Origin of the sequence: Sporosarcina saromensis (assembly GCF_033253735.1) — a bacterium.
Classification (GTDB): domain Bacteria; phylum Bacillota; class Bacilli; order Bacillales_A; family Planococcaceae; genus Sporosarcina; species Sporosarcina saromensis.
Genome location: NZ_JAUBDI010000016.1, coordinates 1 through 57,671 on the forward strand (window position 1 = coordinate 1; position 57,671 = coordinate 57,671).

Here is a 57,671-nt window from a genome sequence, read left to right on the forward strand (position 1 = left end):
AATTAGGGTTTACACTTTTCATGGCTTACTCCTTTTTGTAGTGTAAGGGAACTGATTTAGTCGTCGCTTCCTTACCTACATTAGGAGTTTTTTTGTCGTTCTTCAAGTCTTTTATTCTATTTTATATATATATCATCTATTTTTTTACTGTGGTGCAACGCTAGTGGGCACCTGTTCTTAACCGTACCGGCATGAACAAGAGCTAAAAGATGGTCTTGCTGAAATACATGCTTTCAAGGGGGCCTGCTGACTGGTACAAGCCGGTCACTGCAAAGGAAGCGGCACCTTTCTTTCATGCCTATCTGATAGAGAAACCGTATCGGAGGGATGCGGATCTATCGGACAAGCAAGGCATTGCACTGCATACCTACAATGAAGCCGGAATGGCAAGGCTCATTGAAAGGATGCCGATGACGAAATGGAGTGGTTCGTCTAAGGGATTGATTTGGTTCGAGGATGGAGTGTTTGTACCTCAGCTGGATGTCGCAAAAGAGCATGAAAGGATTTTGTTTGAGTGGGTGAAGGAGATTTGTCAGTATCGGTTGCATTGGTATTTTGAGAGGAAGTGGCTGATTAGCTAAGTGGTATATGAAAGTGGGCCAGGTTCTAATAGTACTCGAAATTACATGAGAACCTGGCATCAAAAGTAATATCCAACCAGCGTTTCTTCTCAGCCTCTCGGCGACGTGTATCAACAATTAACTATTATCTTCTGTAAGTAATTGTTACCCATTAAATACTTTAACAACACCTTACTTCTATGAAAAGCAGCATCAATATCATCAAGATTGTTTATTAAGAATAAGTAATTTAAAATATTTATCAAGTCTATAAATTGGGCAATTTGACTTTTTCTTTTTCTTTTTCCTAAACTCGCTTTAAACTCAATAGACTCCTGGAAATTTGTAACTAAATAACCTGATAACTCCGGGCCGCCATGTATATAAGAGCATGCTATTTTATACTCATTCATTATTTTACCATAATCTGTTTCATTAATTTGATTATTACTTTTTAAGTCTAAAAATGATTTTCTAGTAACATGAGACTGATTTTCATCGTTAACCTCTATTAATCTAATATAATTTTCAATAATAGATCTTTGATTCAAATAATAATATCTTATTTCTTGTTTAATATCATTTATTAATAAAGAATACAAATCAGAAACTAGAACATTTGCGAAATATGTTTTTGGATAAGCAATTAAAATTTTTTTAAAAAACAATATTTGTTTTGCTATAAATCTATAAAAGTTTACATCACTATCATTAATGTCTCTGCCATTAATCTCCCTCGAATATATTTTAATATAGTTCATTAGTTCATCGACTTCTGCCTTTACCTCATCTACTTCTACAAACTTCATTCTTATAACCATCCATCAAATATATTTTTTTCATTATCTTTAAACTCAATTTTTTGATCAACATATTTATACAATCTTTTCTTATATATTAAATAGTTCTCTTCACTACACTTCTCAATATAACGTACTGTTCTAGCAAGGATCAACGTCCGTGATGCCATAACATAATCTTTAAACTCTAGATTAAAAACGTATTTCAGAAAATCTTTCATGTCATTATTTTTCTTATATAATTCATTTGAAAGAATTATTTGAGATACAATCCCCAATAGCTTATAGCGAGAGGGTCTTGTTGATTTTAACTCGTTTTTAAATAAAACTAGTTCTTTCATAAAGAGCGCCTCCCATTAACTATGTACTTTTAAGTTCTCTATTTTCATCATAATCTCGTAGGTAATAGCCTGTATGTCTTCAAGTGAAGATTTGTATCTTGTTGGTAAAGTGCCGCTTAAACCATATTGAATATGATTAACGACGTGAATTACTGAATCGAAAATATCTAAATTATTCACTGTCTTTTTTGATTCGAAGTCATCTTTAATTTTTTGTTGTTTGGAATTTAAATTTTTATTTATCATAGTATAAATTATCCCTAAACATTTCAAAGGGATGCCTTCATCATCTATCAAATTACTTATTGCAGTTTGAAGCGAATCAATACCAATTATTGAGTATCTATCAATTCTATTAGGAATTAAATAAAAGTCAGAAGCTAATAAAGCACTATCTGTATAGATGGTTAACGTCGGTGGACAATCAATTAAAATAAAGTCATACTCTTTTCTTAGTTCATTGTTAGCAATGAAGTTTTTCAATCTTTTAACTAGAGATGAGTCACTACTTTTATTCGCCAAAACTAAATTCAAATCTCCGCATATTAAGTCTAAATTCTCTTTAACATTAATTATTAATTCTTCAGCTTTCGGCATTTCAAACCTGTGGCTAACATCCAACTTGGGTTTAAATAGTTGGAAAATACTTTTATTCTCACTCAGCATCTTACTATAAAATGTTTCTTCCGCTTCATCCTCTTCAGTCATTTCTTCTTCAGAATAATTAACAGGTATAACCAATTCGGTCTGTTCATCATCAATAATTTCAATCTCATCAGCATTACTTAATTTCTGTTGCTTCTTTTCTTTATATGCATCTAATAAAGAATGAGTTGCATTAAATTGAGGATCTATATCTACCATTAAAACTTTTTTACCTTCGTATCGTGCCAAATAATCGGCGATTCCTATACTTAAGGTTGTTTTTCCCACTCCACCCTTCATATTAATAAAAGAAATTACCATACCATCTCTCAACATAAAAAGACCTCCCATTGCTATCATTATATAAATTAGAACAAAATTACTCATACAGCAACGAATATTACTGTACCGGGCGAAAACACTGCTCTATGGAGAACGCATAAAAACGTTAAGGTTAATAATTAATAACATAACTTTAATAATCATAAGAATCTATTGAATAGCCGGCTCCAAAAATTCTCTACTTCACTTGTTATATGCTTGGAGAAGCGAGGATTCAAAATGTTTATTTTTACTTGACGTGCTAAATCCACCTTCCATCCGCGAGGTAAATCAATCCCGTTCTCTATAAAAAAAATTTCAATTTGTGGTAATATTGCGTTCGTGTCATCATACTTATCATAGAAGTCAGCTTCTATTCCCCGGGAAAATGATAATACGAACCTTTCAACTAACTCATAAGGAATTAAATCTTCAACCTCTGAACTTTCAATGCCCAACACATCTTCTATTTCAATAACTTTCGATGGAAAGTCTTTGTAGAGATCTTTTAGCAAACTTTGTTTCATTCCCTTTCCCGAAGAATCAGAATCAATTAAAATAAGAGGTAATTCCTCATCTTTTCCAGATAGCAGACTTGATAAAGGACGAATACCTTTCACCCCTCCGGAAGGTACAAATACTATTTCTTCTTTGGGCTGAAATAAACCTCTATTAATTAAGTAGTTTTTTATACCGTTTAAATAGTATTGGTCAGAAGGTCCTTCTACAATGACTGTTTTACAACCCTGTAGAAGTATATCGGAAACACTTAAGCCCAATGCAGCGTGAACGGCATAGACAGATGTATTTTTATTTGAATGAATATCTGCTGCCCGTAAATCATTTGATGCAACCGTTCTTCCATTTTCATCCAAATATACAACCTTAACTCTATCAACATTTCCGGTGTCAACTTAGTGACGGTGCCTGTGTCAGAAACATTCATGTTAATTCATTTGTATGGATATGCAGTCAATAATACAAACACATCAACTACAATAGCCCAGTTTTATCTATATACAATTGTAGTGAATTAACTGAATTCAACTTGGCACAGGCACCTGTTTTTTACCCTCCAGTAATTTTCCTAGAGGGTTCGTTGTAAGTATCTAAATCACTTTTCTAACCTACCGCAACTCATCCCCATAAGGCACAATCTCCTCATTCAACACCTGCAGCCATTCCCGCTTCATCTGCGGGCCATATTTCAACGGCTTTGCACCCGGATTTATCTCTTTATACTTATCAAACTGTTTACTGTCGAGGATTGCGCCGATGTTCGGGATTGTGTCGGATCCAGGTACGTATTGGATGGCTGAAAGATGGAGCTGGTCTTCGTTTACAAACCATGTACTCGATAAGTTTTCAATTGCACTTTCATAAGCATTTGTAAAATAGCGTCGTTTGACGGCTAAGATATCTTCCTGTGTATCGATTTTACCTTCGTCGATATCGTTTAGAATTGTTTCATAAACAATCTTTGCCGCTGCTGGTTTGTTCAATTTAGCCAGCGCTTTTTCTATCTCTCCACGAGTATCCTGATTATGCGCTGTATACGTTTCTAGTAGACGGTCGATGTAAGTAGAGTCGATATCATAGAGCTTTGTCGTATTGTCTCCATAAAACTCAATTTCAGAAAAATCCGGTTGAGCTTCTTCCCCATCACCCTCTTCTTCCATCAAGGAACCCTTAACAGTGTTATACACACCAAGGTAGTTTTCCAACGTTTTGACTTGTTCCTGCAAAACTTTGGACGTTTCCATGTCATCGTTGTAGTCATCATAGGTTACAAGGGCTTCGTAGGCGTTATTCAGCTCTTGGAAGGCTTTCACAAATTCAACGCGCTGCTCCAACGGTGAATGTTCATCAATCTTTTCCAAGTTGGGAACGACTGTCGTCAATGTTTTATGGGCTGCCTTAAACCGTTTTTTTGACTTGTCGTAGGACGGATAGACGAGCGCTGTTTCTTCCTGTGCCTGTGAATATAGCTTAGTTGCGTCTTCTACGTTTTTTTCCATTGTCGCTGGCTTTCGGAAGGTTACGATTAAACCTTTTGTCTTGCCAGGGAAAGTCCGGTTCGTCCGTGAGAAAGCTTGGATTAAATTTGCGTAACTGAGATTACGGTCGACAAATAAAGTCTGTACTGTCGGTGCATCAAAGCCTGTTAGCAGCCGGTCCACAACGATGACCAAGTCGACTTGTTTGCCGAACTCTTTGAACTCCGCCCGCTTTCGTGCCAGCCTGTTGTTGATATCTCCGTTGTAACGTTCGATGTCTTCTATCGACCAAGCTGTGCCATAATATTCATTGTAATCCTTTATGATTTCCTTCATTTCATCCTGTGACTGTTTGGAATCCTCTTCGTTCTCCTGGAGCGAGTAGGTAATAGCGATACGAGGAAAATCCGGATCGTCCATTGTACGCCCCGTCCGAATCGGATGTCCGGCGAATTCCTTAGCCATCCAATCTGGATCTGCCGTCATCTTTTTAATGGCATGGTAATAGCATTTCGCCATATCAATGGAGCTCGTCGTCAAGATCGCTGATTTCTGTGGTCGTCCATTTTGGAAGTCGAATTTTGTGTAAGCATTATCCGGGCGGAAAATCTTGTGAAGCACTTTTTGGATATGCTCTTCACTTTCATAGCTTGACGAATCGATATAGCTTTCCTTTTCAAACTGCTCCATCTTATCAATCAGATCATTCAATTCATCGTCTGTGACGCTTGCGTACTTCTCTTTCTGCCGTAATTGCTCAAAGATATAGTTATCAAGTGATGTAGGTTCGATTGTATCTTCATGCTCCACTTGAAAGCCTAGAACTGAGCCATCTTCCAACGCGTTCTTAATGGTATATGTGTGGAGCACTTCACCGTATTGATCATGGGTTGTACGAGCGAGCCGGCCTTTCGCCTGCTTTTTATTTTGCTCAAATATCGGTGTTCCTGTGAAACCGAACCAAGTGGAATTAGGAAAGAACTTTTTGATCGCTTCCATTCCTTCTGCACTCAGTGCACGGTGGCATTCATCCACGACGAAAACAATATGCTGGCTGATTAGATTCTTAAAACGTTGCGTCCCCCGCTGTTCTTCCTGTCTTTCTGCATATCGAAGAGCAGCCTCCAACTTTTGCCGTGTCGTAATGATAACCGTATTGGAATTGGCACTTGATAGCAGCGTCTCACTTAATTCACGTGAGCTGCCTGTACCGACTATCAAACTATTTGACCTGGCAGTTCCGGATGAAATACCCGTATTGAATTCAGAAGCAAACTTCGTAAACTCGCTTGTCGTCTGATTGTCCAAGTCTTTGCGGTCAATGAGCATAACCGTGCGATCTACCCCCGGTTTACGGGCAAGCAGCTTCGTCGATACAAAACTCGTCAAAGTCTTCCCTGAGCCTGTTGCATGCCAAACGTATCCCGATTCATGCTTCATTGCTGACGTAAATAATGCTTCGATTGCGTGTATTTGATAGGGATGCAAAACCATCAGAACTTTATTGTCCTGATCCTCACTGACGATCGTATAGTTGGCAATGAGCCGGTGGGCATCCGGGATATTCAGTACTTGTTTAACGAATTCATAGAGGTTGTCCACTTTCCGGTTGTCAGTCGTGCGCCAGCTGAATACGAACTTCTTATGCAAGTCCTTCGGCATGGCATTCGCAAAATAACGCGTCGTCTGTTCATTTGAAATGACAAACAGCTGAAGCGTGGAAAAGATGTTATTTCGGAACATCCCTTCTTCCGCATATTTCTTAATCTGGTTGAATGCTTGGAACACTCCATCTTTCGCACTCACTTGTTTCAATTCAATTTGAACAATCGGGAGGCCGTTAATCAGCAGCGTGACGTCAAACCGACGATCCCGTCCATCGTCGCTGACTTTTTGCTTCGCAATCTGATGAACGACTTCATACGTCGATATCCCGCCACCGATGTCCTGGTTTGAGTAGAGAACGAGCGACAGAGAACCAAGCGAAACGTCTTCCCGCTCAATTGTAATGCGCGCAATACCATTCTCTCCTTTCAGCCACTTGGCTGCGTCAAAAGGTGTTTTCGTTTTAAGCAGCAATTCAGTCTTGATCGTTTCAAATTCTTGATCAGTGAGCGGTGTTTCCCCGATTTCCGACAAGTTGTTTTGCGTGATTTTCTTCCGCAAGTTATTCCACAAGTCTTCTTCCGACTTCAAATCCGGTCGGTAATTCCATTGGTTGTGTCCTTCGCCAAGAACGTCGATTAATCGGCGTTCCACTTCTAACTCATCTCTATGCTGAATCTTTGCCATGAGGCATCCTCCTTTCCAGCCATTTAGACAAACATCTTTTGTAGGAATGCTTTTTTGGTTTGTTGCAGGGCTTCAAGTTCTTTTTCTTTGAGTGTGATTGTGTCGGCAAGTTGATTAAAAAAATTACCGATCTGCTGCTGTTCTTCAAAACCAGGTATTTTATGCAGAGTGTCAAAAAAATCATTTACGCTTATATTTAGTAGTCCATGATTCCGCGCCCCTTCTACAGATATCATAGAAATTTCTTTGTGCCACGCACAGGATTCGAAATAGTGAGCTATAAAATCACTGGATACAGAGTTAACAGGTTTAAAACATATATACAAACTTGATAAAACACCCTTCTCCAACTTCTCAAGTCTTTTAACCGCACCAAATGGATATCCATTTGAATAACTCTTGTTATAAGCAAACTCTCCTTCATACAACAAATAGTATCCCTCTAGATTAGAACTAGCCACCGTTTTCTTGAAGAATGTTTCTTGATCAATTAGGCCATGCTGTGCAGATATCGTTAATGGAAGCGTTGATTCTAAGTGAGTATTTTTCCTGGTAACTCTTGTCACTATTTCTTTCAAACTCTTACGCTCCCATTCCCCACTAAACCCCGGAAACCGAACTTCCGGCACGGACTCGCCTTCTTTAGGAAACATCTTCTGCAAGAACCCTTGTTTTGTTTGTTTGAGGGTGGTTAGTTCTCGCTGATGAAGAGTGATGAGGTTGTCGAGTTGGTTGAAAAATGAACCGATTTTCCGCTGTTCTTCTATTGCGGGTCTAGCAATTGGAATCCCTAAATACTCGGAATGTCTAATATGAACCTGTGTTGACCCGTTCTTTTCTTGAGAAATTATTTTTCGGAAATTATCAGTATTCGAAAATGAAATCAAAAAGTTTTCATCTACATCGGAATCTATTATTAATCGATATACCCCTTGTGGCATTAAATATTTCTCGTTAGAACCGTTAAGTTTAACAACTCTCCCCATGTTTGGCGCTGTTGGAACCAAATCCCTTAGTGACGTGACCAATTCATTTTGAAACACACTCGAATTAGAATTCTTTTCGAAATATGCTTCATCGACATATTTACTACCTGATAAATCGGCAATTCCACTTGAATTAACAGCACCTTTAGGCACTGTAGCAACGCCATCTTCCCTATAATCATGAGGAGCAATTGAAGCCCCTCCATTCATTTTAATAATCAAATCCCCCAACTTCCGCTGTTCCCAAGCGTCAGAAAACCCTGGGAACCTAACTTCCGGCACACTTTTATTCCTCATGATTAAACACCTCTAATGCACCTTTAATCCATTCTGTATTTTCTTCGCCATATTCTAACGAAGAAATCATTTCATACAAGCTGGATTCAAGCCCTTCTTTTTCTTTTCGAATATCCTTCACCGTCTCACCGACAGCTGCCATATCAACCGGCTCTTCTTCTTCAAACGTATCAACATAGCGCGGGATGTTCAGGTTGAACTCATTCTCTTTAATTTCTTCGAAGCTTGCGACATGAGCGTACTTCTCAACACTTTCACGTTTCTTATAGGTTTCAACAACTTTATCAATGTTTTCTTGGGATAGCTTATTCTGATTCTTGCCTTTAACGAATTCCTGGCTTGCATCGATGAATAGCACATCACGTGTTGTACGATTTTTCTTTAGAATAATGACCGTTGTCGGAATGGATGTACCAAAGAAGAGGTTTGCCGGCATACCGATGACTGCGTCAATGCTGCCGTCTTCCAGTAACTTCTTCCGAATAACTCCTTCAGCAGCGCCGCGGAACAAGACACCGTGCGGCAAAACAATCGCCATTGTGCCGGAATCTTTCAAGTGATACAATCCGTGCAGTAAAAACGCAAAGTCCGCTTTCGATTTCGGCGCCAATCTTCCGTATCGGTTGAACCGGGAGTCATCCAAGAATGTGTCGTCTGATGACCATTTTGCTGAATAGGGTGGATTCATGAGTACCGCGTCGAATGTGTATGGCTCGTCAGTTGGCCAGTCTTTATTCAATGTATCACCATTGCTAAGACGCATGTCCTCCTTATCGACTCCATGCAGAATAAGGTTCATCTTTGCAAGATTAAAGGTCGTTGTGTTCAGTTCCTGTCCGTGATACTTGACGCTTTCAGGATGATTTATGTAATTCCGTATATTCAGCATGAGTGATCCAGACCCCATTGTTGGGTCATAAACGCTAAACAATTTCTTATCTTCCTGTCCCATTGCAGCAATCCTTGCCATCATGACCGAAACTTCATGAGGGGTGTAGAACTCTCCAGCCTTCTTCCCTGCTTCAGAAGCAAATTGGCTAATCAAGAACTCATATGCATCGCCGATAACATCGCCGCCATGCCCCAATAGATTAATTGGGTTCAGCTTTTTGATCACTTCTGTGATGGTAATGTTTCGCTGTTGGGCGTCTGATCCGAGTTTTTTAGAAGTCAGATCAACGTCATCAAACAAGCCGGTGAATTGGTCGTATTTTGTAGACAGGTCGATAAATGCTTTATTCAAATCATTCAGCTGAAACGTGTTTTGCTTTGCCTGGTCGGTCAGGACGTTGAACAAATAAGGCGGCTCGATATCATAACCCAGTGTATCGACCAACGTCTCAATCAAGTCAGCCTTTACATCTTCATCTGCCAAAAGTTCTGTATATAGATTGGTCTGCTTTTCAGCAGTATCGTATTCTTCTAGAGATTCATCCGCGATTTCAACTACTTTCACTAATAACCGGTCAGATAGGTACTTGTAAAAGATCAATCCCAGTAAGTAGTTTTTATACTCGGATGCATCCATTTTACTGCGCAGATTGTCCGCTGCGCTAAATAATCTAGAATTCAATTCAGCCATGTTGTTGCCCCCGTTTTTCTTACTTTATTTGTTTGCAAAGAAAGTATCTTCGTTGAAGAGCCTTCTCTCCTTACAAAATTAAATTTAATAGCCGTTAAGCCTATACTTATCATATCAATGAATGTGGATAGTCACAATACTTGGTATTACAGGATTGGGATTTAATTGAAAATCATCATAAAACATCTGTTAGACTTTCCAACGACTGCTTTCAAACGACATAAAAAGCTAAAATGACTAGTTCAAGTATTATTCGTCTAAAACCTTTGACTTACAAAAGAGCATTAAGCCGGACAAAAACCATGAGCAATAGGATAAGAATACTCATACAGTAACTAAGGTCCATTATTAGAAAGAAAAAACCGCCATCGCTAAAGGATGGACGGTCCTCAATTGGAAGTTAATTAATTTTCAAAACGTACTTTTGTAATTCTGTTGTGCCTATTATTTCTTTTTTAAGCGTCCTGTTCTGCACGATATTCTTTTAAACGTCTATAAAATGTTGCTTCGGATAGAATACTCTTGCCGTTAGCATCCAATCCGAATGCGTCGATAATTTCATGTACAGTCTTTGTACCGTTTGCTTCTTCGAACTCCATAACAGCTTTTCTGTATAGTTGTTTATTGACCTCTTTTCGACCGAATTTCACTCCGTTTGCCTTTGCTTGCTCGATTGCAGGACGTGTACGTTCTTGTATAAATGTGCTTTCAAGATTTGCCAAGAGGTCAATAACAGTTAACAGAACCTTCGTGCCAACTCCTTCATAATCGTCTTTAGATTTCCGAGTATCAATTCCACTTTCAATAACAACTAGAAAAATGCCAGCTTTCGTTAATTGTTCAATTGTGGAAATGACTTGAGAAACTGAACGCCCTAAACGGTCTAATTTATAAACAACTATCGTATCGCCTTTCGTAACACATTCCAGTAATTTCGTTAACTCTGTCAGTTTTGATTTGTCTCCAATGGATCCATTTTCGATAAATACATTGTCTTGAAGAACTCCGAATGCCCCCAACTCCATCAACTGTTCCGTTAAGTCTTGCTTGATAGTTGATTGCCTAGCATAGCCATACAAATTTCCCGTTTCTTCTGTTTCAGCCAATAACTGAATAGCCTTTGAGATTTCTTTATTTATTTTGATAGACATGTGAAGGTCTCCGATCTAATTTAACATTAAAAATCCATGCTAATAAATCCTATCAAACACTACACAGATTTGAAAATGGTGTAAAATGGATTTTATGATATGGGATTAGTTTATGCTTCTTTTATTTGTGTTAACTTATTCGTCGCCATTACTGTTGCATTGGCTGATAAGCTAATTAGTTGTCGATGTCTGTGCCTGAAACATCAATTCAATCATTATGAATAGTTAACAAGAAATAAATTCGAACTCACCAACTAATATCCTTAGCACTTATGTAAATGCAATTGTAACGAGTTAATTAAATTCACTTATCAAAAAGCAAAAAAGATCTCGAAATGGTCAAAATAACCTAGAAAGAATAATCTTGTCCTCCAATCATATACTTAAGAAAAGGAGGATTGACTTGGAACAATCTCACAGTGAAAGATTTAACATTCCACTTCTCACTATCCTGATAATATTTGCATTTATTCTGTTATTCTTTTCGGACTTGCTATCCAAACCAATTATATCGGAGATTAATGCGGGTATGCCGATAGTAGACTTAATGTTCAAATCTGATGATAAAATATCTTTTTTAAAACATCTTGTAATTCCACTACTATTATTAATAGCTGGTTTACTCTCAATTTTCGTCTCTATAAAGAAAATAGTAATTGAAGCTTTATTTGAGTCAGAAGAAACCCTCAACAAAATATTATTAATATTTTTAACTATAATTTTAATTATAGTATCAGTAAAAGCTTTACTTAACACATGGGCATTAGTCAAAATAGCATTGCTGTGTATGTTTGTAGTTTTTATGATTTTGGCAATTCTAGGAGCATTTCAAAATAACAATTCAAAAACATAAATGTTCACAACTTCCCTATCTTTGCATCAAGTACACTTCGCCCATATGGTCAAGTTTCGTCCATCTTGTGAATATTTATGTTAAACTTAGTGCAGTACAAAGAGACCGAACACGAAAACGTCCAGTCATTGCAACGGACATACTGCATGACCTGCGGTTGGCCGCTAATAGGTTTATTTTCACAGAAAGTAACTACCCTGCTTACTTGGACGTTAGCAGAGGATGGTTACTTTTTTTATTGGCCATATGCTAAGTTTGCACGAACGACGCTTCCATTTTGTGCGTTTTATGCAATTCTAGTGTATATACTGAATAGTCCCCTGCACAGCGCACACAAAAACCACCTACAAAAAAAACACTTTCAAAGCCCATTTCGGCACTTCAAAAGTGTCTCTATAGTATTCGCAAATCACCAACCCAATGATCCCGTTCTGACCAAGGAAGTACTTGGATCTGGTAGTTCGATAATGAGTTGTAGAATGTCTCGGATATCGGTTGGATGGAGTCATTGCCTAATACAATGAATTGCGAGTTCGGTTTCAACTCTTGTATATCTACAAACGATAACAAAGGTTGCTTGTAATTATCTGCTTTTGGATTGTTGATAGCTTTAATAATTTTTTCCTTTTTACCCCTTGCGGCAGGTATGACAAAGTCGAAGCTTTGATAGTTGCCCGATTTTCCGGTATAGCCGATATCGTCCGAGAAAAACACTTGGTTCTCTATAAAATAGTTGGAGACTTCTTCTGCAAAAATGCTGATGACAGTATTTCTTGCAGTCAGCAGCATATCCGAAACGCGCAGAAGGCATTGGATAAGGTTGTTCTGTTTTTTAGGATACTCGGATAGTGACTTGAAGGAGACGGAAAGTTCACCTGTAGCTCGATTATGTGTTACTCCAAAGATGCGAAGCGTCATGTCAAAGAAACTTTTACGCTTCTGCGAGCTGAAAATATCGATTCCTAGCATTTCCAATTCAGATAGGACGAAGCCATCGTCGGACAGACTGTATTCTTCCGCTCCGTTCCTCGTGAAGATGAGCTGTAGGAAGTCATGGTGTAAATCAAGGAATGGTGTCGTAATTAAAATAAAGTCTTCATGGTCCTCAAGCTGCAATTGGTTTTTATTCCAGCTGTCGTAGAGTAACTTCATTTCACTTATCATGGATGGCACTCCTTTCTGCTGATTAAAGACAAGTTAAGCACTGAAAAAATGCCTGTGTTCTTCTTTCGTTCATCCTTCGTCTCTATTGTGCTCATTATTCGTGGATAGTATCTATATTGTGGTAACCTTGATGTAGTATAAAAATTACCGGACGCGACAACATCCAGTCAGTACAACGGACATACCGCATAACCTGTGGTTGGCCGGTATTAGGGTTATTTTCACAGAAAGTAACTACCTGCTTACTTGGATGTTAGCGGAGGGTGTAAGCAGAAAGCCTTCGCCTGGCATGTTTGTTCAAACGGCTTAAGGACACTTAATTTTGCACCAAAAAATCGTAACCCGTAAGCAGTGGATGGATTTATTAGTTACAGGTAAGGACAGTTGCCAAAGGTAAGGGAAGCGGACAGCATACCAATCAATCGGAAGATGGTTAAGTTGTCCCTAATGTTGTTGCGAGGGAAATGAAAAGACTAGTGAGTGTTGTAGCTTTCATAGGAAGAAAAAATAAAAACGCTCAGATATAAATGCCGCTCCTAGCGTTTTTACTGTTGATCTATTTGAAAGAAATCGTTTAACAATCCTTTAAAAACTAAATCCGCATGAATTTTATCATATCCATCTTTAGGGATTGTAACGAACACATTTTCTTTCATATCGTAAAGACGTTGTTCGTTCTGCGGAAATAACAGAGGGTATAGCAAGAAGTCTTTGACGTTTGCAGTAACCAAAATACTGTCTTCGTCATATGCCGCATACAGTATTCTCGCGTCCGATACTCCGCCATACTCCATTTTATCAATACTTATCTCTTGCTTAAAATTTGAACGTACATAAGCAGACATCATTCGAATTTGATGTTCAATTTCGATAGTGACACGATCTGGTAGATTGTCTTGACAATATTCAAGTAATAAGGAGATTTTACTGTTTTCTTTGTCCGATAATGTAAACGATTGAACCTCGAGTTCCCGAATGACTTCTTTTGGTACGAGAAGTACAGCATCCCCATCTCCTATTTCATGTAAAACATGCTTCCAAAAAGCTTTGGCAGCCCATCGTAAATCTGGATTGGCATATTTACTTGTTTCATGTCTGAAAACGTTTGTATCAAGTGTATATTGTCTCAAGTCTCCCCTTATCCCCCCGACATTTACTCCTGATCATATAAGTAATCCAGCATATTATTCGCAATGTTGACGGATTGTTTTTTTATCCTTGCTCTTTTTTCTATAAACTTATCCCAATTCGGCTTACCAATAAATTGTTCTGTATCAAGCCTCCATTTTCCACTTCCTTGTAGCGTTTGGTGACCACGGAGTTTTCCATCGGCACAGTATCTGCGAACCATTTGAGGAGTAATTTCAAGAATTTCAGACGCATCGCGTACTGTAATGAAATCGGGAATATTGAACTGTGTACGGAGAACGTTAAAAGCTTCTATCTTTTCTTGTTCACTTAGCGCTTGATAAAGCCTTTCTTTTTCTCTCTCAAGCTCTTCTTGTAGCATCATTATTTTGACGAAATCCTTTGCATTCTGACTCTCCAAAGTTTGTTCTTCATTAGGTTGCAGTTTAAATCCATCAAGAATTGCCGGCATAATCTCCACCTCTTTCACCTCCATTATACAATAAGGAAATTAAACAATAAAGAAATAAACGAAATAAACGAAACTTTTTGTATTAGTATATACCCTAACCTAAAAATACATACACAATGATTTCAAAGAAGTGTAATTTACAAAACAATAACTTAGCAAAAAAAGTAGGTCGTTCTTCTGAACGCATTACCTTTCCATACAAGAATGCTGTTTTACACATTTTCAATCACCTCCCCACCTCCCCCACCCAACAAGGAAACTCCACCGTCTTCCGTTTCATATCCCGTATCACCCGGTGCTTCCCTGTCTCCTCGCAATACAACGACGTATCCATTTCATGCGGGGCTTCCATGATACGCTCGACACGGTAGCCGTACATTTTGTAGTGTTGCGCTCTTGCTTCGTTTTCTTCATGTGCCAAGTACAGCGCCTGCCGGTTTTGTTGCACGGGAATCTTGAACAGCTTAACGGTGCACAGTTGCAAGTAGTTTATGTCCATCCATTTCCTGATGATGTCGTAGTCAAGGAGGGGGTATGGTAGGCTGCTTGATGGGTCGTCGAGTTGGACGAGTCCTTTTTGGAGGGCGTAGTAGATGGCGTGTGCGACGAAAGATCCGTCGAGTTTGATGGCGTCCGCGAGTTCTTCTTTGATCGTTAGTTTAGGCATTGCCGATGACCTCCCCTGTGAATTTGTTGTACATGGCGACGGCGGTGCCGACCGGGCCGTTGCGGTTTTTGGAGACGATGAGTTCCATTGTTAAATCGTTTTCATTCTTCGAGTAGTAGGCGTCGCGGTACAGGAAGAGGATGACGTCTGCGTCTTCTTCGATGGAGCCGGATTCGCGCAAGTCGGACATGAGTGGACGTTTGTCGTGTCGTTGTTCGACGGCGCGGCTAAGCTGGGCGAGTGTGATGACGGGACAGTTAAATTCGCGGGCCATCGCTTTTAAGTCTTTCGTAATTTTGGACACTTGCAAGTGCATACTGCTGCTTTTGTCCTCCGAATGAATTAACGTCAAGTAGTCGATGAAAATGATCGGTTTCTTGTCCGGGTACGTATTGATCATTTTGCGGACGTTCATGCGGATTTCCGCGACGGTCTGTTTGCTGCGGTCGAAGAAGTGCATATTCGATTCCGCAAGTCGGCCGACAGTACGTGGCCAGTCGGTTTTCTGTTTGTCGTTCATCATCGTGTATGGATCGCGCATACGGATGCGGGAGAATCTCCCCGTTGACGCAAGCAGGCGATCTCGTAAACTCGTGGCGGACATTTCAAGCGAAAAGATGAGCGGCAGCCGGTTTGTCCAGCCGGCGTGCTTTGCGATATGCAGCATAATGTCCGATTTTCCCATACTTGGCCGTGCCGCGATAATCGTCAGCTCCCCGTCTTTGAAGCCGTCCGTCATCGTATCGAGCGCCCCGATTCCGGCTTTCGCCCCTTCCGCGATTTCTTTTTTGATGTACGGGTCCTCATAGACGTCCGCTAGCAAGGCACTCAAAGAGGCATAATCGCACACGCGGTTGTCAAGCAGCGCGTCCAATCCATTCATAATGCGGTCAATCGGCCAGTTTTCTTGTATGGCGATGTGCAGCACATTGCGCGTTTCCCGTTCCCGCCATGCATCGAGCATGACGGTCACATGGTCATCGAACGTCGGGAGATGCGCATAGTCCGCCAACTCCCGAACATAGTTTGCCCCTCCGATATCTTGCGGATGGAACGTCGTCAACAACGTGATGAAGTCGACCGCCTTCCCACTCGCTCGCAACTCCTTCATCGACTGAAAAATCATCTTGTGGACAGGATCTGCGAAATGCGAGACGGACAAATTCGCATCCGTAATGAGGTAGTTTTCTTTCATCATCGAGCCAAGTACCGCTTTTTCTGCCATCATAGCGCTTCCCCCTTCGTTAAATCGAGTTGGTATTCCTGCACTGGATTCGCGTACGCGAAAGACCTTATTCTTTTATTCTTATAGTGCTTATAGTGCTTATAGTTCTTCTTAGTTGTTACCGCTTTGTTTGTACCTTGTTGATCGGTTGTTAGGTTTGTTGTTTCGGCATGCTCGTATTGCTGATAATCGTCCCAATTGACAATGGTGATGAGCCGGTTTTCGTTTGTTGACTCGTTTGTTAGAAATCCGTACTTCTCCAAACGCTTCAGCGCTGTCCGGATTTGCTGGACGCTAATGTTTTTTCCACATTCCTCTTGAAGCGACGCCAGTGACGTAATCGTCTGACCGGCACGCACCGTATACACCTTCCCCTTCCACTCCCATTGCCGATATTCATAATTCGCCATAGAGAGCAACGTCATGAGTACTACTTTCTGTTCAGGCGTCGAGCCTGTCCAAATCGGTTTCTTCCAAAGAACGCGATGTGTTTTGAACCAACCTTTACCCATCTGAATCCTCTACCTTTTTTTGTTATGAACTGAACAGTGCTTTCATCTATTACATAGAGCCCTACTTCCGAAAAGGATACATCGTTGTGAAAATAATTTTTATTTCGCGTTTGTTTGCTGCATTGACATTGCGTAATTTGGGGTAAAAAGAGGTTGTGGAAGATGCTTGCGGGTGGAATGAAATATGTTTATGTTCGCGTGCGCTGCGGACGTTTTTTTTATAATTTTTTCGTTTCGTAGCTGCCGTGCGTTTGTTTTTTTCAATCGCGATTCAAAGAAAAAACGCACGAAAATTTCGCCCGCAAAAACAGTTCCATTGGCCTACCCTTTGTACAAAAAAAGTAATTTACGATACGGTTTTCTACGTGCTACAATATATTGAATTTACTTCCAAAAGGATGTGTGAACCGGACGAGAGAGGACCGTTATTAGCTGTATATAATTTGCCCGAGTACGTTTTTGTTTTACAAAGTAAACAATTAAGAGGTGTTGGAAGTTGATAGCGGAGAATAGAGAGCAGACGATTTTCGGTCATGTTGGCAAGAAGATCGTGACAGATAGAGAGATTGACATTATTGCAAGAATCGATGAGCCGTTGGTTGTTGTGTTAGGGAATATGTTGAGTGAGGAAGAGTGTGATGAACTGATCCGTTTGTCGGCGGATGGGTTGAAGCGTTCTAAGATTGGAACGACACGCGAGGAGAATGAGGTCCGGACGAGTAGTAGCACGTTCATTGACGAGACGGAAAATGTTGTTGTTGCGCGAATTGAAAAGCGCATTGAAGCGGTGATGAATATCCCGATTGCGCATGGTGAGGGGCTGCAGATTCTTCGGTATACGCCGGGGCAGCAATATAAGGCGCACCATGATTTCTTTTCGGCGAAGAGCAACGTGACGAATAATCGGATTAGTACGCTTGTGATGTATTTGAATGATGTGGAGCAAGGCGGCGAGACGTTTTTCCCGCATTTGAATTTTTCCGTTGCGCCGCGTAAAGGGATGGCGGTGTACTTCGAGTATTTCTACAATGATCCGGCGTTGAATGATTTGACGTTACACGGCGGTGCGCCTGTGGAGATTGGCGAGAAGTGGGTCGCGACGCAGTGGATGCGGAAGCAGCGGGTACGGTAAGTAAGGCACTTAAGGGGACTTTTGCGCTGTGCTTGGTTGCGCGGTTGATTAGGGGATTATGAGGGATTGTTTAAGGTGAAGGATGCGTTTTTTCACTGGAATGTTGTGGAGTGACTTTGAATGTGTGTTTATGATGTGGGAGGTTGCTTTTTTACGGGTGCGTGTCGTTAAAGGTGGGTTCTTGACGCGGCAGGCTCCTTTTTCAGGGGTTGCGCGTCGTTAAAGGTGGGTTCTTGACGCGGCAGGCTCCTTTTTCACGGATTGCGCGTCATTAAACGTGACTTATCGACGCGGGAGACTCCTTTTTCACAGTTCGCGCGTCATTAAACGTGACTTATTGACGCGGGAGACTCCTTTTTCAGGGATCGCGCGTCATTAAACGTAACTTATCGACGCGGCAAGCTCCTTTTTCATGAATTGCGCGTCATTAAACGTGACTTATTGACACGACAAGCTCCTTTTTCACGGAGCGCGCGTCATTAAAGGTGGGTTCTTGACACGGTAGACTCCTATTTCATGGTTCGCGCGTCATTAAACGTGACTTATCGACGCGATGGACTCCTATTTCATGGTTCGCGCGTCATTAAACGTGACTTATTGACGCGGGAGACTCCTTTTTCACGGATCGCGCGTCATTAAACGTGACTTATCGACGCGGCAAGCTCCTTTTTCACGGATTTCGCGTCATTAAACATGACTTATCGACGCGGCAGGCTCCTATCATGCGCAGATACCATTATAAAACAGGCAAGACGCATATCACACGGCTTGCCTGTTTTACTTATTTATCTAGTGCGGATGACATGGCACTTTTATCAGGCATTTCATTCAGACTACTCCTCTACGATCTCTTCAACATGCGTCACGGTATAGTTTTCATCCACGCCAACTTTGTAAGCTAGCACATCGCCTGTCTTTTTCACTTCGATTTGGATAGCATAGTATTTTTCCTCAGGTAGATACTCAACTTGTTTTCTATCCAATCTATCCACATTCACCTCATACTTTTCACTGACAGTTAATAGGACATGATGATAGGCTGCTGCCTTTTGTTGTTGGCGGTGGAAATGATGATGGCTAATGAATAAACCCGTTAGGCACAGCAGAATGTTGACGCTTAGTATGATTTTTTTCATCGTTCCACTCATCGCTCCCCGGATTGCTGTTTACGATAATCTCTTGTTTGATCATAAAAATGAGAAACAAGATGGGCATTTGCCATCCTGACTTCACTGGCAAACTCCTCTTTTGAAACATTCGATTGCATGGTGATCTCATAAACGCCCATACCTCTCCTATATGTTACGTCAAGTAGCTCTATTTCTCCTTCATCCAGTCCATATTTGTTGGCTGTGTATTGTAATGCGTACGTTGAAGCAATTGTTTCTCGGGCATGATTTTTGATGTAACTGTATCCGCTTATACACACAACCAGACAAATCAACACGTTGTAAATGATGAATCTTTTCAATCTTATTGTCCTCACTCCTCCGTTCTTCGGGTTTTGCATACCCTAATAATATCGTTAAAAATTGTGCTTCGGTTAAGTCGTCCATTGGCTTTAAATACTTTCGCTCATTGACAACGGTGCCATTAGTTCAATGTGAAGTTGAATATCCGTTGGTCTTGGATTTTCATCATCGTTTTAAGAACCCGCCTGATACAGACACACTATGATTTAATTGTACCAAAAAAACAAATATTGGAGATATTTCGGATGAAAAACCTATTAAATTCATGGATTTTAATGCAAAGTGTTTACATCCTAAAAGAGAATTCTCTCTTTTAGGATGTATTCTCATTCATACAAGTGTTAATCTTTTATGTAAGCACAGGAGCCATAAAAAGGTAGAGGAGGGGAACCGTCCTGCGAAAACGTTTAACTATTATATTGCTTTTATTATTAATACCGCTACCGTTTCTATATGATATAACACCGTCACTTCAAGGACTTATTTCATTTTTGTTCGTTTTAATTGTAGGTTGCTTGTTCTGGACTGCATTGGACTTCAGAAAGATTAAAAATCGAGATAAGAAAGAGCTATTTAGATTAATTTTACTATTGTTCCTTTTTTTCATTTCTATTTATATCTTTTATTTCGCTGAATTATAGGTTAGAAAATAATAATGAATTTGTCTACTATGATGTGAAAGAACCCAAAGTCACGACTAACTATTTTTTGGACACTAAAGTCCAGACTAACTGTTAATTAGGACAGCAATGATCAGAACTTTTATAGGTAAGCTCTAGTTATAGATCATACTAAAACAACAGTCCTAACTTTCGTGTCCAAACTGTCTGGACTTTGGTGTCCTTAAATAAAGATTGATATCGGAAGGATAGGGGGAAGAGATAAGTATAAAGCATTAATAGAGATGGTCTTTCTTTGGGAATGCAGCTAACCCCTTTTGTTGTAATTTCACGCCATCGGGATCGATCATTGGCATGAACCATATTGTTGTTTCGTCGAGTACTATTTTGACGTCATATCCTTAAATGGATTGGTTCGTCTCATAAGCTGCTACGTATTTATTTACAAGTCTATTTTTTATAATGGAAGTTAACCACTATGAATTAACAGATTCTCTTTAACAAGAGTTCTATTAATACATAAAAAAACACCCATCCTTTAGAAGCCGCGGCTCAAGGATGGATGTTTCTTATAGTAGAATACCGTTTTGAGGTTTTGTGTGCCGCGTACCTTTATTCGGCAATCCCCACATCTAGGTTGACTACTTCGTTCTGATAACCACTTTCTATTTCATGTTTTCTACAAAATCATGTAGTTTTTCTAAGGTAAGCAAGTGATGGTTGCAATTCTCTGCATCTTTGCAAATATAGTTCCCTTTTTTCGTGTATGTGCCGATTGCTTCCCCTTTTGTTTTCGTCATAAAAAGGATGACAGTAGTGAGACGGTTGCAAATCGCACATATTTGTTTGATCTGAGACTCTTCGTAAGTACCTGCAAGGCCAATGAAGCCCTTGTTGGCTGGCGCGACAATGTATCTCTTTTTCGTTCCGATATCGTCAAAACTGAGATACGTCATTTTTGTATAGTCCAGGCCTACTTTAGGCAATTTCAACTTTTTCACTTTCGGAAAGAGCTTTTTCATACGCTGTTCCGAAGGTTCATTGAACGGAATGATATACGGTTCTAGCTCGAGAAGAAATTGTTCCGCTGCTTCTTTTTCCGCAATATTCTCCATACCATTCAACATTTCTTTTTGTTCATTCGATAACTCTGTAAACAATTCATCTACTCTCTCAATGGAGAGCGATTCGAGAGCACCAATAACGTGTTGATCATTCACGGTTGCATGGCCATACACGAGTTGATGGACTTGTCTTTTAATAAAATTATATTGGTCGTTTCGTATAAAACGTTCGTTAGTCATCATGTCAGCTCCTTCGTATTTGTGGGTTGCAACAATGCGCAAAGCCACAATTGTAGAAATGGAGAAGCTTCTTTCGCAAGCGATTAGTCTTTCATTCGCCCCATGCAAAGTATCGCCACTTCAGAAATCGGCTTTGCATGAGTCTTTTTAGAAGCTGGCAATGCCATTAAAATTGCCATCTTCACAACACCTCCTACTGTAATACGCCAATTATCATACCGCTTTCTGTAGCTCAAAACAAGGAATTTCTAAAGTGGCTGTGTCTCATTAAATTTTGTATAGTCAATAGAATTGTATATGAATAATAAGACAAACATTTAGTTTAATCAGCCTCGAGACCTATTTGAGAATCATCTCCAGGTCCATTACCAGAAAATCACTAGTGTTATAAGATGATAATATCCAATACTCGAATGAGTGAAAGTAAATGGATTGGGAGTAAGTGTATGAAAAAGGGGCAACTATTAAAGGAGGAATTGTATTGAAACAGGAAAAAGCGAAAGTTCTTGTACTTGGAAGTTTTCATATGGCTGAATATGAGGGGCTAGATTCAGAAAAAAGACAAAGAGAAATAGAGGAATTAGTGTCCAAAGTTGAAAAGTTTAACCCGACAAAGATTGCAGTTGAAATGGTTCCAGAGGATAGTGAATTTTGTAACGAACAATTTATTAAGTATAAACAAGGTACTTACAAACTTCCAATAAATGAAATATACCAAGTCGCCTTTCGGCTAGGATTGAAGCTGCAACATGATCAGATTTATCCGACTGATTGGATGGGCCATGCAGATATGAGTTATGGGGAAGTTGTGAAGTGGGCGGAAGAAAATCAACCCGAACTTCTAAAGGAAATATATGAAGAGCTCGTGGCCCCTGAATTGTCGGACGATAAAAGTGTAATAGACTACTACAAAGAACTAAACGATCCCGCCATAGTTAACAATGTACAAAAACTTCATTTGAATATTGCACGCATTGGTGATTTAGATAATTATATTGGTATGAACTGGTTAAGTTGGTGGTATAAAAGAAATCTAATAATGTTTGCAAATTTAACCCGTCTTATTGATTCTGAAGAAGAACGTATTTTATTCCTTGTAGGTGTGGGGCACTCTTCGATTGTTACAAATTTTATTCAAGAAAGTGAACTTTGCGAGGTTGTCCAACCTCTTAGTTATCTGTCCTGAGTTAAACGGATAAACCTGAACTAGGCGTGATTGTCTACAAGCGTCTATTCAACTAACGGGTGCGTTTAAGGAAGAACGTAGATCCGTCATTTGACGGTCTTTTTTTCGTGTGAAAAGCTGACTAGACTGCAGAGCGAAAAACGTGGGGATTCGTCAACGGGTAACTGTTTATCTGACCAAGGGGAGGAATTTAAGAAGTTGACGAATTTCGCAAAACCCGAAATGTTTTTCACTCAGTGGTAATGGTAAGGCGGGCTTATAAATGAAACTCATCAACTTCTCCTCCCTCTTGTGCTTTTTTTCGAACTTGTGCTAGTTCATTTTTCATTTCTCTGGCTTGATCTAGGCTTACGTTAAAATATTGTTTCGGTATCCTCCAATGTCCACCTTCTTTTCGTGTTGCATCTGGAAACTTTCCAGCATCACACATTCTTCTAATGGTCTGATCAGATACATGCAAGATTTCAAAAAGCCGCTTACCTTCAACAATACAGAAGATAAGCGGCTTTTCCCTATTAGAGACACGTGCAGAAGACAGTTCAAATTGCATGAGTCACCCCTAGCAATGGTTAAAGCTGTCGTATTAAGTGTTGGGTGCCTGTGCACAATTGAATTCAGTCAATTCACTACAATTGCATATTTACTAAAATGCAAATGTGTATGTAGTATATTCATCTATTTTAATTGCATAACTATTCATTTGAGCTGAATAAACGTGAATGTTTCTTGCACAGGCACGGACACAAGTATCCGTAGTGATTCATACTACCCAAGGAGGAAAAGCTACAAGCAGACTAAATGCCAAGTGAATTTTCCCAACATGTACTATATTTACAATTAACTAGTTGTGTTATAAGGTTTAGATACTATGAAATAGGAGGAAACAAAATGGTTAAAATTTGCAGGTCTTTACTTTCAAGCGTTGCTACATTTACTTTATTTTTACTTGCTTCACTTGCAGCATTAGCATCCAACAAAGGCATGACAAAAGTACACGATTTTGAAACGAACTTTCTCTCGGGATACTAGATGATATGGATATGAATAAAGTATTGAGAATTTTATTTTGCATTGTATTTTTAATCTCTGCCGTTTGTTTAATTATAGTATTTCAAGAGGATTATGTTGCAGATGCTCTTTTGGCAAGGGCTTTGCCTTTATCTATTATTATCGGATTCACCGCAATAGCTGCTACTAAATCCGATTAAATCATCCTTCAAATTTTGACGAAACAGCTACCTGCTCTTACTTTTCAGAAGTGAGGAGGTAGCTGTTTTGAATCCTGTTCAAATACTCCTCAACTTAGCAGAACCGTACAGGAATACATGTTTCAATGAATAATTTCCCTCTTATGAAATTGATTTACAAATCTACAAAGAAATCAGCGCTCAACGCTCTCATAAAGTAATCTATATTTCATAAGCACAGGAAGGCTTTTTGAAATACAAAAAAACTACCTACACCAAATCCTGTAATTGGCTGCAGGTAGTTTTAATTTATTCACACTAAAATGCTCTATTACAAGTATTCTTTTTCAATCGTCCGCGTACTTCGAACCGTGTCAATCGGACGAACCATTGCTTCGATTTGTTCTCGCTTGCCTTCCAGGAATGGCGGTAATGATAAGCTTTCGCCAACTGTTTCGTACGGCTCATCTCCCATGAAGCCAGGGCCGTCCGTTGCCCATTCGAACAAAATGCCAGGTGCAACGCGGACATAGATGGATTCGAAAAAGAATCGATCGACGTAGCCTGATGTTGGGAAGCCAAACTTTCGCATACGGTCATTCCACTCGTCCAACACACTTGCATCTTCTACGCGGAATGCCGCATGATGTACGGTTCCGAATCCTTGTTGTCCATTCGGTAACAGCGTGTTATGTTCCACGATGACTTGTGCACCATTTCCGCCTTCTCCGACTTCGAATAAATGCAGCGAACCTTCTTTTGCGATTTCTTTAAATTCCATCGCCGTTTCCAATACTTTTTTAAAGTAATCAAAATCCGCAATGCGTATGTGAATCGGCCCTAAACCGGTAATCGCAAACTCTAAAGGAACCGGCCCGTTTTGCCACGGCGTTCCCGCAGCCACCCCTTCGTTCTCCTCATCCGAAACCAACATATACTGTTGCTCATCAAAGTCGATGAACGAAATTGTTTTCTTGCCGAACACTTCCTGGATGCCACTATTTTGCACTTCAAATTTTTCAAAACGCTTCACCCAATAATCCAATGCTGCATCCGATGGTACACGAAATGCCGTTTTGTAGATTTCGTTTGTTCCATGCGTTCCTTTTGGGATGCCCGGGAAGTCAAAAAATGTCATATCCGTACCCGCGGATCCTTTATCATCCGCAAAAAATAAATGATACGTCTGAATATCGTCTTGGTTCACCGTCTTTTTCACTAGGCGCATGCCTAATGTATAGGTGAAAAAATCATAGTTTTTTTCCGCACTGCTCGTAATAGCAGTGACATGGTGAATTCCTTTAATTCCGTTCATATGATGTCTCTCCTTTAATCTTGTAATTTATCTTGAATTCAAGGTATATGAATAAAAAAATTTACGAATGTTGGTATGTTGTTAAGTGAAATACGAAATAATATCTCGAATTCAAGATAATAATACCACAAAGTATTTTTAATTTCAAACGGCCAGTTTCGCTATCCGCTTTACATGATACTTGCATCATTCAACTATATCCAGACTACCGTAAGTTTAAACAGATTAAATTCACTGTGTATGCCAAAACACAAGTTAGCACGAGTTTAACTGATTCATACACTCACGGGTTTTCAATTAATTCAAGCGCACCTGACTGTAATCATCGTATTTCACTCTTAACATGACAAGAAACGTCTTTACACGTACACACATCGTTAAAAATCGTTGATTCCCCTACGACCATCGCCAAAATCCGCCCAATCGTCAGCTTGCACGGAAGCTGGCAACTGCGCGGAACGGGATTCAACTAGTTCTTTTCTCCATACTTTCAATTCTTTTTGTCAATTGTTCAATTTGTTTTTGCAGGGCTTCGACTTGTTTTGATTGATCATCTGCTTCTTTTAATTCCTTTGCTTCCTGTGCACTTTCGATTTCGGCTTGTTGAAGGGCCATACCCGCAGCAATTGCAGAAAGCCCGTCGCCTAATACTGAAAAAATTGAACCGAGTAGCGCAATTCTCGCCGCATACACTTCAGAGGAAACTGGAATTAGGTCTCTTCCTTTTTCATTCCCCTCATCCATCCATTCATACACATCCTTTATTCCCTCGCTATACCATAATTTCATTTACTAGTAGCGTACGAAACATGGAGTAAAAATGTGCGTTTTATATGTAGTGATTTGTGAAGAGAGATTGTTTGTTATACTGCTGAACTTCCCTAACCCATGCAGTTAACGTAACGTCAACTTCATCCCTTCATGAGATGCTTGAAAGCCTAATCGTTCATAAAAACGAATTGCGTCTTTCCGCTCTTTATCCGTTGTTAACTGGGTGAGCAGGCAACCGCGATCTTTTGCCCGTTGAATGACCCACTTTATCAAAGCTGTTCCTATCCCTTTTCCACGAACACTTGAGCAAGTTCTGACGCCTTCGATTGTTGCGCGCCATCCACCTTGTCGAGTTAGATGGGGAGTGAATGTGATTTGTTGGACGCCAATAACTTTATTTCCAAGATAGGCAACGACTAATTCGTTGTTGGGATCTGCTTCAATCGCACGAAATGCTTCCCGATATACTTCCGGTAATGGCAATTCGAATTGTTCCCGTGTGGCACCTAGTTTGTCATCCGCCAGCATTTCAACAATTCGTTCCAAATCTCGCTCAATTGCTAATCGAAATTCCACTTCATTACCCAATGGGGATCGCCTCCATTTTCTAAGACTTATTTAGCGGATAGTAATGATTCACACTATTGACTAGCTGATTTTCCACTTCAGACTCCACTCTCTCCGCCAACCTAGCAGCAGCCAGGATAGGCTCCCATTCCACAATCTCGTCTTTTGCCAATCCACTCTTCTCGCAATAGATACTTATATACATTTCTGCCAAATCTTCAGAAAACTGCTTATACAGTAAATATGAGCGGCAAACGTCGGCACGTATATCTCCAGAACTGGCGTCAACCCAGTCTAGGACCGTAACGTTATCATCTGATTCTACAAGATTAAATAAATGAAAGTCTCCATGACAGAGTCTATTTTCGAATGAGAATGAATCTAACTTCTGCAAGAGCATGAACTTTTGTCTTTCATCAAGACGATGGACTGATTCAATCTGACGGCGTAATTTTGAAGCCATTGGTTCTAGATTTTCTACCTTCAAACAATGTATTCTTCGTTGCATGTCAATGGACAGTTCAATAAAATACTTCCCTTGATCCCTATTTTCAAGAAACTGTTCCCCTAATGTCTTTCCCCTTATATATTCCATGATAATTGCTTGCTTACCGTTAACCTTCATAACATCCAATATCTTCGGAACCGGAAGGCCAAGCTCGTAGGCAATCTTCTGTTTAGTTGCTTCATAAGACGATTCGGTTTCAGGAAGATAATCTTTGAAAAGTTTTATAATCGTATTTTCGCACAAAAAAATCTCTGCTGTATTTCCTGTAGCAATTGGCTTGATAAAATTCATTTCGTCCCCCTCCGTGATTAAACCTCATCTTAACGAACAGCAGTCGCTAATCGAAATTCATTTCATCCTTCTATAGTCCGTCTCCATATTCTACAACTCAGCCAACAACCTTTATGCCAACGTCTTCCTCACGTTTTACTCGATAATACCCCCTACAAAATTCAGTTCGATTCGGTTTCAATAAAATCAAAATCGAATTCACAATATCAGCTGCAGAAATAATTAAGTTGTACCATGCGATGAACAACAGGAGGGCTTGCAAATCGCCCGTAACAAAAAACGACACAATTGCCGGGAGTATTGTCAAACTGATGAAAGGCAACGTCATAAATACCCAATACCTCTTTTTCGAGAGAATTGCATTTGTATGAATCCAAAAATAAATCCCCTTAAACGTTAAGCTCATGTCGCCTTTCTTGTGGATGACAAGTATATGCAACGCCTCGTGAATGACAATTACGCCAACGATGATGAACAGGAGGGGGAAGTTTTTCACTGGAGTAAGACTCCCTCCAGACACAAAGGGCAATACAATAAAAGCGACCATTAATCCATAAACAATCTTCATAAAATGCTTACGCAACCATTCGTGTTGAATGAAAGGCTGCCATGATGCCCCTTCCAAGCGTACTTGCGGCAAATGTCGAAACCATACAATCATGAGTGCTCCTGCCTTTCCATTATGCATAGCCAATCTCAATATCCTTCAATCTTTAATGAGCTGCATTCACCCCTTCGGTAGCGGCGTTTCTGGCCGATTCGGACAATACATGCAGCTCGGATCATTACATTTTGACTCCAACCAATGATTACAAGCCGGGCAAAAATAGGTATCAAAGTCCTCGTAATAAATCAAGTGATTCTTACAGGTCGAGCAAGATTGCTCCTGATCAATATGACCACAAATCTCAAAACCATCGATGTTCACTTTGTCATCGAGTGCTGTTATTTTCATGACGAACCTCCAGTTGGTTTAGAATGCTTATAACATTAGTAAAAATTAGCATTTACCACATACCCCACAAACATCAAAATGAAAAAACTAAAGAACATCAGCGTATTTGCCACGATTAAACAACTTTTTCTTATCAATGTTGCAAACACAATGCCAACTGGCGCAACAACAAAAGTACTTAACCAAAAAGGGCTTGAGATGTGGAACACGATATTTGGGATCCAGGCAAGTATACAAATGACAAAACTAGATAAGGCAATTACGTTATAGATCTTTTTCTTGTCCAATTCACGATCCCTCATTTCTCTTTATTCCAGTGTCTCCCCTTCTCTAAAAATTCCTTAAACCTTAGAATTAGTACGTGAAATTCACATGACACGTTTCAAGTAAGATTCTATCCACTATAATCATATGACGATAAAACCTTCACTTCCCCCCAGCCTTCACCAACTGATTTCTCACTAAAAACCTTCCGTCAAACGTCAGCGGCACCCCTTTGCCATCCAGTTCCGCATGGATATGCAAATGCGGTTCGCTTGTATTTCCCGAGTTGCCGACTTTCCCTAACAGCTGCCCGGTTGTCACTGTATCCCCTTTTGCGACAGCAACACTTCCTTCTTTCATATGAACGAGATAGATCGTGGCTTCATGCTGCTCGCATTGAAGCGCAACATAGTTTCCTTCCGGATGTTCAGGGTCCATTTCGGGAGGTGTCATGTCTTGAAGCCCGTCCCTCGCTTCAATCACTTTTCCATTGCACGGACTAAGCAGTTCATCACCGAAAATTGCGTATTTGGTTAAATCCTTCGGTTGAAGGCCATTTGCTCGTGTACCGATTTTGTTTAACTTTACAATATCGAGCGCATATTTCTGATCATCATATGCATGATGATAGTTCATCGACGTGTGATTTCCTCCATGACCAACATAATAAGTGCCCTCGTGCATCGGAAATGCTAGTTCAATCGCTTTGTCTTTGACTGAATAGCTGAAGATACTTGATACAGTAATTGCTCCAAAAAAGACAATGAGCACGATATTGAGACCCATTGTATTTGTACGTTTCGTCGTATATTTTTCGCGAAACGGTAACGCATTGACCTTTTTCCATGAGAGGAAAAGCGCAACAACAAGCAAAATGACCAATAGATAACGGATATAATAGCCAATCCAGTCCCACGGCTGCGTATGGACTAGCCACGCGACTAACGCTACCGTTTTTACTGCATCGAGGAGCCACTCCAACTTCGTTTTATAGGTTGCTCTCGCTAACATCCAAATAGTAACTATCGGCAAAACGATGAGTATGAACAACATGAATAGACTAGGTAACAATGATTGATCTCCTTCCCACCGATCCTTTCTCTCTTTTACGCTCTATTATTCATAAAGTTTCGTATTTTAACAGATTAAGTCCTTCGGAGGAGATTACTTTACAGTAGATGGCCTTTAGGCGACCGGTTTCCGTGAGCCTAAAGAGTAGTAACCCAAAAAGAGCGATAAAGCCAAATGCTTTATCGCTCTTGAAGTGGACAGTAGGACGACTCGCTAAGAGCGCGTGTGCTATGCCGTTTTGAGCTGGCAACAACTTATCAAAGCACCTACATTCTTCATCGTCATGTACTATCGAAATTTTCTAATCATCTTCATCTTCATCTTCATCTTCATCTTCATCTTCCTCTTTCTCTTTCTCTTTCTCCCGTTTCTTGTTCTCTCTCTCCTCTTTCTTCTCTCGCTTCTTCCTTTCCTTCTCTTCTTTCTTCTCCCGCTTTTTTCGTTCTTTTTCTTCTTTCTTTTCCTTTTTCTTCTTCTCTTTTTCTTGCTTTCGTTGTTGATTATCCTGCTGTTTCTCTAGCTCTTTTTTAGCTTTTGCGAGTAATGGTAAGTCGAATTGCTTGGTCGGCAATTCACTTTTTGATTTTGATAGGACTTCGGCGAAAATGGGCGGAGCTGTGAAACTACTCGTTGACGTTAAATAATGGGTCGTATCCGTTTGATCATACCCGAGCCAAACTGCCCCAACAATGTCCGGTGTGTAACCGACAAACCAATGATCTTTTGACCCGTCCACGCCTTCGAATGGGAGCTGGGTCGTACCTGTTTTACCCGCTACGTCAACACCTGAAATTTGTGCTTTCTTCGCCGTCCCTTCTTCAACTGCACCTTGCAGCATATACGTCATTTGCTGGGCAACTTCTGCTCCTGTAACTTCTACTGACTGTTCCTGCCACTTTCCAAGGACTTTGCCTTCTGAATCTTTTATTTCTACAATCGCATGAGCTTGCATCATAACGCCATCATTTGGAAATGCCGAAAAAGCTTGTGCCATTCGCAACGGTGATGTCCCTTTGTGCAAACCTCCTAAGGCGAGCCCTAGATTATGATCTTCTTCTGCCAAAGGAATGCCGAACCGTTCAACCGTGCGTACTCCATTTTCAATGCCAATTTGCTGCAACAGCCAGACGGGAGGGATGTTATACGAGTGAGCGACGGCATCGTACATGGTCACTTGCCCTCGATATTGGCGATCGAAATTTCTTGGGGAATACCCATCTATGTTGATCGGTTCGTCAACAAGCAAATCCACCATTTGATAACCCTTTTCCAACGCAGCTGTGTAGACGGCCAGAGGTTTTAACGTCGATCCCGGTTGCCGAATGAGCTCGGTCGCATGATTAAAGCGCCCATATGTGTACTCACCTCTCCCCCCGACCAATGCCGAAATGCCACCCGTTTTAGGATTCAAGAAAACCGACGCACTTTGCAGGAGTTGATCTGCCTGACTTTCGGGGAAATATTGGTCATCCGCATACACTTCTTCCAGCGCATCTTGAATGACCGGATTAATTTCCGTATAAATATGTAACCCGCCAGCTAGCACTTCATTTTTCGTTAGTTTGTACGTGTGAATCGCCTCGTCAACAACCTGGTCAATATAATAGGGATATTTCCCTTTATAATTTGTCATGGTTGCATCCGCTAAAACAATTTCTTGTCCAATCGCTTTATCGAACTCGGCTTGGCTAATGTATTTTTCACTTTTCATTAACGATAAAACAACATTGCGTCGTTCCACCGACTTCTCCAGATTTTTATATGGAGATAAATGGGTAGGTGCTTTGATTAACCCAGCTAACGTCGCACTTTCACTCAACGTTAACTCACTAACATCTTTCCCAAAATAGATGTGCGCAGCTCGTTGCACACCCCATGCCCCTTCACCAAAATAGATGTGGTTGAGGTAACGTTCCAGTATGTCGTCTTTCGAATACCTTCGCTCAATCTTCTTTGAAAGAATCAATTCCTTAAACTTACGGGAATACGTCCGCTCCTGCGATAAAAACACATTCTTGGTGAGCTGTTGTGTAATGGTACTCCCACCTGCAACGACCTCCCCTTCGAACAAGTTATTGATAAAAGCGCGCGCAACCCCGACATAATTAATCCCATGATGTTTGTAAAATCGCTGATCCTCCACAGAAATAACCGCTTCAATCAACTCTTTCGGAATGTCGTCCAGCGAAGCTCCTTCTATATTGGAATGAGAGATTTTACTGACAACCTCCCCGTTTTGATCATAAATAAAAGTCGGTCTTGGTTCAGGTTCTTCTAGTTTACTCACATCGCTCGTTGCAATTAATAGATTGATGATAATAACGCTACAAATCGTCGCAAGTAGAATTCCGGCGAATAATATGCGGATAACCCTTTTCATGATCGTCCCTTTCTTTTCCGCCTTCTTGCGTTTTTGTTGCTGCTGATGCTCCGTTCTTTTCATCTAAATTCCACCTTCTTCATTACCTCTTGAACGTTTCAAAGTTTAGCATACCCGAAAGAAGAAACCTACTAACGGTCGGCAGGAAAATTGTGACATGTAGTGGACGGTGCTCATTCAGAGAAAGTATGATTCACGGTAGTAAGCGTGTCGAGTAGTTTCTTTGACTTGCACGGAATGATAAAATCGATGTATAACGCCAGTGCTCAATTGTCTACTAGCAAGCAAAACGCCAGACACCTGTTTGGAGGTGGCCAGCGTTTCAATCAAATTATTTCACATTCTGTTTTCATTTATTGTCGAGATTTAGCTTGTACCCGGCAGGCTTTGTAACCAGATAGATTGCTATCTGCAGGAGTCCAAAAACAACCGTGACGGAAATTAATAAAGAAACAGGTGTGAAAGGTGCAATATAGTATCCCTTTTCTTCAAATTCAGCGACACGAGTTACCCAAAAGAAAGAATGGACGAACGTTAGTAAATTGGCCAACAGCAGCACAATCAGTGAACTCTTTCTTTTAGCTAGGAATGCCAAAAAACAGATCACAAGAATTGATACGCCGTAAACAATTATGGTTTTATTCGTCAAATCATCATACATGGATAGAAATGCAAAAAGTGTGCAATAGACGATAAGTATGAGTAACGAGTACTTATTTAGAAAAATCATGATCACCCCGTACTTTCGATTTCATAGCGTACAAGTATTTCTTACTTTTTAGCGCGAAGATTTCTATGATAAAGGTATAGCTCGCTGTTCAATCAGCTATCCTACCGCTATTACGGCAATACAAATTACACAAAGACCATTAACTTTGTGGCAGCAGCATGCATTTTATCAAGGAATAAACTTGCACATAAAAAAAGAGCTCGAACATATATCGTCAAGCTCATTGTAATTTGATGTTCATTTCTCACTAAAGCACCGGTTAGTTTAATAGGGTGCTACCAGTTTCCATAAGGATTCCATCCTCATCGAGCCTCTCGTAATTGTAAGGAACGTCACTTAATTTGTTGTATTTTTCATTCCAAATTACATTTATGAAATGGGATGATTCATGAAGAAAATTGTCAGGAGACACATTTTCGTAACGATAGCATTCGTTCGGATATATTTCATCAAACCCAAGTAATTCAAGAACATCTTCTTCAATTGCAATTCCTCCGATTTTAAACGCATAAACGGAATACAACTCTTTAAGGAACTTTGCAAAGTCTGTAATTTCCTCTTTTTTCATTCCGATTTGGTCCCACTCTAAGGCATCGAAGGCAGTACTCAAAAACCAAAAATTAACCATTATTGCATTTGACGAGACCTTTTCTATTTGTAATGTTGCTTTTCGTTTTCTCGATAACTAGACATATAATCTTAACCTTAAAGAATGCAGGTAATTTGTTTGTGAGTCTTCTTCGTCATAAGAATAACCTCTATCAAAGAAATCAATTATTTCATCCACGTTTTGGTCATGGATTTCAATTCTATTTTTGACCTTGGACAAATTATCAATCAGTTCCTGTATAGTTTCTTTTTTCTTTTCTTTAATCTCCATCAAGAAACTAACTTCAAGAAAAGGACCGCCTTGTAACCATGGGGACCACTGCATCAACTACACCTCCTAAGCTTCAGACTGAGTACTATTACAAGCTCGATTTCTCTCTCTTAACTATCCTGCCGTCATATGAATGATACAACGACTAGATATCGCTTCCAATTCACACCATCAATCATTTTTCCGTTGTTCTATCGGGTTAACAAAACTTATGCTAAACTATGATTACCTAAATTTTCCGCGTAATCAGAGGAAAGGGAATAGCGATTCGAAAATCCAACTCAAACGAGGAGAGAAAAAGATGCGTCCATCATTCATCGAACAAGTACATTACATTCGAATTCCTGTAAAGGATTTGGAGGAATCTGCGCAATGGTATCGAGATGTATTAGGGTTCCAGTTACTAACCCATACGGAGGAACGTGCAATCGTAAAAGTAAATGAAGGACCTTTTTTACTAATCTTAGTTCCTACCAAGGATGAAACATTCTCACATTTCACCATTGAGAACGAACCCGAATTTAGCATCGGCTTTACAAGTCCAGAATTAGCTAAGTTTCACCAACACTTAACAGATCATCAAGTGAAGGTCGAGGCGATACAAGAAGATAATGGCCATGCCTTTTTCCACTTTTACGACCCAAGTGGCAATAAACTGCAAGTTCACTGGTGAGAGTAAGTCCATAAATCATCTGATTTACGGGTGCTTTACTTTACAGTACATTAACGAATGAGCGTACGTTATCGATTTTCTTGTCATCGGTAAGTAAGCACGAGTATCGTTTTTGATTTCAATCATGGACTTCCATTTTCATGGAGCTATCTGAAAAGAATTTATCACGCCTGTTTGTATCCGTTGAATCATGTATTACGTTCACAAACATCTTCAACCTACTTCACTATTTATTGCACAGCTAATTATCACGCAAGTCTATAATATTTAAACAATCTTTACTTTTCACTTGAATCAAACTATAATTATTTTACATTTAAGTTGATATATAGGTAATATAGAACCACAACTCATTTAGATTGGAGGAAAACATTGACTATACTATCTTCTATCATCCTATTTTTAATCCCTGTCTTTTTGCTATTTTTATCGTTAACGTTTAGATATGCGAGTAAGGCAAAAGACGAGCAAGAGAAAAAAATCCTTTTGAAATCTTATCAGTATTCTGCGGCCGTCTTCCCAATTGGATGGTTACTCATAGAAATTTATTATCGTTTCTTTGATAATATCACTATAGACGTTTACAGGGATTATATGATTTTATTAATTTACATCATGTTTATTGCTCAAGGGGTCAGTATTTTATTACTCAAAAGAAGAAATCCAAGCAATGTTGAGGCAAGATAAACGTACATTTTCCTAAGAAGACCGGGTAAACGAACATCCAGTCGACCCAGCAGATGTCCGCATGAAGTGCGGTCAATCTTTAGCACGAATGTCTTTAGAAAAATAACTACCTTGCTTACTGGCCAGTTAGCAAGGTAGTTACTTTTTTTCTTTAAACGCATCTAATTTTGCTGCAACTTTATCAATTTAATCAGCGCTATCACTTTTTCATCCTCGTTCGGATCAATAGACACCAGTTTGGTATTTGCAAGAATATCTAGGTAGAAATCTTCTCCAGCAGGATAGTTCCCATCCCATCTTAATGGTACGTTATAAACAGTAATTGTACCATCGCCATTTCTACTGTACGTAACGGAACCATCTACTAAGCGGCTCCCCGCTAACTGAATAACGTCTTCAGGATAGTCGGCACTTGTATCATCATCAGGGTTTATCGGTTCGCCAGCTGGAATATGGCGAACATTTAATTCATCGATATCCTGATTCGGCCCAAGTTGTAGCCAGACACGCGCGTATTCAATGTGTTCATTCGAATACTGCGAAAGTGGTTTAGAATCCTTTTGCGTTTTCTGTTCACTCGCATTTTGCTCTGAACTTGTAGTATCCAGATCTTCATCGTCAGTATTCGCAGAAGCATCGACCGAACCATCATTGTTGCCTTCCACTGCACCAGACTTTGACGGATTTGCTTCGGTTGGCGCCTCGTTTGAGGTATTGGCACATGCTGACGTTCCTACCAACACAATTGCTAATAAGGTTACGATGCTCATTAATTTATTTTTCTTCACTATACAAACTCCATTTTTTTATTTTTGTCATATAATAAATACTTGGATGAATTAATATCTGATCATTCCTTCACCACAGGAGCATAAACATGACTGCTCCAGTATGACCGGCAGTCGAATCCAAACATGCTAATGTATTCACTCCTCATTCGTTTATGTACGTTAACACTTCATTCACATAACTGCCTAAAGGTCTACTTGTATCCACAACCATGTACGAATGATCAGTTGGTTTTTTGCTATGTACTAAACTAGATTGAAAAACCTCTTCCGAACGTACCTCTTTTATTTGACTAATCATTGGATCACGTTTCTTTAATCGTTCGTTCACTTCTTCAAAGTCATTTAGATAGCACTCGACATACTTGTAGTTCGCATGGTACCTTTCGGACAAACCAATCCCTCTCTCGACCATTTCTTCATAAAGACAGGGACTGTCAAAGATGACATTGTGACCTTGTGATAAATGAAATTCAATTAAAGACCAATCAATTGAATACGCAATCTGACCTGCCCGTTTTCCTTCAAGCGGGAAATCCTCTGTCGAATGCAATAATGCAGACTTTACAACATTATGGTCAATTATGACTGCCCCCGTTCGCTTAGCGATTTCTCGAGAAAGCGTGGACTTCCCCGATCCAGGAAACCCAGCCATTTGAACGAAAAACATACGGAACACCTCACTTTTCTATCAGATTACGAATGAAACGAGTATGGTGAATTTCTAATTACTAACGGGAGTCGTTAGTGGTTCATTTTGAGGCGTTAATTGATACTGCCACACCTTTCCATCTTCTCCCTTATAGAAAAAAGCGTACATAAAAACCTTTTCATCCATAAAGTTCAAGTATAACTGATAGTCCAGTTTGCCCGTTTTTATCTCTTCCGAAGCGATTACTTCTAAGCTTTGATCATACTCATAATCACTGTGGTGAGTTGAATCATAGAGCCAAGTTTCTGTTGAATCGACGACATCGGACAGATCCTCAGTGCCAAAAACCTCTCTAACTTCATCGTACGTTAAACCGATTTTCGCCTTTTCCTCTATATACTCTTTTGTAAGGATAGGCTCTTCATCCGACGTGCCACCTTCACTCGAACATGCAGCAAGGATAAAAATACAACTTAGCCATAACAATATCTTCTTCATTGCAACGCTCCATTTTTTTATCGTGGACATACAATAACAATCTTGCCCATCAACAATCCGTATCCTCACCAGCACGCCACATATTGATCGTTTTGTGGATAAATTGCTCCAATCCGGTATCTTCAATCTTAATGGTCTTCTTTACACGAATGCAGCCCTTGCCATAGTTATAACCCGCTAATAGAGATTCCGCGTTTTCCACTTTCTCGATGGTCCCAACATAAAGGCTCACATAATGCTTCTGCGCGTTAAGAGCAAAGACATAGTGATCGTCTTTCCCGTAATTCAACATCTTATAGCGAATCACTTCCTCCAATTCAGGGGCATACTCCAAAATCATGTGCCGAATCGCAAGTAGCTTCTCTTTCCGCCAATCCTCTTCCAGCATCTCGATATATTCTTCATAATTTTTCGCGTCATATTGCATAGTTTATTGTCGCTCCTATCTGATTCTATTTTCTACTATTAATTGTAATGTTTTGTTAGGCATCTGCATGAAATTTAATTCAGTTCATACACTACAATTGCATGTTAATACAAATGAGAAGTTATAGAGATTAATCTAATTGATTTCTTCCGAATACCATACATATTGGTTGAATAAACATGAATGTTTCTCACACAGGCACCGACACATTTTCATACCGCCACAGACATTCGTATCATTGAACCTCACACTTACTAGTGATATAATCTCTAAATCCTTGCTACAACATTCAATTCATGCAAATAACCATACAAGGAACAACTCTTATACAGAAAGAAGGAAGTTGTCTCTTTAGAGACAGTGTAAAGATGAAAGTTATACGTATTTGCCTACAAATCGGCATACTATTCATATTTTCTTATATCGGTACTTATATCCAAAACCTTTTTCATCTCATTATTCCAGGCAGCATCATCGGGTTAATCCTATTATTCATTTGCCTAACCTTGAAGGTGATTCCTGTTGAATTGATTGAAGATGGTGCAGGGTTTTTACTTGGTATCTTAACGCTTTTGTTCGTCCCGATGACGGTCGGCATCATGAACTACCCTTCCCTGCTATCGTGGCAAGGATTGCTGCTACTTGGAATTGTCGTAGTAAGTACGGCGATTACAATCGTTATCTCAGGTATTTTCACCCAACGTTTGGAGAAAAGGACAGAAAAGAAGAAGGAGGAATCCGAATGCAACTAATCCTATTCGCAGCACTCATGATTCTGTTAACAGTCATCAGTTATTTTTTTATGACAAAACTTTATAGTCGATTCCACTACTCATTTTTACTTCCTGTGTTGACATCGACAATTTTAATTATCGTTATCCTTGTTGCTTTTCAAATCCCTTACGAAAGCTATATGCAGGGCGGTCAATGGATCAATTCGCTACTTGGACCGGCAGTTGTAGCACTTGCCTATCCGCTCTATAAGCAACGAAGGTTCTTGCGTAAGCATGCAGTGGTTATCTTTGTCAGTGTCACTTTCGCTGGAACGATCGGAATGCTGAGCGTCGCCATTCTTGCTAAAGTAACAAACTTGGGCCATACATTGAGTCTTTCCATCCTTCCCAAATCCGTCACGACACCTGTTGCAATTGCAATTACAGATGGGATAGGCGGCAATGCTTCGATGGCAGTCGTCGCCGTCATGATTGCCGGCATATTCGGTTCAATCTTAGCGCCTCTCCTTTTAAAATGGGCGAAAGTGCATAGCCCGGTTGGAAGGGGAATCGCTCTCGGAAGCGCCTCGCACGCACTCGGAACAGCAAAAGCTGTCGAATATGGAGAGCTGGCATTTTCCATGGGCTCCGTCTCCATGTCACTCAATGCCCTGCTGAGCTCCATACTGGCACCACTAATTGCTTGGATCTTGCTTGGATAAAAAAACGATGTCTTAACCTTGTTGTTGATAATACTGCAAAAGATTTGATCTTTTCCTAACTGCAAAAAAAGGTGGCAATAACATGACAGGTAAGTCACTAGCGGATTACCAAAAAGAATATGAACGAATCATCTTTTTCGACCAACCGAAAAAGGATATACTGTTAGCCGGTCTAAAAGCCGAAATGGAAAAACAATTCAAGCTTCCTACGCGAAGCAAGGAATGGAAAAACGAAAACCAAAAAGTCATAGCGATGTACCGAAAAATCTGTATCACACGAATGCTGTGAAGATCGGACAAAGAAACCGTAAATTTGCCGAATAGCAAACAGCTTCTCTTTCCGCCAATAATCTTCCAACATTCAGGTATAGGCTTCATAATTTTTCGCGTCATATTGCATGGTTGATTGTCGCTCGTATCTGATTCGATTAATTACGATTCATAGTGAGATAAGCAATGGTCCATACGATAAATACAAAAGATGTTGTCATTAAAAATGTATTTAAAGTAGTAGTTTGGTCGTTCTTTGCTTTTTTTATGATGGCTACTAGGTTAAGACAAAAAACAATTGCTAATATCGGCATGAAATAATAGCCAATATCGGAAAAAAGCGATTCCATGTCTTCACTTCACCTCCACAATAAGAATATCAAATCTATTATACTTGCTTCTTCATTCTATCAGTCACCGTCATATGTTTAAACGGCTTTCCGACATCGTAAGCGTGATTACATCAAACATTTATCATTTAGAATTCATATACAAACGCAGTCTGCTGTTCCGCCAACAGCTGCCGTTCATTCTTGACGACATTGTGGTAATCAATCTCCAAATAATAAATAGCCTTGCTCAGATTGTCATAAAAAAACGGGACAAATTCCAAATCACGAAAGACAAATACACCAATGTGATCCGCTTGTTTTTTAAATGCTTCCGTGATGCGGTGGTTTCCATTAATACAATAAGGTTTTCCCTCAGTTACATATTGACTTTGAAGAACCATGATAGGATTATTGTGGTTTGTTTTTATGTTGCTCGTGTCTGTGTTGACATTGCCCACATCCACCGACTCTATAACCGATGAAGGCTGAAACATGAACGGTTTAAGCTGATTCCTCTTAATTATTGAAGTAGCCTCGTCAATATCCAGCGCATACTCAAAGATCCCAGACGGAAACTCAGCAAACAGCGAAAATGTCTCCCGCCCGATCGGGTGAACTACCGGATATACTTCGTCTTTAAGCTGCTCGACAATGTCTTTTCAGCGATTAGCAACTTCTGCTCCTTCACTCGATGCCTGCTCCATTTCTTGAATCCTTCCTTGCATATGTTTCATAGGTTGAAATTTCAGTGACTCTTTTTCATAGTAAGGAATTTTGCTTAGTTCCATGAGTAACACCCCTCTCACTTACCTATCCTATCAGATTGGACAATCATTCATCACACGAGGAACAGTAGTGACATCGCTACTGCAAATGGATTGCCTTTTGCTTTTGAACAGTACGAACGATTTAACAATGGCAAATGGGAAAAAGTAAATAATGGGATTCCAACAAATAAAGATCGAATTAGATTTCAAAAATAAAAAATCCACATGAATGGGGTTAAAAAAAAGGATAAAGCATTCACTTTACCCTTTTTCATTCGGCGTGCACGCAAATGGATAGTATTGATAAAACGTGCTTTGTTGGTGAAATAATTATTGCATATGAATCGATTTTCGTAAGTCTTCTAAGAGTGGGTTCATCGCATCTGCACCTTCTACTTGATATTGAAAAGTAACCACGAGTGCATGTTCATCAATCTCATATGCAACAAATCCTTTCATTGGATGATCGCCATATAATTGTGTTTTTCCTATCAAACCATTTTCTTCAACCGGCGTGCTTTTCAATTCATAACCGTCTTCAAAACTTTCTTCATATCCTTCGCTTTCAAATCTTTCTTGCAGGTTCGATACAGCTTTTTCGAGATTTGTGTGTTCGATTATTTCTAATGTAATCTTATAGCCAGAGTTTTGAGATGTGTAATATATTTGGTTGTTGACCACTTCAGGAACACCAAATACCTCGTCTAATTGATAGGCAATCCCATATGGTGTTATATGATAATTAATAACATTAATCTCCTGATCCTGACCTTCAGTCTTTCTACTAATTGTTTCTGTAGAGCCTGTATGAATTTCCATGCTAGTTTCATCTAATTCAACCACATCATCTTTTAAATTCGATTGGTTCTTATCATTTTCTAGAATTTCTTTTTCCACTTCTTCTTCAAGATTATTATTTGTTTGATTAACCTCGTTACTACATGCTGCAAAAAATCCGATTATCGCAAAAATTCCAAGCAGCTTTTTCACCATTCGTCTTACACCTCCTTTTCGTAAAATAGCACTTCCAACCACTTTCCATGATTTCCAGGACTGCTTACCTTGATTTGTCGATACCTACATATTAAGTTAATTATACGATAATTACAACAACTTTGAAAGATATATCTTGCTATCACAAAAAGAAGCACAGATTCTCGAAGGTAAGAATTTGTGCTTCACTGCTTATAAATGTGGTAACAGGCAATAACTTTCCGGAAAAGGTGAGTATGGTTTGCTGGAAGGTATGGAACTAGGATGTTCACAGCTTCTTCAAAACGATGTCAAACAAACAGGTTTCGACTCAGGCTTAAACCATCGATCCAACTGCCTAGCCGACAATTTATCCGCATTCACTTTTCCATATTGAACTAGCTGTTCCATGCTGACACACCCCATCCACCACGAACTTAAATCTGAAATCGCAATGCTCAAATCGACTTCTTCCATAGATTCTGATGACTTTTCTATGCTCCAACGATCTTGGCTGAATGACAAATGATAACTCCCATTTTGCTGGGGAATAAACGTATCTTGGACGAACAAAGAAATCGTTGCAGGGTGATCAGGTCGGTCCAAGGAATGAAAATTAGTTTGCTGGACAAATGACTCGATCGAGCTGATTCTATACATGAGCCCAATGCCAGCCGTTCCGATTTCATGATAAACACTCGGAATCAGATGATTGCTATCGTTTCGGGGATCTTCCAGTTGAAAAATGAGTGACTCGTCATGCGTCCGAACGATGACACGATCGACTTGATCCTGTTGTGAATGAATCCACGCACACAAGTCCATGAAAGCACTTGGCTTCGTCCATACCCACTCGAAAATCGTCATCTCATGATGTAGAAAATGACTATCTTTCACAGGCAGCAATGCATAGGCAAGCGCGCCAACCAACTCATCGCCTTCATAAACACCCGCATAATATGTCGCTTTTTTCTTAATCAAATTCCGTTCATGCCAAGTCCGTTCAATCATGCCATGATGTAGCGATGCGAATTTATTGTACACAGCAACAATCTCTTCCTCATTTGCGGGGGACAGCATGATCACTTTTTTTCGATCGCCACTGCTCGGAAAACTTGCAGGCTTCAGTTTATATTGATAGCGTGTCGGTCCATACCCGTACCCCATCTTTTGATAAAAAGTCGTGTTGAATGGGTAAAGCGCTACGATCCCGACATTTTCACTTCTAGCCACCTCATGAAAATGCTGTAGCAATCGTTTCGCAATTCCTTCTTTTTTTTGGAAAAAGTGCACGCCTACAGTGCCGATTCCCCAGATACGAACAATCTTCCCATTTACATTCCCTTGAAGATCATGAAGTTTGTATATGCCTACTAACTCATTTTGTTCCGTAAATAGCCCGTAGAAGCTTAAGTTATTTTCGGTTTCGATTTCCAAGTTGAGTCGTTCAATAAATGCTTGTTGAGCTTCCTCACCCGCGATTTGCATCCCTGGATAAGCCATCGCGAGTAGTGTGGCAGCTTGTTTCGTATTGCTTTTAGTTAATAAACGGATCATGTTAATCCCCCTTTTCAAAGATTATAGGGGTTAGAGTTGTGTGAGTAAACTGCATCCACAATTTCCACGGACTGTGCTTGATTTAGTGTTGGGTTTGGCTATTGACGCTTGTTTACTTCAGGATAATAATGTTATTAATCTACAAAACAAAAGCACCCATGGAGGATGCTTACCAAGGTTCTTCATCTGAATTGATAAATTCTTTTATTTTTGATTGAGCATTATTCAAATCAACCCTAGCCATTTCACCAATATAATCTTCAGAAATAAATGCTGTTTTGTCCACACTAGCTATACAATTTGCCTTAACATAAGATTCCTTGTACAACCCCGCATCACGCCATCTAAAAATAGGAGATTTCCATTTATCATACTTACCATCAAAGTCCTCTATCTCTGATGTAGTAATTGTTGCAAAAGCTGCTATTAGAAAACGTTCATCTTCAAATGCCCAGACAACTACTGGTCTCCTATCATGTTCGTTATTTCTAGGAATAATATAATTTAATCAGAAGATATCGCCAATTTTTAATTCCATTAATTACTTTTCGAACTCCTCAAACCATTTCTTTTGAAGAGGATCATTAAGGTCTATTTTAACTTTGCCGTCAACCACTTCAAGCCGGGGAACTTTTGAATTGTATTTTTTAGCATCAACAATCAACTTATCGTCTGTATCTTTATACACTTCTTTGATATTTATTGCCATATCTTTCCCCTCCCGATTGCACACACATATCACATCCTTTTACGTATGTATATGTGCAAGCCTGTCTATTAATTACGTCAATTATACCATAGCTTTGATGAAAATGTTTGTTTTTCCCTTTCCACTTGTATACCCTTTTCGCAATTACTAATGTCAAATTAAACCGGCTGTTTGCCAAGCCGCGGGAAATCGGAGACAGATTTCATGAATAAACCTGTATTCAAAAAAGAAGCATGAATCTCCTAAAGTGGACAATCATGCTTCTTTTCGATGGTAGCTTACGTTACAGAAGCTAGGTTGTTGTTTTATTAGTAGTTTGGTCTATAAAGAATATGCTTGTTTTCCGATAACACTATACTTCAACTTGTAAAAATAGTGATAGATGGCTTTGTATAATTACTATCTTGCCTTGCTGGTTAATATTATTTCCCATGTTCATTAAATATTAGGTTATTTTTTCAATAATATTTGTTTAAACAGTCGAAATACTATAAAATTTTAAGTGGGTGTATGGAAAAAGGAAGGGGCTAAAGAAATGATTCGTGTGAAGAAGAAGTATTCGATTGAGCAATTTGTGAATTGCGAGAGTTTGATAGGGGTATCGATTTCTCCTGATGATGGAAAAATTCTAGTAGGCAGTAACCGTTCGGGTGTGTACAATACGTATGCGTTTTCCCGTTCGGGCGACAAGGTCGAGCAGCTGACAAGCTCAGATGACAATTTTATTATTCCGAAGGGGTATTTCCCGGATGGCCGCAAGTTTCTGTTCAGCAGCGACCAAGGTGGGAATGAAATTACGCATCTGTATATGCAAAAGGAAGATGGAAAACAGATCGATTTGACACCTGGTACAGAAGAGAAAGCCGAGTTTCATCGATGGAGTCTGGATGAGAACTCCTTTTTCTATGAATCCAATAAGCGCGATCCTCGGTATATGGATTTGTATGAAATGAATATCGACACATTGGAACCGACTTTGCTGTTTACAAATAAAGACGGTTATTACGTTGCCGCGATTTCCCATGACAAGAAATACGTTGCGTTGCACAAGCCGCGGACAGCAAATAATTCGGATATGTTTATTTATACGAAAGAAGACGGCGTGAAGCACTTGTCAGAACATGACGGTGACGTTCACTATCAACCTGTGGCATTCGATTTGGATTCCAATTTCTTATACTTTTTAACGGACGAAGAGCATGAGTTTTTATACTTGAAGCGGCTTTGTTTAACGTCCGGCATGACAGAAGTTGTCGCGAAAGAAGATTGGGGAATTGTAGCCGCTCGCTTCTCTCCTACTCATAAATACTTGTACTACTATGTAAATCATGACGGAAAAACGGAAGTGAAGGTGCTAGAAACAGCAACAGGCAAAGCGGTTGAAATTACTGATTTTCCTGAAGGGCAAATTAGCGGTTTAGCCATTTCAAAGAGTGAGAAATATATGGTGTTTTTAGTAAACCGGTCAACAGCTCCTGCAAACTTGTATGTATATGAGTTTGAATCAAAAACGCTAAATTGCTTAACAAACTCACTGAACCCTGAAATTGACGAGAACGATTTAGTCCATGCAAAAGTTGTTCACTTCCCTTCTTTCGACGGCCTTGACATACCGGCCATTTATTATGAACCACACTTGGAAGACGGGGAAAAAGCACCTGCACTCATTTATGTCCACGGTGGACCTGGCGGCCAGTGGACCGTAGATTTCAATCCGATGATTCAGTATTTGGTCAATCACGGGTATGCTGTACTCGCTGTAAACAATCGAGGGAGTTCTGGATACGGGAAGACATTTTTCAAGGCAGCTGACTTAAAGCACGGCGATGTCGACCTAGCGGATTGTATTGAGGGGAAGACATTCTTAACTGAAACCGGTAAAATCGATGAAAACCGGATTGGCATCATCGGCGGAAGTTACGGCGGCTACATGACACTTGCAGCCCTCACCTTCCAACCGGATGCATTCAATGTCGGCGTTAACATATTCGGCGTATCCAACTGGGAACGCACACTAAAAAGCATTCCGCCATGGTGGGAAGCAAGTCGTGACCTGCTCTACAAAAAAATCGGCGATCCCTACACACAAACGGACTACATCCGCAGCATCTCGCCACTCTTTCATGCCGAAAATATCAACAAACCGCTCATCGTCCTACAAGGCGCCAACGATCCACGCGTCCTACAAGCCGAGTCCGACGACATTGTAGAAAAAGTGAAAGAGAATGGTGTGCCTGTGGAGTATATTATTTTTGAAGATGAAGGGCATGGGTTTACGAAGCGGGAGAATCAGGTTACGGGGTTTCGTGCTATACGGGAGTTTTTGGATCGGTATTTGTGAGGGGGATTTAGTTAAATTCCGTGTATTTTGTCCAAATAGTTCAAAAATGAGTTGCAGAGGCTGAAATTCGAGGCAGTAAGACATTCGAATCACGCGCACTAGTGCTGCGTATCAGTGAAAATATGACAAATATACTTTACTAGAAAATTTGAACAATAGATTTAAAATATGAAAAATAACAGGTACCTGTGTGTTGAAATTAATTTAGTTAATTAATCGCATGTACGTACACAGGTACCTGTTTTTTGGTAAATATTAGGTTTATTAATCTCTTACGTATAACCATTTGTTTTGGTTAAATTAACACGAATGTTCCTCACACCGACACACTACCATTCTATATATCACCGCTTTTCGATTATCAATTCTTCTATTGAATAAGGATACTGTGTGATCAATTCAGTTCCTTTATCCGAAAGTATGACTGTATCTGAGTGACGGAACCCGCCAATGCCAGGAACATAAATACCTGGTTCAACACAGAAGACCATTCCTTTTTGTAGGACTAGTTCATTGTCAAAACGTAGAGATGGCTCCTCGTGTAAACCAATTCCAATTCCATGGCCAGTCCGGTGTTTCATATATTTCTCGTATCCCGCATCTGCAATGATCTGTCGTGCGATTTCGTTTACCTCACTGGCTCTCATACCTATTTTAATTTCCTCTAAGGCTTTCAATTGTGCTTCGACGGCAACAGAAAATACTTTCCTTTGCTCAGCTGTCGGCTCTCCAATGAAGAAGGTTCTTTCGCACTCTGCCCGATATCCATTGAAACCAACTTGTCTACTATGGATAATAATATCGTTATTTTCTAGTTTTCTAGTATTGGAGAATACATGTGGCATATTTGTCCGTTTGACGCCTGAAGGAGACATGACAAAAAAATCTAACGTCGAGTTCGGATGTGTCCTGGCCACTTCATCGAAAAGAGCAGAATTCCCATATTGGTCCAATTCAATTTCTGTTATTCCAGCCTTCGCGTTTTCAAGAGAGTGTTTTAACGCTAAGCTGACAAGTCTACCTGATTCTTTAATAAGATTGAGTTCCACATCATCTTTGATAAACCTTTTTTCAGCGATGTATGAATCCACATTGAGTAACGTAAAACCTTTATCGGCTAAAATGTTTCGTAATATAACTGGACAGGATGAATATTCGATTCCAATACGAGCATTTGGGGAGAACTGGGCAAGCATCTGTACGAAGTAATCTAGGTAGGATTCCCCTCTACTCGACTCCAATTTTGTTTCATGATACACATACAATTTATCAACATCAGTCTTGTCTTTAGCATGTTCCTCCTCTAAAGAGGGGATAATTAAATGCGTTTCATTTTGATCGATACCAAGAACAATGGGACGCGAATATGTGATTGCTTTTAGTCCTGAATAGTAGAATTGGTTCTCGAAGTTCATAATGATCGCAGCGTCAATTCCTATTGAAGAAAAGTCGCTCCGAAGTGTCTGAATTCTGTGGTTCATGAAATCATCCTTTCTAAATTAAATGGAAACGTTGTACTGCTTTTGTTTAGTCGCTAAAGTAACAATGATTAACACAATAATAGCTATTGGAATGGAAATTATAGCACTATTAATGCTGAATGGATTTCCTGCAAGCTCCCACCCTAATGTTGTCGCAATCCCTACTAACATAGAAGCTATTCCAGCCTGCTTCGTGACACTTGGCCATATTAAAACAGCGAGTAATGCAGGCGTAATACCAGCACCATAAACCGTATAAGAATACATCTGTATTGAAAGCACAGATGGGAAGAAAGTTGTTAATACATATGCAATGATTCCGAGTACCGGGATCAGTACCTTTGTAAAAATCAATTTTTGTTTATCATTTGCATTCTTATTAATGTACTTTCCGTATATGTCGTATGTGATATTCGTTGAAGCTGATAACAAGTACGAGTTCCCAGTTGTGACAATGAAGGCGGTAACGGCAGATATTAACAAGCCACCTACAAATGTCGGTATAACAAGAGTTGTAGCTATTAGGGCCATTCCCGGATCGATCTCTGGAAAAATCGCTCGTGCGCTAAAAGCGATGACAGCCACTAGAGGAGTTGAAATTAGCATGCCAATAATCCAGCCAGCTGTACCGACTTTTGTTGTGCTGTCACTTTTCGAAGCAGCAATCCGCTGATACATATTTTGATCCCCAAGCAAGAGGAACAGGACTGGGATATAGAATCCTAGAAATTGAAGTGGTGTCAGACTCCCTAATAAATCTAAATTTTCACTAGGTACTGTAGCTATAATCTCATCCCAGCCCCCTCCAACTGAAATGACGATAGGCACTGCAACAATCAAACCAATCAAGACCAAAAATGCGCTAAATGCATCAGTAGGCGCAACAGACATCAGTCCGCCAATCGTAGCAAGGAAGATAATAATAACCGCGCCTATTAGTGTACCGGTTTCTACAGAAACACCTGTAGATACGTGAAGGATGAAACCGACCCCTTTAAATTGATAGGAAACAATTCCGACATAAGCCAAGATAATGATAATAGCGGCTGCCATGCTTGCAAATTTCCCATATTTCACTTCAAGAATTTCTGAAATTGTGTACTTGCCGTAATTCCTGATTTTAGATGACATCAAAAACAGAACAAAAATCCCAATTAAAGACGGCAACACATATCCTACGGCTGGCCAGAGACCATAAGAATACGCAAGAGAATTAGGTCCTCCAGTGACCGTCCCACTGCCGACCCATGTCGCTAGCAATGTCCCCATCAAAACGACAGGTCCTAGCGATTTTCCTGCCAAAATGAAATCATCACTTGTTGATACTTTTTTGGAATACATAATCCCCAGAACAATCATGAAGACGCCATACCCGATCACATACCATAATAAATTCGGGTTAAATTCCATTTCCATTACATGCCCCCCTTTGTATGCGCTTCCATATAATAATGGATTGCGTACTATTCATAAAACTTAGTTTACGGTATACTAATAAATATTACCAATACGATTTTTGTTAACTACTAATATGTAAAAAGAATTAATAGGAGAAAATGATGGAAATTCGACAACTAATGTATTTCATTGCAGTAGCAGAGGAGCTTCATTTTGGAAGAGCGGCTAAGAGACTAGGTATGACACAGCCACCTCTTAGTCAACAAATCTTTAAATTAGAGGAATATTTGGAAGTGAAACTGTTTCACCGTACGAAGCGGAAAGTAGTTCTGACAGAAGCGGGTCACTATTTTTACAAGGAATCCGTAAAAATCAATCGTAACTTGCATTCAATCATACAAAATACGAAACTGATAGATAATGGAATGTTAGGAACCTTAAAGATTGGATTTGGTCCTGACTATGGGACGTTGACCAAAATTCTAAAAATTTATGAACAGCACCATCCTAATGTTCAATTGCAATTGGAACAAATGCCAACAGCAGAACAATTAATGGCACTTGAGAAAAAAGAAATTCATATCGGGCTACTTCCTGGACCAATCAAAAAGAAGAACATTGAGTCGAATGTGGTAGCGGAGCATCCATACAAGGTGGCTCTCCCTATTAGCCATCCGTTAGCCAAAGAAGTCGGAGGAATCGATTTACAGCAATTGAAAGATGAAAACTTCATCATGACACCACGAGAAATCGGTCCGGCTTATTACGACACTATTATTAATATCTGCAATACTGCAGGCTTCCATCCGCACATCAGCAAAAGGACACATGAACTACAGACCATCATCCCGCTAATCGCAGCCAATATGGGCATTGCGATAGTTCCTGAGCTGGTCAACTACTTCAACCGAGAAGAAGTAGTATTCCTCCCAATAAAAAACTGTGATATTACTATGAAGAACTGCATTGCCTGGAATGTAGAAGCCCGTTCACCGATGATTGATCTGTTTATTGAACTTGTTAAAAGTATCAAGTGATTATGAGAAAGATAAGCTTTAATAGAGTGCCGCATGTAGAGGTAGTTAAAACAAGGCAGCTAATTTCCACTAGAGAAAAAGATATTGTCCAGAAGTCTGTCCTCTGTACAATATCTTTATTTATAATAACTATAAAATTATACAAAAGACTATGACCACGTTGGGAATCTGCCCATGTTCTTATGCTCTAACACCCTATCTAACCTCAAACGAATCCTCCAAATAAAAGACATGCTCAGCAGAACCCATTTTACCTTGGATCTTATATTGGCCTTTTTGCAAATGAACATGATTGAACACAAAAGTTTTATCTGTGTCTGCTACTAGCAATTCAGCATCTGGGCCAATAGCAAGATAATCCATATTCCATGCCGATGGCTCAATCGCTGGTTCTCCAACAGTATTATTTTTTATAAGAAATTCAACTTCCATCCACTCATCGCTTTCTAGTTTGAATAATTTCCAATCCTTACTAATAGAAAGATAATTGGGTCCCCAATTTTCAATGTTTAAAGTGATTTTTTCATACTGATTATAAACAGGTTTTCGGACATTCATAACAAAATTATAGTCTTCAAATGTTGTGAACAAAGGGTCATAACGGCGATCTTTAAATTCATCATTTTCATCTCGAATTGTAAGGGTATAGCGAAAAAGCTTACCTGGCTTATCCGGTATATCTACTTTCGCTTCTTCTGGATCTCTCGTCGTTATGGCGTACAGCTCTTTTGGTTTTTCTCCGTGTTTATTGACCTCTTCAAAAAGGATTTCCGCATAATAGCCTTTCTGCAGTTTCGGGAGATCTGGTACGTATGTAGATCCAGGATATACCTCAATGGCCCGGTTCATTCTTCCCTGGAGCGAGTGTCTTGTAAATACATTTCCAGTTGCATATCTTGCAGTTCCACCGTTTACTATTCCAGCAAAATTATTGATGGTAGGAGCTGTATATGCACCTTCATAATTTGGTTTAATGTCTCCGATTTCATCGACTACCTGTTGATTTTCACAAGCAGCTAAACTAAGAGCGACGAGTAAAACCATGGCGATTTTTCTTATTTTCATCGACCTTCCCTCCCTTATACCGATTAGTCGTGATAATAAACTAAAAAGTTTCATTTTTATATTAATAGAATTTTGAAGAGTATGTACTTACAAATATTATCTATTTTGAAAGTAACACTAGCATATTTTGATATTAATATCATTAATTCAATAAAAATGCTTTTGATGAATTCACAAAACCATCTATTTACTTTACTCGCTATACAAGTTAAAATTATCCTGTGTTTAAAAGTGTATACTACAAGGAATAGTTGTTTTTGGGTCGGTTTGTTGCTTGTGGTTGGAGTCTTTTCAGAAGAAACTCAAGCTATAGTTACTAAACCTGTATCTGTGGAAAGCGCGGAATAGTATCTTTAGATGTAAATGAAAGGAATGATTTAATTGAAAAAGATAGGTTTTTTAAAAATACTAGTTGCGCTCTTAGTTCTGACCAACCTAATTTCAATAATTATAATAAAAGAACAGAACCATAAATTAACTGTTTACAATGAATCCTTTTTCATGAGCGTTTATGGACTAATTGATAACTATCAAAAAATCGTAGACATTGAAAAGAAATATATAGCCGAAACGAATAGCTCGGAAAAAGAAAACATGCTAAAAACAATTACTGAACTTTATCCAGTTATCTCTAAACACTCTGGTTCGGTGCGAAGTATGTTAACCTCCCAAGTTCCACAAGATGACTTTGTAGTCCTTGAGTCTGCAACGGATAAAGAGTTTCTTTTTTTTGTTGATGCAGGAACAGACACTGAAAGACAAGAACACATGGAAAATCTAGAAGTAGCATTAAAAGAATTTAAAGATTTTATTGATGAGCAAATGAAAGAACAAGAGATTTGTATTTTCGATTCATGTGATTAATAATTATTTGTATTTACACATGAATCGAGTTTGAAGAAGGCTGGGACAAAACGTTAAAAATGCTTGAATGGCAGCTGTTTAAAAACCCTTTCGTCTGGATGACGAAAGGGTTTAAAGCAAGATGCCATTCCTGATATTCAATGGTCGTCAATACAGTCAACTGTTTAATTCCCTCAAAGCCTTGCAACAGGTACCTATACAAAACTCAATTCAGTTAATACACTACAATTACATGTGAATACAAACGCGAAGTTATAGGGATTAGGCTAATTCATTTCTTCCGAATAACCATTCATATTGGTTGAATAAACATGAATGTTTCTCACATAGGCACCGAGACAATCAGTCTTCAATTTGACATTCCTTCTCTCGCAGCAGTTTCAAGTAATAATTTCTCGATTTCGTTCGTTGGACCAACTTTGCATGTTTCGGATTCGAGATGCACTGCCCATTTCCTTGTGTCCTCCGCAGTGTAATGAAGGGGACGAATCGAAAGCCCTTCTTGCACAGCTTTAGATGCATCTACAATGAAAAAACCTTGTGGAAACTGTTCCGTAATAGGCATCCACAATGGGAAACGATGTTTTGCATCCATCTCAATCTTTGCCACAATCGTATCCGAAATGGCGATTGTCTCAATTCCTTGTTTAGCTATTAATGCATCAATGAATGATTCGAATGAAACAGGTTCGGAAGCAGCATTAAAAGTCCCTGTTTTCTTCCCCTCAATCATGGTGACAATCCATTTTGCCAAATCACGCACATCAATCCATTGTACTTTCCTGTTTCCTCCCGGTATCGCAATTGGTCCTTCCTCCACAGTTCGCAAAGCCCAATAGGTGAATCTATCTGTTGGATCATCCGGACCAACGACAATGCAAGGTCTAACAATAAGAGCTTTTTCGCCTAAACTATTCTTCACTTCATTTTCGCACATTACCTTTAGCGGACCGTACGTTACACCCGTCACTTCATCGGTCTCGACAGTATGTGTAATAATCGTGCCCTGCTCATTTACATCGCCTTTTGAAAAATCATCATAAACGGAAATCGTTGAAATAAATGTATAATGATCGCTCTTTTCTCTCAGTGCCTCAATAACAGGTTTTACATCATTCGGCGTATAACCACTTGTATCAATGACAGCATCCCAATGTTCGAGGGCAGCCTGATCCATATCCGTGCGACGATCCCCCACAATGCGACGGCACGTTGGAAATAAATCTGGATTTGTTTTTCCGCGATTGAATAGAACTACTTCATGTTCGTTGAGTAACAACTCCTCAACAATATGTCGACCGATAAATGATGTTCCACCAATGACCAATACTTTCAAGTAATAACCCCCATAGTATGTTGAAAAGTAATACCTTCTAATAAGTACTTGCAACAGACACCTGCGTGTAACTTAATTCAGTTCATACACTACAATCTATTTATACAACTTCCCTTTATGCATCAACCGCCTGTTCTTCGGTAGTCTTGCAACGGCTTCTGCGCTGCAGCTTGCATCTACAAATACAAAACTAGCCTCATCGCCAACTTTCGGCCACACTTGTTCACCTTCATGATTCAAAGGCGTTACGCCTTGTGTAATCAAACTTAAACTTTCGCGTAACGACCGTTCGCTTGATTTCCCAGTGTAGTCACAGAAATTATGAACTTTCTCCAAAACATCCCCAGGAACATAAGGGCTCCAAGAGTCAAAAAAGCCATCACAGCCTAAAGCAACTTTAACGCCTTCTGCTCGCAGAATATCGATCGGAATGAGCTGAGAGTTTATAGAAATAGGGATGGTAGACATAATCTCCACGTTATGCTCGCTTAGTTTTTTTGCAAATTGCTTTTGCATAGGAGGCGTCAATGAACTTAAACCAAATGCATGACTAAAAGCAGTGGATCCTTCATAATTTTGTTCTTGCACCATGTCCAGCCATTTATCCATCGTATAAAAACCTACTTGTCCTCTGTCATGCAGATGCATGTCGACATCGACATTGTACTCTTTCGCAATATCCATCGTAACTTGCAAGGACTTTTCAATGTCCTTATCAATGCCAGCTGGGTCAAGTGCCCCTAAGATTGTTGCACCAGATGCCAATGCTTGTCTTAATAAGTCCGGCATTTCTTCATGCGCTAGCAAGCCATGTTGAGGAAACGCGACAATTTCATAGGTTACGTATTGCTCATAAGCTTTCAGTGCTTTTTTAACGCCTTCTAAATTCTTCAATTGAATAAAAGGATCAATATTGACATGCGTGCGTATATGATTCACACCATTGCTCAAATGGAGTTCAATCATGGCAGAGGCTCTTTGTTCCGCTGTTTCAGCAAGTTCCTCTAACTCAGCCGCTTCCAAAGCCAATCGCTCAGCTAAACTCTTTACAGGGCGACAAGCTCTCCATCCGATTGAGAGATACGTTTTATCCAAATGATTATGTAGATCTTTGAATGCAGGAAGCGCCAATTTCCCTTCCATATCCACTGCATCTTCATCTGGCACATGTTCAGTTGCGGGAATAATCGTCTGAATGCTTCCCTCTACCACTTGGATATGAAACAAATCGGTGACGGTTTGAATACTGCCATCTTCGTATGTCGTCTCTCCAATTTCCAATCGAACATTTTGTAGCCATGTGCTCATCGGAATTCCCCCTTTAGCTCGATCTCTTCTTCATGAATGATGGTCCCTTTTGAAATGACTGTCGAAATAGGGCATTGTCTGGCAATCAAATGCGCAGAGCTAACGGCATCGACGAGTAGCGCATTTGCTGCATCCCCAACTTTTGGCCACTGTTGCTCGCCAGTGTCCGTTAATGGCGTTACCCCGCCTGTCGCATATTTCAACGACTGTCCGATATGCCACTCGTCAATGTACCCAAAACGTTGGACAAACTGATTTAATTTTCGAATCGTATCCCCGCTTCCAAAAGGCGACCAATGGTCAATTAAGCTATCATGTCCAAATGAAACGTTTATGCCCCGATCATACATATATTTCACAGGGATGGTAATCGGAGCTGCCCCAATTGGAACCGTTGTTGTCACGCCAACATGATTTGCCGCCACTTGCTCGATTAAATTGTCTAAAGCTTGTTGCGGTAAGTCTGCAAATGCGAACGCGTGACTGAGGGTTACTTCCTTGTTAAAAGATCTTTGTTTCATTTCTTTGAGGATTTGGTAGATCTGAAATTCCCCTAATGTATTGCGTTCATGCAAATGAATGTCGATGGCCAAGTCGTATTTTTCGGCTAAGTCAAAAGTTGTTCTCAACACTTCTCCGCTATTCCGATCGACTAAAGCGGGGTCTACCCCTCCAATATGCGTCGCTTCCATTTGCAATGCTTTCTCAAAGATTGATAAAAATGCTGGGCCATTCCGCAATACCCCATGTTGCGGGAATGCAACGATTTCATACGTAATTTGATCTTCATAACTGTCTAACACACGCTTCGTGATTTCCATATGTTTCGTCTCAATGTGCGGGTCAACATTCACATGTGTACGAATATGTGTATGTCCGTTTTTAATATAATGCTGCACCATTGCGTGAGCTCGCTCTTCCGCTACCTCCAATTGTTTCGGTAACAGTGTTGCTTCTTCTTTTAAACGCGTAAAAATGCCTTCTGTTGCGGGAGTTGGCGCTTTCCACTCCCCACCGAAGTATGTTTTGTCGATATGTATATGCATCTCTTTAAACGATGGAACGAGTAATTGATTGTTCGCATCTATCACTACTGCATCGCTTGCCTCAATCGTTGGCGCTATTTCAACAAACTTTCCATCTTCTATCAAAACATCAACGATTTTCGTTTCAGTAGCTGTAACAAACGCTTCATCATACAAATACCCTGTTTCCAAACGTACATTTTTTAATAATAAAGTCAAAACGTTTCCTCCCCTTTTATCGTTTACTTCCAAACTCAACGCAGCAAATAGCCCCTACTTCCCAAGGGAAATCAAGTCTTCAAGAAGTATACATATCCACTAATGCAATCTATCACCATTCACATTGGTTAGGTGAATAGCAATGTCTTTTGCACAGGCCTCAAGCATTGGTTTCTCCTATTCTACCACTAATGCTAGTAAGTTTTCATGCAATAAAGAAAAGAACAAATGCTCATCCGTCGCAGTAAGAAAAAATTAGCCGCCCCCAAATGAAGCGAGACACCCCCTCTCCTACAAACATTAAGAAAAAAGGGTTAATCATCTGATACTAGTCGTTTTGTCCACGGGTTTCAAACATTTATTCATATAATGTAAGGATTCAAACAAAAACTCAATTCTTGTCCAATGTTCATTTTCATAAAACTACAGAAAGGAGAGATAAAATGCACAATCGTACTTATCAAAATGGTTATGATGGCGCTTACGCATCTGACAAGAATTACGAACAGTGTCATACTTGCCACCAGCATGATTCTGGGTGCCACTGTAAAGGTCACCATGATGATTGTAGCTGCAGAGGTTGCCAAGCTACTAGCTGTCATTCTTGTAAATGTTGCCCTCAAGATCGTTGTTGTAAAGGCTGTCACGATTCGTCATGCAAGCATCATCGCCACCACTGCCGATGTGTTTGCTGTCACCGTCATTCATGTAGAAGATTTATTTGCGATGATGACTTCAGACTCCGTTTAGGCGGATTGCAAGACGGCTTGAACTTTCGCCTTCGACAACTGATTGGGTGCATAGTCGAGATTCAATTAGAGGATGATCAAGTCATTCGAGGGAAGATATGTCACGTGGGGTCAAATTTTGTTGAGTTAATCGTCGAATCTAAATCTCCACATAATGATACCAATCGAAAAAATGTTTCTAAAACCGAAGATGCTGAGGAGTTAAAGGATGTAGAAGAGACTGAAGAACAAGGGAGCATGGATCGAAGCAATATGAAAAGGAAAAGCCAAACCATCCTATTTTCATTGGATAAAATCAATCATTTGAAACACCATTGTGGATGCCCAGGCCCTTGTACTTGTAAATAAAATCCAACTGAACATTTTACGAAGTGATTTCTATTTTCTCTCGACTACGCGAATAGAGGTAGACACATTTTGGTAGGGGGGTACTTCCGTGAAGGCTATTTTTCAACAGATCCAGTCCCTTTTTAATCGTACAGGACGAAAACAGCCATTGCTTATCATTTATTTAAAAGATGGCACCTTCCTGAAAGCGATAGGCAAAGACCATTCACATGGTTTTTTCACCACTCATCTCTTTTCATGTAAAAAGTTTGTTGAACACCAGGATTTCTTGGTTTTGCACCCGGTACATCCGCATAGCACGGAGCAATCCTCTGGCTCGCCAATCACAATTGCGCTACCGATGATTTGCGGGTTTCAATGGGTGAATTCGGAGCAGATCGAGGATATTCGAGCATGTATAACAGCAAACACCCCGCTTGAGCGTGAACACAAAACGGACATCGCGAAGCCAATGAAAAGAAGAAAAGCTGCTACACAGTCGAAAAATCTGCGCGAACAACCACAGAAGAACACCAACAAAGCTTCCACCACGCCTCCCTCCTCCGTCGTCACAGATCGCGACATGCTGCAACCTGAGCCAGAACTGCTTGTAACGAAGCATCTGGAGACGGTAGTACCTTTCACCATCATTCACTTCGATCACATTAAAGCAATTACGATTAAACCGTATGAGGAAACAGACATGCAAAATTCACTTAACAACAGTGAATAACCCTCAACTCAATACTGAGTCAGGGTTACCTTCACTGTTTTTTACTTTTACCATCGTGATTTTTTCCGTGGAGATGATTTTTGTATCTTTTTCTACCTTCACAACAATTGTCTCTTTATTCACATCTGTTACGAACCCTGTTATTATTTCTTCGCCTAATGTGAGTTCAATTGTTTTTGCTTCTAAGAACAGTAGATAGATTGTAAACCGCATTTCGAAAAACAGTTGCAGTAATTCTGGCGAAGAGGCAACAGTAGCACCAAAACAAAAGGTAAGGTCACGACGAAGACAAGGGTCGATTGCTAGCAAAGCTGCTTCATGGTCAGGTTCAGCAAATTTTCCAACCGGTTTCACGTTACGGATGACATGGTACGGCACAATGATTTCCACCTTGT

General features: G+C 39.8%; 63 protein-coding genes and 2 pseudogenes (1 of these 65 running past the window's edge). 19 read left to right on the plus strand and 46 right to left on the minus strand.

The annotated features are described in order from the left end of the window. Positions 1–209 precede the first annotated feature (209 nt). The gene (locus QT711_RS14330; RefSeq protein WP_317945340.1) at positions 210–581 is read left to right on the plus strand and encodes a hypothetical protein; all 372 of its coding nucleotides are present in this window, start codon (positions 210–212) and stop codon (positions 579–581) included. A 110-nt stretch (positions 582–691) separates the two neighbouring features. Here the strand turns inward: QT711_RS14330 and QT711_RS14335 are convergent, their stop codons facing one another. From QT711_RS14335 to QT711_RS14370, 9 genes and pseudogenes are all read right to left on the minus strand, one after another. After that, positions 692–1,369 carry a hypothetical protein gene (locus QT711_RS14335; RefSeq protein WP_317945342.1) on the minus strand — a complete coding sequence of 226 codons (678 nt, stop codon included), beginning with the start codon at positions 1,367–1,369 and terminating at the stop codon, positions 692–694. A gap of 2 nt (positions 1,370–1,371) precedes the next feature. Further along, the gene (locus QT711_RS14340; RefSeq protein WP_317945344.1) at positions 1,372–1,701 is read right to left on the minus strand and encodes a hypothetical protein; all 330 of its coding nucleotides are present in this window, start codon (positions 1,699–1,701) and stop codon (positions 1,372–1,374) included. 15 nt (positions 1,702–1,716) lie between these two features. Further along, the gene (locus QT711_RS14345) at positions 1,717–2,682 is read right to left on the minus strand and encodes a ParA family protein (RefSeq protein WP_317945346.1); all 966 of its coding nucleotides are present in this window, start codon (positions 2,680–2,682) and stop codon (positions 1,717–1,719) included. Between the two features lie 146 nt (positions 2,683–2,828). Continuing rightward, entirely contained in the window at positions 2,829–3,542 is a 714-nt protein-coding gene (locus QT711_RS14350; protein ID WP_317945348.1) for an OLD family protein, read from the minus strand. 252 nt (positions 3,543–3,794) lie between these two features. Further along, the gene (locus QT711_RS14355) at positions 3,795–6,956 is read right to left on the minus strand and encodes a type I restriction endonuclease subunit R (RefSeq protein ID WP_317945349.1); all 3,162 of its coding nucleotides are present in this window, start codon (positions 6,954–6,956) and stop codon (positions 3,795–3,797) included. A 29-nt stretch (positions 6,957–6,985) separates the two neighbouring features. After that, positions 6,986–7,609 (minus strand): annotated as a pseudogene (locus tag QT711_RS19600) (restriction endonuclease subunit S); the annotation flags it as partial. Between the two features lie 84 nt (positions 7,610–7,693). Beyond that, positions 7,694–8,239, minus strand: a pseudogene (locus QT711_RS19605) (restriction endonuclease subunit S); the annotation flags it as partial. Then, on the minus strand, positions 8,229–9,821 hold the full coding sequence (locus QT711_RS14365) for a type I restriction-modification system subunit M (protein WP_317945351.1): 1,593 nt from the start codon (positions 9,819–9,821) through the stop codon (positions 8,229–8,231). The gene QT711_RS14365 and the pseudogene QT711_RS19605, both read right to left, overlap by 11 nt. A gap of 455 nt (positions 9,822–10,276) precedes the next feature. Beyond that, positions 10,277–10,972 carry a recombinase family protein gene (locus QT711_RS14370; protein WP_317945352.1) on the minus strand — a complete coding sequence of 232 codons (696 nt, stop codon included), beginning with the start codon at positions 10,970–10,972 and terminating at the stop codon, positions 10,277–10,279. A gap of 403 nt (positions 10,973–11,375) precedes the next feature. On the opposite strand from QT711_RS14370, the gene QT711_RS14375 reads away from it, so the two are divergent. Beyond that, entirely contained in the window at positions 11,376–11,825 is a 450-nt protein-coding gene (locus tag QT711_RS14375) for a hypothetical protein (protein WP_317945354.1), read from the plus strand. 393 nt (positions 11,826–12,218) lie between these two features. Here QT711_RS14375 and QT711_RS14380 read toward each other — a convergent pair whose 3' ends face one another. The 6 genes from QT711_RS14380 to QT711_RS14405 form a co-directional block, all read right to left on the minus strand. Further along, complete coding sequence (locus QT711_RS14380) at positions 12,219–12,989, minus strand: DUF1829 domain-containing protein (RefSeq protein ID WP_317945356.1); 771 nt, start codon at positions 12,987–12,989, stop codon at positions 12,219–12,221. 545 nt (positions 12,990–13,534) lie between these two features. Further along, positions 13,535–14,119, minus strand: a complete 585-nt coding sequence (locus tag QT711_RS14385) for a PIN domain-containing protein (protein WP_317945358.1) — start codon at positions 14,117–14,119, stop codon at positions 13,535–13,537. A gap of 23 nt (positions 14,120–14,142) precedes the next feature. Then, positions 14,143–14,613 (minus strand): helix-turn-helix domain-containing protein, encoded by a 471-nt coding sequence (locus QT711_RS14390; protein WP_317945360.1) that lies wholly within the window; start codon positions 14,611–14,613, stop codon positions 14,143–14,145. Positions 14,614–14,815: 202 nt separating this feature from the next. Further along, positions 14,816–15,256 (minus strand): hypothetical protein, encoded by a 441-nt coding sequence (locus QT711_RS14395; protein WP_317945362.1) that lies wholly within the window; start codon positions 15,254–15,256, stop codon positions 14,816–14,818. Next, on the minus strand, positions 15,249–16,484 hold the full coding sequence (locus QT711_RS14400; RefSeq protein ID WP_317945364.1) for a replicative DNA helicase: 1,236 nt from the start codon (positions 16,482–16,484) through the stop codon (positions 15,249–15,251). Before QT711_RS14400 ends, QT711_RS14395 begins: the two co-directional genes overlap by 8 nt. Further along, positions 16,481–16,993, minus strand: a complete 513-nt coding sequence (locus QT711_RS14405) for a hypothetical protein (protein WP_317945366.1) — start codon at positions 16,991–16,993, stop codon at positions 16,481–16,483. The genes QT711_RS14400 and QT711_RS14405 overlap by 4 nt, the downstream gene beginning before the upstream one ends. Before the next feature lie 496 nt (positions 16,994–17,489). Here QT711_RS14405 and QT711_RS14410 point away from each other — a divergent pair, with 496 nt between their 5' ends. Beyond that, a complete protein-coding gene (locus QT711_RS14410) occupies positions 17,490–18,125 on the plus strand; it encodes a 2OG-Fe(II) oxygenase (protein WP_317945368.1) in 636 nt (211 codons plus the stop codon). An 833-nt stretch (positions 18,126–18,958) separates the two neighbouring features. Here QT711_RS14410 and QT711_RS14415 read toward each other — a convergent pair. From QT711_RS14415 to QT711_RS14425, 3 genes are all read right to left on the minus strand, one after another. Continuing rightward, entirely contained in the window at positions 18,959–19,261 is a 303-nt protein-coding gene (locus QT711_RS14415; protein WP_317945370.1) for a hypothetical protein, read from the minus strand. An 8-nt stretch (positions 19,262–19,269) separates the two neighbouring features. After that, positions 19,270–19,596 (minus strand): hypothetical protein, encoded by a 327-nt coding sequence (locus QT711_RS14420; RefSeq protein WP_317945372.1) that lies wholly within the window; start codon positions 19,594–19,596, stop codon positions 19,270–19,272. 1,286 nt (positions 19,597–20,882) lie between these two features. Beyond that, complete coding sequence (locus QT711_RS14425; protein ID WP_317945374.1) at positions 20,883–21,521, minus strand: FusB/FusC family EF-G-binding protein; 639 nt, start codon at positions 21,519–21,521, stop codon at positions 20,883–20,885. 481 nt (positions 21,522–22,002) lie between these two features. Between QT711_RS14425 and QT711_RS14430 the strand changes: the two genes are divergently transcribed. Further along, positions 22,003–22,707 (plus strand): DUF5694 domain-containing protein, encoded by a 705-nt coding sequence (locus QT711_RS14430; RefSeq protein WP_317945376.1) that lies wholly within the window; start codon positions 22,003–22,005, stop codon positions 22,705–22,707. 256 nt (positions 22,708–22,963) lie between these two features. Here the strand turns inward: QT711_RS14430 and QT711_RS14435 are convergent, their stop codons facing one another. Next, on the minus strand, positions 22,964–23,257 hold the full coding sequence (locus QT711_RS14435) for a helix-turn-helix domain-containing protein (protein ID WP_317945378.1): 294 nt from the start codon (positions 23,255–23,257) through the stop codon (positions 22,964–22,966). A gap of 338 nt (positions 23,258–23,595) precedes the next feature. Between QT711_RS14435 and QT711_RS14440 the strand changes: the two genes are divergently transcribed. Both QT711_RS14440 and QT711_RS14445 read left to right on the plus strand, forming a co-directional pair. Beyond that, positions 23,596–23,736 (plus strand): hypothetical protein, encoded by a 141-nt coding sequence (locus QT711_RS14440; RefSeq protein ID WP_317945380.1) that lies wholly within the window; start codon positions 23,596–23,598, stop codon positions 23,734–23,736. Positions 23,737–23,741: 5 nt separating this feature from the next. Continuing rightward, complete coding sequence (locus QT711_RS14445) at positions 23,742–23,915, plus strand: hypothetical protein (protein ID WP_317945382.1); 174 nt, start codon at positions 23,742–23,744, stop codon at positions 23,913–23,915. Positions 23,916–24,225: 310 nt separating this feature from the next. On the opposite strand, the gene QT711_RS14450 is transcribed toward QT711_RS14445, so the two are convergent. The 6 genes from QT711_RS14450 to QT711_RS14475 form a co-directional block, all read right to left on the minus strand. After that, positions 24,226–25,209, minus strand: a complete 984-nt coding sequence (locus tag QT711_RS14450) for a ring-cleaving dioxygenase (protein WP_317945384.1) — start codon at positions 25,207–25,209, stop codon at positions 24,226–24,228. A gap of 465 nt (positions 25,210–25,674) precedes the next feature. Beyond that, the gene (locus QT711_RS14455) at positions 25,675–25,998 is read right to left on the minus strand and encodes a hypothetical protein (RefSeq protein ID WP_317945386.1); all 324 of its coding nucleotides are present in this window, start codon (positions 25,996–25,998) and stop codon (positions 25,675–25,677) included. A gap of 105 nt (positions 25,999–26,103) precedes the next feature. Continuing rightward, on the minus strand, positions 26,104–26,508 hold the full coding sequence (locus QT711_RS14460) for a GNAT family N-acetyltransferase (protein WP_398296206.1): 405 nt from the start codon (positions 26,506–26,508) through the stop codon (positions 26,104–26,106). A gap of 79 nt (positions 26,509–26,587) precedes the next feature. Beyond that, positions 26,588–27,346 carry a phosphotransferase family protein gene (locus QT711_RS14465; protein WP_317945390.1) on the minus strand — a complete coding sequence of 253 codons (759 nt, stop codon included), beginning with the start codon at positions 27,344–27,346 and terminating at the stop codon, positions 26,588–26,590. Between the two features lie 97 nt (positions 27,347–27,443). Continuing rightward, the gene (locus QT711_RS14470) at positions 27,444–28,007 is read right to left on the minus strand and encodes a DUF3267 domain-containing protein (RefSeq protein ID WP_317945392.1); all 564 of its coding nucleotides are present in this window, start codon (positions 28,005–28,007) and stop codon (positions 27,444–27,446) included. 66 nt (positions 28,008–28,073) lie between these two features. After that, a complete protein-coding gene (locus tag QT711_RS14475) occupies positions 28,074–28,301 on the minus strand; it encodes a hypothetical protein (protein WP_317945394.1) in 228 nt (75 codons plus the stop codon). A 78-nt stretch (positions 28,302–28,379) separates the two neighbouring features. Here QT711_RS14475 and QT711_RS14480 point away from each other — a divergent pair, with 78 nt between their 5' ends. After that, complete coding sequence (locus tag QT711_RS14480) at positions 28,380–28,571, plus strand: hypothetical protein (protein ID WP_317945396.1); 192 nt, start codon at positions 28,380–28,382, stop codon at positions 28,569–28,571. 156 nt (positions 28,572–28,727) lie between these two features. Here the strand turns inward: QT711_RS14480 and QT711_RS14485 are convergent, their stop codons facing one another. From QT711_RS14485 to QT711_RS14505, 5 genes are all read right to left on the minus strand, one after another. After that, on the minus strand, positions 28,728–29,636 hold the full coding sequence (locus tag QT711_RS14485) for a M23 family metallopeptidase (protein ID WP_317945398.1): 909 nt from the start codon (positions 29,634–29,636) through the stop codon (positions 28,728–28,730). A gap of 301 nt (positions 29,637–29,937) precedes the next feature. After that, complete coding sequence (locus QT711_RS14490; RefSeq protein ID WP_317945400.1) at positions 29,938–32,079, minus strand: transglycosylase domain-containing protein; 2,142 nt, start codon at positions 32,077–32,079, stop codon at positions 29,938–29,940. A gap of 286 nt (positions 32,080–32,365) precedes the next feature. Next, the gene (locus QT711_RS14495) at positions 32,366–32,746 is read right to left on the minus strand and encodes a hypothetical protein (protein ID WP_317945402.1); all 381 of its coding nucleotides are present in this window, start codon (positions 32,744–32,746) and stop codon (positions 32,366–32,368) included. Between the two features lie 259 nt (positions 32,747–33,005). Beyond that, positions 33,006–33,374 carry a hypothetical protein gene (locus tag QT711_RS14500; protein ID WP_317945404.1) on the minus strand — a complete coding sequence of 123 codons (369 nt, stop codon included), beginning with the start codon at positions 33,372–33,374 and terminating at the stop codon, positions 33,006–33,008. 57 nt (positions 33,375–33,431) lie between these two features. Next, a complete protein-coding gene (locus tag QT711_RS14505; RefSeq protein ID WP_317945406.1) occupies positions 33,432–33,680 on the minus strand; it encodes a hypothetical protein in 249 nt (82 codons plus the stop codon). A gap of 247 nt (positions 33,681–33,927) precedes the next feature. Between QT711_RS14505 and QT711_RS14510 the strand changes: the two genes are divergently transcribed. Both QT711_RS14510 and QT711_RS14515 read left to right on the plus strand, forming a co-directional pair. Further along, entirely contained in the window at positions 33,928–34,299 is a 372-nt protein-coding gene (locus QT711_RS14510; protein WP_317945408.1) for a VOC family protein, read from the plus strand. Between the two features lie 372 nt (positions 34,300–34,671). Then, positions 34,672–34,986, plus strand: a complete 315-nt coding sequence (locus tag QT711_RS14515) for a hypothetical protein (protein ID WP_317945410.1) — start codon at positions 34,672–34,674, stop codon at positions 34,984–34,986. Positions 34,987–35,147: 161 nt separating this feature from the next. On the opposite strand, the gene QT711_RS14520 is transcribed toward QT711_RS14515, so the two are convergent. The 4 genes from QT711_RS14520 to QT711_RS14535 form a co-directional block, all read right to left on the minus strand. Next, positions 35,148–35,756 (minus strand): hypothetical protein, encoded by a 609-nt coding sequence (locus QT711_RS14520; protein WP_317945412.1) that lies wholly within the window; start codon positions 35,754–35,756, stop codon positions 35,148–35,150. Between the two features lie 163 nt (positions 35,757–35,919). Beyond that, positions 35,920–36,444: an AAA family ATPase gene (locus QT711_RS14525; protein ID WP_317945414.1), complete on the minus strand. Its 525-nt coding sequence runs from the start codon at positions 36,442–36,444 to the stop codon at positions 35,920–35,922. A gap of 54 nt (positions 36,445–36,498) precedes the next feature. Beyond that, positions 36,499–36,924: a PhoU family transcriptional regulator gene (locus QT711_RS14530; RefSeq protein ID WP_317945416.1), complete on the minus strand. Its 426-nt coding sequence runs from the start codon at positions 36,922–36,924 to the stop codon at positions 36,499–36,501. A 49-nt stretch (positions 36,925–36,973) separates the two neighbouring features. Beyond that, the gene (locus QT711_RS14535) at positions 36,974–37,351 is read right to left on the minus strand and encodes an iron chaperone (RefSeq protein WP_317945418.1); all 378 of its coding nucleotides are present in this window, start codon (positions 37,349–37,351) and stop codon (positions 36,974–36,976) included. Between the two features lie 368 nt (positions 37,352–37,719). On the opposite strand from QT711_RS14535, the gene QT711_RS14540 reads away from it, so the two are divergent. The 4 genes from QT711_RS14540 (at position 37,720) to QT711_RS14555 (ending at position 39,377) form a co-directional block, all read left to right on the plus strand. Next, a complete protein-coding gene (locus tag QT711_RS14540) occupies positions 37,720–38,103 on the plus strand; it encodes a CidA/LrgA family protein (RefSeq protein ID WP_317945420.1) in 384 nt (127 codons plus the stop codon). Continuing rightward, positions 38,094–38,786: an LrgB family protein gene (locus QT711_RS14545; RefSeq protein WP_317945422.1), complete on the plus strand. Its 693-nt coding sequence runs from the start codon at positions 38,094–38,096 to the stop codon at positions 38,784–38,786. Before QT711_RS14540 ends, QT711_RS14545 begins: the two co-directional genes overlap by 10 nt. 82 nt (positions 38,787–38,868) lie before the next feature. Next, positions 38,869–39,075, plus strand: a complete 207-nt coding sequence (locus QT711_RS14550) for a hypothetical protein (RefSeq protein ID WP_317945424.1) — start codon at positions 38,869–38,871, stop codon at positions 39,073–39,075. Between the two features lie 167 nt (positions 39,076–39,242). Further along, positions 39,243–39,377 (plus strand): hypothetical protein, encoded by a 135-nt coding sequence (locus tag QT711_RS14555; protein WP_317945426.1) that lies wholly within the window; start codon positions 39,243–39,245, stop codon positions 39,375–39,377. Positions 39,378–39,534: 157 nt separating this feature from the next. Here QT711_RS14555 and QT711_RS14560 read toward each other — a convergent pair whose 3' ends face one another. From QT711_RS14560 to QT711_RS14580, 5 genes are all read right to left on the minus strand, one after another. Next, positions 39,535–39,882 carry a hypothetical protein gene (locus tag QT711_RS14560; RefSeq protein WP_317945428.1) on the minus strand — a complete coding sequence of 116 codons (348 nt, stop codon included), beginning with the start codon at positions 39,880–39,882 and terminating at the stop codon, positions 39,535–39,537. Positions 39,883–40,047: 165 nt separating this feature from the next. Next, positions 40,048–40,176 carry a hypothetical protein gene (locus QT711_RS14565; protein WP_317945430.1) on the minus strand — a complete coding sequence of 43 codons (129 nt, stop codon included), beginning with the start codon at positions 40,174–40,176 and terminating at the stop codon, positions 40,048–40,050. Between the two features lie 309 nt (positions 40,177–40,485). Further along, positions 40,486–41,148, minus strand: a complete 663-nt coding sequence (locus QT711_RS14570; RefSeq protein ID WP_317945432.1) for a hypothetical protein — start codon at positions 41,146–41,148, stop codon at positions 40,486–40,488. A gap of 279 nt (positions 41,149–41,427) precedes the next feature. Beyond that, positions 41,428–42,684 (minus strand): GNAT family N-acetyltransferase, encoded by a 1,257-nt coding sequence (locus QT711_RS14575; protein ID WP_317945434.1) that lies wholly within the window; start codon positions 42,682–42,684, stop codon positions 41,428–41,430. 541 nt (positions 42,685–43,225) lie between these two features. Then, a complete protein-coding gene (locus tag QT711_RS14580) occupies positions 43,226–43,393 on the minus strand; it encodes a hypothetical protein (RefSeq protein WP_317945436.1) in 168 nt (55 codons plus the stop codon). A gap of 502 nt (positions 43,394–43,895) precedes the next feature. Between QT711_RS14580 and QT711_RS14585 the strand changes: the two genes are divergently transcribed. Further along, positions 43,896–45,734 (plus strand): S9 family peptidase, encoded by a 1,839-nt coding sequence (locus tag QT711_RS14585; RefSeq protein ID WP_317945438.1) that lies wholly within the window; start codon positions 43,896–43,898, stop codon positions 45,732–45,734. Between the two features lie 344 nt (positions 45,735–46,078). Here the strand turns inward: QT711_RS14585 and QT711_RS14590 are convergent, their stop codons facing one another. Further along, on the minus strand, positions 46,079–47,215 hold the full coding sequence (locus tag QT711_RS14590; protein ID WP_317945440.1) for a Xaa-Pro peptidase family protein: 1,137 nt from the start codon (positions 47,213–47,215) through the stop codon (positions 46,079–46,081). 18 nt (positions 47,216–47,233) lie between these two features. Then, complete coding sequence (locus QT711_RS14595) at positions 47,234–48,631, minus strand: sodium:solute symporter family protein (RefSeq protein ID WP_317945441.1); 1,398 nt, start codon at positions 48,629–48,631, stop codon at positions 47,234–47,236. Between the two features lie 143 nt (positions 48,632–48,774). Between QT711_RS14595 and QT711_RS14600 the strand changes: the two genes are divergently transcribed. Beyond that, on the plus strand, positions 48,775–49,650 hold the full coding sequence (locus tag QT711_RS14600; RefSeq protein ID WP_317945443.1) for a LysR family transcriptional regulator: 876 nt from the start codon (positions 48,775–48,777) through the stop codon (positions 49,648–49,650). Between the two features lie 195 nt (positions 49,651–49,845). Here the strand turns inward: QT711_RS14600 and QT711_RS14605 are convergent, their stop codons facing one another. Beyond that, a complete protein-coding gene (locus tag QT711_RS14605) occupies positions 49,846–50,715 on the minus strand; it encodes an immunoglobulin-like domain-containing protein (RefSeq protein WP_317945445.1) in 870 nt (289 codons plus the stop codon). Positions 50,716–51,096: 381 nt separating this feature from the next. On the opposite strand from QT711_RS14605, the gene QT711_RS14610 reads away from it, so the two are divergent. Beyond that, entirely contained in the window at positions 51,097–51,579 is a 483-nt protein-coding gene (locus QT711_RS14610; protein ID WP_317945446.1) for a hypothetical protein, read from the plus strand. Between the two features lie 349 nt (positions 51,580–51,928). Here the strand turns inward: QT711_RS14610 and QT711_RS14615 are convergent, their stop codons facing one another. The 3 genes from QT711_RS14615 to QT711_RS14625 form a co-directional block, all read right to left on the minus strand. Beyond that, the gene (locus QT711_RS14615; protein WP_317945447.1) at positions 51,929–52,915 is read right to left on the minus strand and encodes an NAD-dependent epimerase/dehydratase family protein; all 987 of its coding nucleotides are present in this window, start codon (positions 52,913–52,915) and stop codon (positions 51,929–51,931) included. 96 nt (positions 52,916–53,011) lie between these two features. Next, positions 53,012–54,223 (minus strand): amidohydrolase, encoded by a 1,212-nt coding sequence (locus QT711_RS14620; protein WP_317945448.1) that lies wholly within the window; start codon positions 54,221–54,223, stop codon positions 53,012–53,014. Then, on the minus strand, positions 54,220–55,467 hold the full coding sequence (locus tag QT711_RS14625; RefSeq protein ID WP_317945450.1) for an amidohydrolase: 1,248 nt from the start codon (positions 55,465–55,467) through the stop codon (positions 54,220–54,222). Before QT711_RS14625 ends, QT711_RS14620 begins: the two co-directional genes overlap by 4 nt. 558 nt (positions 55,468–56,025) lie before the next feature. Between QT711_RS14625 and QT711_RS14630 the strand changes: the two genes are divergently transcribed. The 3 genes from QT711_RS14630 to QT711_RS14640 all read left to right on the plus strand — a co-directional run bounded on the left by QT711_RS14630 (position 56,026) and on the right by QT711_RS14640 (position 57,276). Then, the gene (locus QT711_RS14630; RefSeq protein ID WP_317945451.1) at positions 56,026–56,217 is read left to right on the plus strand and encodes a hypothetical protein; all 192 of its coding nucleotides are present in this window, start codon (positions 56,026–56,028) and stop codon (positions 56,215–56,217) included. A 104-nt stretch (positions 56,218–56,321) separates the two neighbouring features. Then, positions 56,322–56,564, plus strand: a complete 243-nt coding sequence (locus QT711_RS14635) for a hypothetical protein (RefSeq protein WP_317945453.1) — start codon at positions 56,322–56,324, stop codon at positions 56,562–56,564. An 88-nt stretch (positions 56,565–56,652) separates the two neighbouring features. Then, positions 56,653–57,276 (plus strand): hypothetical protein, encoded by a 624-nt coding sequence (locus QT711_RS14640; RefSeq protein WP_317945455.1) that lies wholly within the window; start codon positions 56,653–56,655, stop codon positions 57,274–57,276. 3 nt (positions 57,277–57,279) lie between these two features. Here QT711_RS14640 and QT711_RS14645 read toward each other — a convergent pair whose 3' ends face one another. Next, positions 57,280–57,671: the 3' portion of a hypothetical protein gene (locus QT711_RS14645; protein WP_317945457.1), read on the minus strand. The gene runs 346 nt beyond the window's last position; 392 of the gene's 738 nt are visible here — the last part of the coding sequence; its start codon lies beyond the right edge, outside the window — the gene reads right to left on this strand; its stop codon occupies positions 57,280–57,282.

Coding starts and splice junctions, on each gene's coding strand:
- QT711_RS14330 (WP_317945340.1), top strand. CDS start 210: ATGGTCTTGCTGAAATACATGCTTTCAAGGGGGCCTGCTGACTGGTAC.
- QT711_RS14335 (WP_317945342.1), bottom strand. CDS start 1,369: ATGAAGTTTGTAGAAGTAGATGAGGTAAAGGCAGAAGTCGATGAACTA.
- QT711_RS14340 (WP_317945344.1), bottom strand. CDS start 1,701: ATGAAAGAACTAGTTTTATTTAAAAACGAGTTAAAATCAACAAGACCC.
- QT711_RS14345 (WP_317945346.1), bottom strand. CDS start 2,682: ATGTTGAGAGATGGTATGGTAATTTCTTTTATTAATATGAAGGGTGGA.
- QT711_RS14355 (WP_317945349.1), bottom strand. CDS start 6,956: ATGGCAAAGATTCAGCATAGAGATGAGTTAGAAGTGGAACGCCGATTA.
- QT711_RS14365 (WP_317945351.1), bottom strand. CDS start 9,821: ATGGCTGAATTGAATTCTAGATTATTTAGCGCAGCGGACAATCTGCGC.
- QT711_RS14370 (WP_317945352.1), bottom strand. CDS start 10,972: ATGTCTATCAAAATAAATAAAGAAATCTCAAAGGCTATTCAGTTATTG.
- QT711_RS14380 (WP_317945356.1), bottom strand. CDS start 12,989: ATGATAAGTGAAATGAAGTTACTCTACGACAGCTGGAATAAAAACCAA.
- QT711_RS14390 (WP_317945360.1), bottom strand. CDS start 14,613: ATGGAGGTGAAAGAGGTGGAGATTATGCCGGCAATTCTTGATGGATTT.
- QT711_RS14395 (WP_317945362.1), bottom strand. CDS start 15,256: ATGCCTAAACTAACGATCAAAGAAGAACTCGCGGACGCCATCAAACTC.
- QT711_RS14400 (WP_317945364.1), bottom strand. CDS start 16,484: ATGATGGCAGAAAAAGCGGTACTTGGCTCGATGATGAAAGAAAACTAC.
- QT711_RS14405 (WP_317945366.1), bottom strand. CDS start 16,993: ATGGGTAAAGGTTGGTTCAAAACACATCGCGTTCTTTGGAAGAAACCG.
- QT711_RS14415 (WP_317945370.1), bottom strand. CDS start 19,261: ATGAAAAAAATCATACTAAGCGTCAACATTCTGCTGTGCCTAACGGGT.
- QT711_RS14425 (WP_317945374.1), bottom strand. CDS start 21,521: ATGACTAACGAACGTTTTATACGAAACGACCAATATAATTTTATTAAA.
- QT711_RS14435 (WP_317945378.1), bottom strand. CDS start 23,257: ATGCAATTTGAACTGTCTTCTGCACGTGTCTCTAATAGGGAAAAGCCG.
- QT711_RS14440 (WP_317945380.1), top strand. CDS start 23,596: ATGGTTAAAATTTGCAGGTCTTTACTTTCAAGCGTTGCTACATTTACT.
- QT711_RS14445 (WP_317945382.1), top strand. CDS start 23,742: ATGGATATGAATAAAGTATTGAGAATTTTATTTTGCATTGTATTTTTA.
- QT711_RS14450 (WP_317945384.1), bottom strand. CDS start 25,209: ATGAACGGAATTAAAGGAATTCACCATGTCACTGCTATTACGAGCAGT.
- QT711_RS14455 (WP_317945386.1), bottom strand. CDS start 25,998: ATGAAATTATGGTATAGCGAGGGAATAAAGGATGTGTATGAATGGATG.
- QT711_RS14460 (WP_398296206.1), bottom strand. CDS start 26,508: ATGCTGGCGGATGACAAACTAGGTGCCACACGGGAACAATTCGAATTG.
- QT711_RS14465 (WP_317945390.1), bottom strand. CDS start 27,346: ATGAATTTTATCAAGCCAATTGCTACAGGAAATACAGCAGAGATTTTT.
- QT711_RS14470 (WP_317945392.1), bottom strand. CDS start 28,007: ATGATTGTATGGTTTCGACATTTGCCGCAAGTACGCTTGGAAGGGGCA.
- QT711_RS14475 (WP_317945394.1), bottom strand. CDS start 28,301: ATGAAAATAACAGCACTCGATGACAAAGTGAACATCGATGGTTTTGAG.
- QT711_RS14480 (WP_317945396.1), top strand. CDS start 28,380: ATGAAAAAACTAAAGAACATCAGCGTATTTGCCACGATTAAACAACTT.
- QT711_RS14490 (WP_317945400.1), bottom strand. CDS start 32,079: ATGAAAAGAACGGAGCATCAGCAGCAACAAAAACGCAAGAAGGCGGAA.
- QT711_RS14495 (WP_317945402.1), bottom strand. CDS start 32,746: ATGATTTTTCTAAATAAGTACTCGTTACTCATACTTATCGTCTATTGC.
- QT711_RS14500 (WP_317945404.1), bottom strand. CDS start 33,374: ATGGTTAATTTTTGGTTTTTGAGTACTGCCTTCGATGCCTTAGAGTGG.
- QT711_RS14505 (WP_317945406.1), bottom strand. CDS start 33,680: ATGCAGTGGTCCCCATGGTTACAAGGCGGTCCTTTTCTTGAAGTTAGT.
- QT711_RS14510 (WP_317945408.1), top strand. CDS start 33,928: ATGCGTCCATCATTCATCGAACAAGTACATTACATTCGAATTCCTGTA.
- QT711_RS14520 (WP_317945412.1), bottom strand. CDS start 35,756: ATGAGCATCGTAACCTTATTAGCAATTGTGTTGGTAGGAACGTCAGCA.
- QT711_RS14525 (WP_317945414.1), bottom strand. CDS start 36,444: ATGTTTTTCGTTCAAATGGCTGGGTTTCCTGGATCGGGGAAGTCCACG.
- QT711_RS14530 (WP_317945416.1), bottom strand. CDS start 36,924: ATGAAGAAGATATTGTTATGGCTAAGTTGTATTTTTATCCTTGCTGCA.
- QT711_RS14535 (WP_317945418.1), bottom strand. CDS start 37,351: ATGCAATATGACGCGAAAAATTATGAAGAATATATCGAGATGCTGGAA.
- QT711_RS14540 (WP_317945420.1), top strand. CDS start 37,720: ATGAAAGTTATACGTATTTGCCTACAAATCGGCATACTATTCATATTT.
- QT711_RS14545 (WP_317945422.1), top strand. CDS start 38,094: ATGCAACTAATCCTATTCGCAGCACTCATGATTCTGTTAACAGTCATC.
- QT711_RS14550 (WP_317945424.1), top strand. CDS start 38,869: ATGACAGGTAAGTCACTAGCGGATTACCAAAAAGAATATGAACGAATC.
- QT711_RS14555 (WP_317945426.1), top strand. CDS start 39,243: ATGGTCCATACGATAAATACAAAAGATGTTGTCATTAAAAATGTATTT.
- QT711_RS14560 (WP_317945428.1), bottom strand. CDS start 39,882: ATGTTTCAGCCTTCATCGGTTATAGAGTCGGTGGATGTGGGCAATGTC.
- QT711_RS14565 (WP_317945430.1), bottom strand. CDS start 40,176: ATGGAACTAAGCAAAATTCCTTACTATGAAAAAGAGTCACTGAAATTT.
- QT711_RS14570 (WP_317945432.1), bottom strand. CDS start 41,148: ATGGTGAAAAAGCTGCTTGGAATTTTTGCGATAATCGGATTTTTTGCA.
- QT711_RS14575 (WP_317945434.1), bottom strand. CDS start 42,684: ATGATCCGTTTATTAACTAAAAGCAATACGAAACAAGCTGCCACACTA.
- QT711_RS14580 (WP_317945436.1), bottom strand. CDS start 43,393: ATGGCAATAAATATCAAAGAAGTGTATAAAGATACAGACGATAAGTTG.
- QT711_RS14590 (WP_317945440.1), bottom strand. CDS start 47,215: ATGAACCACAGAATTCAGACACTTCGGAGCGACTTTTCTTCAATAGGA.
- QT711_RS14595 (WP_317945441.1), bottom strand. CDS start 48,631: ATGGAAATGGAATTTAACCCGAATTTATTATGGTATGTGATCGGGTAT.
- QT711_RS14600 (WP_317945443.1), top strand. CDS start 48,775: ATGGAAATTCGACAACTAATGTATTTCATTGCAGTAGCAGAGGAGCTT.
- QT711_RS14605 (WP_317945445.1), bottom strand. CDS start 50,715: ATGAAAATAAGAAAAATCGCCATGGTTTTACTCGTCGCTCTTAGTTTA.
- QT711_RS14620 (WP_317945448.1), bottom strand. CDS start 54,223: ATGAGCACATGGCTACAAAATGTTCGATTGGAAATTGGAGAGACGACA.
- QT711_RS14630 (WP_317945451.1), top strand. CDS start 56,026: ATGATGATTGTAGCTGCAGAGGTTGCCAAGCTACTAGCTGTCATTCTT.